Annotated in this window: 51 protein-coding genes, 11 tRNA genes and 1 other RNA gene (1 of these 63 only partly in view); 44 read left to right on the top strand and 19 right to left on the bottom strand. The window is 66.1% G+C overall.

Annotated elements, in window-relative coordinates:
- Window positions 1-21: 21 nt before the first annotated feature.
- The 3 genes from LF63_RS10025 to asnS are packed head-to-tail and all read right to left on the bottom strand — an operon-like array spanning window position 22 to window position 2,546.
- Window positions 22-357: a hypothetical protein gene (locus LF63_RS10025; protein ID WP_052394930.1), complete on the bottom strand. Its 336-nt coding sequence runs from the start codon at window positions 355-357 to the stop codon at window positions 22-24.
- Window positions 354-1,136, bottom strand: coding sequence for a MalM family protein (locus tag LF63_RS10020; protein WP_043101469.1), 783 nt, complete (start codon window positions 1,134-1,136; stop codon window positions 354-356). The genes LF63_RS10025 and LF63_RS10020 overlap by 4 nt, the downstream gene beginning before the upstream one ends.
- Window positions 1,137-1,145: 9 nt before the next feature.
- On the bottom strand, window positions 1,146-2,546 hold the full coding sequence (asnS, locus tag LF63_RS10015) for an asparagine--tRNA ligase (protein ID WP_043101468.1): 1,401 nt from the start codon (window positions 2,544-2,546) through the stop codon (window positions 1,146-1,148).
- 187 nt (window positions 2,547-2,733) lie between these two features.
- Here asnS and LF63_RS10010 point away from each other — a divergent pair, with 187 nt between their 5' ends.
- The 7 genes from LF63_RS10010 to radA all read left to right on the top strand — a co-directional run bounded on the left by LF63_RS10010 (window position 2,734) and on the right by radA (window position 9,020).
- The gene (locus LF63_RS10010; protein ID WP_043101467.1) at window positions 2,734-3,072 is read left to right on the top strand and encodes a HesB/IscA family protein; all 339 of its coding nucleotides are present in this window, start codon (window positions 2,734-2,736) and stop codon (window positions 3,070-3,072) included.
- A 406-nt stretch (window positions 3,073-3,478) separates the two neighbouring features.
- Window positions 3,479-3,907: a 30S ribosomal protein S6 gene (rpsF, locus tag LF63_RS10005; protein ID WP_043101465.1), complete on the top strand. Its 429-nt coding sequence runs from the start codon at window positions 3,479-3,481 to the stop codon at window positions 3,905-3,907.
- Between the two features lie 14 nt (window positions 3,908-3,921).
- The gene (gene rpsR / locus LF63_RS10000) at window positions 3,922-4,152 is read left to right on the top strand and encodes a 30S ribosomal protein S18 (RefSeq protein WP_043101463.1); all 231 of its coding nucleotides are present in this window, start codon (window positions 3,922-3,924) and stop codon (window positions 4,150-4,152) included.
- A 104-nt stretch (window positions 4,153-4,256) separates the two neighbouring features.
- Entirely contained in the window at window positions 4,257-4,703 is a 447-nt protein-coding gene (gene rplI, locus LF63_RS09995) for a 50S ribosomal protein L9 (RefSeq protein ID WP_043101460.1), read from the top strand.
- 173 nt (window positions 4,704-4,876) lie between these two features.
- Complete coding sequence (locus LF63_RS09990; protein WP_043101458.1) at window positions 4,877-6,268, top strand: replicative DNA helicase; 1,392 nt, start codon at window positions 4,877-4,879, stop codon at window positions 6,266-6,268.
- A 174-nt stretch (window positions 6,269-6,442) separates the two neighbouring features.
- Window positions 6,443-7,525, top strand: a complete 1,083-nt coding sequence (alr, locus tag LF63_RS09985) for an alanine racemase (RefSeq protein WP_043101457.1) — start codon at window positions 6,443-6,445, stop codon at window positions 7,523-7,525.
- Window positions 7,526-7,628: 103 nt separating this feature from the next.
- The gene (gene radA, locus LF63_RS09980) at window positions 7,629-9,020 is read left to right on the top strand and encodes a DNA repair protein RadA (RefSeq protein WP_043103625.1); all 1,392 of its coding nucleotides are present in this window, start codon (window positions 7,629-7,631) and stop codon (window positions 9,018-9,020) included.
- Between the two features lie 10 nt (window positions 9,021-9,030).
- On the opposite strand, the gene LF63_RS09975 is transcribed toward radA, so the two are convergent.
- Together LF63_RS09975 and LF63_RS09970 are read right to left on the bottom strand one after the other, a co-directional pair.
- A complete protein-coding gene (locus tag LF63_RS09975; protein WP_043101455.1) occupies window positions 9,031-9,759 on the bottom strand; it encodes a DUF6445 family protein in 729 nt (242 codons plus the stop codon).
- Between the two features lie 97 nt (window positions 9,760-9,856).
- Window positions 9,857-10,657, bottom strand: coding sequence for a cytochrome C assembly family protein (locus LF63_RS09970; RefSeq protein ID WP_043101453.1), 801 nt, complete (start codon window positions 10,655-10,657; stop codon window positions 9,857-9,859).
- A gap of 182 nt (window positions 10,658-10,839) precedes the next feature.
- On the opposite strand from LF63_RS09970, the gene LF63_RS09965 reads away from it, so the two are divergent.
- The 3 genes from LF63_RS09965 to LF63_RS09955 all read left to right on the top strand — a co-directional run bounded on the left by LF63_RS09965 (window position 10,840) and on the right by LF63_RS09955 (window position 13,163).
- Window positions 10,840-11,127, top strand: coding sequence for an autorepressor SdpR family transcription factor (locus LF63_RS09965; protein ID WP_043101452.1), 288 nt, complete (start codon window positions 10,840-10,842; stop codon window positions 11,125-11,127).
- Entirely contained in the window at window positions 11,124-11,774 is a 651-nt protein-coding gene (locus LF63_RS09960) for an SdpI family protein (protein WP_043101451.1), read from the top strand. The genes LF63_RS09965 and LF63_RS09960 overlap by 4 nt, the downstream gene beginning before the upstream one ends.
- 141 nt (window positions 11,775-11,915) lie before the next feature.
- Window positions 11,916-13,163 (top strand): alpha/beta hydrolase, encoded by a 1,248-nt coding sequence (locus tag LF63_RS09955; protein WP_052394928.1) that lies wholly within the window; start codon window positions 11,916-11,918, stop codon window positions 13,161-13,163.
- Window positions 13,164-13,173: 10 nt separating this feature from the next.
- Here the strand turns inward: LF63_RS09955 and LF63_RS09950 are convergent, their stop codons facing one another.
- The gene (locus tag LF63_RS09950) at window positions 13,174-13,638 is read right to left on the bottom strand and encodes an Lrp/AsnC family transcriptional regulator (protein ID WP_043101450.1); all 465 of its coding nucleotides are present in this window, start codon (window positions 13,636-13,638) and stop codon (window positions 13,174-13,176) included.
- Between the two features lie 97 nt (window positions 13,639-13,735).
- Between LF63_RS09950 and LF63_RS09945 the strand changes: the two genes are divergently transcribed.
- Window positions 13,736-14,920, top strand: a complete 1,185-nt coding sequence (locus LF63_RS09945; RefSeq protein ID WP_043101448.1) for a trans-sulfuration enzyme family protein — start codon at window positions 13,736-13,738, stop codon at window positions 14,918-14,920.
- A 354-nt stretch (window positions 14,921-15,274) separates the two neighbouring features.
- On the top strand, window positions 15,275-16,573 hold the full coding sequence (locus LF63_RS09940; RefSeq protein WP_235205303.1) for a cytochrome C: 1,299 nt from the start codon (window positions 15,275-15,277) through the stop codon (window positions 16,571-16,573).
- Window positions 16,574-16,656: 83 nt separating this feature from the next.
- Here LF63_RS09940 and katG read toward each other — a convergent pair whose 3' ends face one another.
- Both katG and mutS read right to left on the bottom strand, forming a co-directional pair.
- Window positions 16,657-18,816, bottom strand: a complete 2,160-nt coding sequence (gene katG / locus LF63_RS09935) for a catalase/peroxidase HPI (protein ID WP_043101446.1) — start codon at window positions 18,814-18,816, stop codon at window positions 16,657-16,659.
- A gap of 293 nt (window positions 18,817-19,109) precedes the next feature.
- Window positions 19,110-21,689, bottom strand: coding sequence for a DNA mismatch repair protein MutS (gene mutS / locus LF63_RS09930; RefSeq protein WP_043101444.1), 2,580 nt, complete (start codon window positions 21,687-21,689; stop codon window positions 19,110-19,112).
- Window positions 21,690-21,876: 187 nt separating this feature from the next.
- Between mutS and LF63_RS09925 the strand changes: the two genes are divergently transcribed.
- From LF63_RS09925 to LF63_RS09830, 20 genes are all read left to right on the top strand, one after another.
- Window positions 21,877-22,353 (top strand): CinA family protein, encoded by a 477-nt coding sequence (locus LF63_RS09925; RefSeq protein WP_484549305.1) that lies wholly within the window; start codon window positions 21,877-21,879, stop codon window positions 22,351-22,353.
- Window positions 22,354-22,484: 131 nt separating this feature from the next.
- Complete coding sequence (gene recA / locus LF63_RS09920; RefSeq protein WP_043101440.1) at window positions 22,485-23,531, top strand: recombinase RecA; 1,047 nt, start codon at window positions 22,485-22,487, stop codon at window positions 23,529-23,531.
- Window positions 23,532-23,631: 100 nt separating this feature from the next.
- A complete protein-coding gene (locus LF63_RS09915) occupies window positions 23,632-24,129 on the top strand; it encodes a regulatory protein RecX (protein WP_043101437.1) in 498 nt (165 codons plus the stop codon).
- A gap of 65 nt (window positions 24,130-24,194) precedes the next feature.
- Complete coding sequence (gene alaS, locus LF63_RS16285; protein ID WP_043101435.1) at window positions 24,195-27,167, top strand: alanine--tRNA ligase; 2,973 nt, start codon at window positions 24,195-24,197, stop codon at window positions 27,165-27,167.
- 257 nt (window positions 27,168-27,424) lie between these two features.
- Window positions 27,425-27,637, top strand: a complete 213-nt coding sequence (csrA, locus tag LF63_RS09905; RefSeq protein WP_043101434.1) for a carbon storage regulator CsrA — start codon at window positions 27,425-27,427, stop codon at window positions 27,635-27,637.
- A gap of 66 nt (window positions 27,638-27,703) precedes the next feature.
- Window positions 27,704-27,796, top strand: a tRNA-Ser gene (locus tag LF63_RS09900).
- 231 nt (window positions 27,797-28,027) lie between these two features.
- A tRNA-Arg gene (locus tag LF63_RS09895) sits at window positions 28,028-28,104 on the top strand.
- Between the two features lie 187 nt (window positions 28,105-28,291).
- A tRNA-Pro gene (locus tag LF63_RS09890) sits at window positions 28,292-28,368 on the top strand.
- Between the two features lie 20 nt (window positions 28,369-28,388).
- A tRNA-Arg gene (locus LF63_RS09885) sits at window positions 28,389-28,465 on the top strand.
- Window positions 28,466-28,487: 22 nt separating this feature from the next.
- Window positions 28,488-28,564 (top strand) — tRNA-His (locus LF63_RS09880).
- 11 nt (window positions 28,565-28,575) lie between these two features.
- Window positions 28,576-28,651 (top strand) — tRNA-Lys (locus LF63_RS09875).
- A 214-nt stretch (window positions 28,652-28,865) separates the two neighbouring features.
- Window positions 28,866-28,950: transfer RNA gene (locus LF63_RS09870), tRNA-Leu, on the top strand.
- A gap of 72 nt (window positions 28,951-29,022) precedes the next feature.
- Entirely contained in the window at window positions 29,023-30,315 is a 1,293-nt protein-coding gene (gene tig, locus LF63_RS09865) for a trigger factor (protein WP_043101430.1), read from the top strand.
- Window positions 30,316-30,349: 34 nt separating this feature from the next.
- Window positions 30,350-30,976, top strand: a complete 627-nt coding sequence (gene clpP, locus LF63_RS09860; protein ID WP_043101428.1) for an ATP-dependent Clp endopeptidase proteolytic subunit ClpP — start codon at window positions 30,350-30,352, stop codon at window positions 30,974-30,976.
- Window positions 30,977-31,072: 96 nt separating this feature from the next.
- On the top strand, window positions 31,073-32,365 hold the full coding sequence (clpX, locus tag LF63_RS09855) for an ATP-dependent Clp protease ATP-binding subunit ClpX (RefSeq protein ID WP_043101426.1): 1,293 nt from the start codon (window positions 31,073-31,075) through the stop codon (window positions 32,363-32,365).
- 114 nt (window positions 32,366-32,479) lie between these two features.
- Window positions 32,480-34,984 carry an endopeptidase La gene (gene lon / locus LF63_RS09850; protein ID WP_043101424.1) on the top strand — a complete coding sequence of 835 codons (2,505 nt, stop codon included), beginning with the start codon at window positions 32,480-32,482 and terminating at the stop codon, window positions 34,982-34,984.
- Between the two features lie 328 nt (window positions 34,985-35,312).
- A complete protein-coding gene (locus LF63_RS09845; RefSeq protein ID WP_043101422.1) occupies window positions 35,313-35,585 on the top strand; it encodes an HU family DNA-binding protein in 273 nt (90 codons plus the stop codon).
- Between the two features lie 10 nt (window positions 35,586-35,595).
- Window positions 35,596-35,670, top strand: a tRNA-Val gene (locus LF63_RS09840).
- A gap of 54 nt (window positions 35,671-35,724) precedes the next feature.
- Window positions 35,725-35,801, top strand: a tRNA-Asp gene (locus LF63_RS09835).
- Between the two features lie 83 nt (window positions 35,802-35,884).
- Window positions 35,885-37,795, top strand: coding sequence for a SurA N-terminal domain-containing protein (locus LF63_RS09830; RefSeq protein WP_043101420.1), 1,911 nt, complete (start codon window positions 35,885-35,887; stop codon window positions 37,793-37,795).
- Between the two features lie 81 nt (window positions 37,796-37,876).
- On the opposite strand, the gene LF63_RS09825 is transcribed toward LF63_RS09830, so the two are convergent.
- From LF63_RS09825 to gloB, 3 genes are all read right to left on the bottom strand, one after another.
- Window positions 37,877-38,659 carry an enoyl-ACP reductase FabI gene (locus LF63_RS09825; protein ID WP_043101417.1) on the bottom strand — a complete coding sequence of 261 codons (783 nt, stop codon included), beginning with the start codon at window positions 38,657-38,659 and terminating at the stop codon, window positions 37,877-37,879.
- Between the two features lie 91 nt (window positions 38,660-38,750).
- Window positions 38,751-39,887 carry a LysM peptidoglycan-binding domain-containing protein gene (locus LF63_RS09820; RefSeq protein ID WP_235205302.1) on the bottom strand — a complete coding sequence of 379 codons (1,137 nt, stop codon included), beginning with the start codon at window positions 39,885-39,887 and terminating at the stop codon, window positions 38,751-38,753.
- Window positions 39,884-40,645, bottom strand: coding sequence for a hydroxyacylglutathione hydrolase (gloB, locus tag LF63_RS09815; protein ID WP_043101415.1), 762 nt, complete (start codon window positions 40,643-40,645; stop codon window positions 39,884-39,886). The genes LF63_RS09820 and gloB overlap by 4 nt, the downstream gene beginning before the upstream one ends.
- Window positions 40,646-40,770: 125 nt before the next feature.
- Between gloB and LF63_RS09810 the strand changes: the two genes are divergently transcribed.
- From LF63_RS09810 to dnaQ, 3 genes are read left to right on the top strand one after another with little or no spacing between them, the layout of a single operon-like run.
- Window positions 40,771-41,460, top strand: a complete 690-nt coding sequence (locus tag LF63_RS09810) for a class I SAM-dependent methyltransferase (RefSeq protein ID WP_052394926.1) — start codon at window positions 40,771-40,773, stop codon at window positions 41,458-41,460.
- The gene (gene rnhA / locus LF63_RS09805; protein WP_043101413.1) at window positions 41,457-41,915 is read left to right on the top strand and encodes a ribonuclease HI; all 459 of its coding nucleotides are present in this window, start codon (window positions 41,457-41,459) and stop codon (window positions 41,913-41,915) included. The genes LF63_RS09810 and rnhA overlap by 4 nt, the downstream gene beginning before the upstream one ends.
- Before the next feature lie 10 nt (window positions 41,916-41,925).
- Window positions 41,926-42,630 carry a DNA polymerase III subunit epsilon gene (dnaQ, locus tag LF63_RS09800; RefSeq protein WP_043101411.1) on the top strand — a complete coding sequence of 235 codons (705 nt, stop codon included), beginning with the start codon at window positions 41,926-41,928 and terminating at the stop codon, window positions 42,628-42,630.
- A gap of 6 nt (window positions 42,631-42,636) precedes the next feature.
- Here the strand turns inward: dnaQ and LF63_RS09795 are convergent, their stop codons facing one another.
- The 4 genes from LF63_RS09795 to LF63_RS09780 all read right to left on the bottom strand — a co-directional run bounded on the left by LF63_RS09795 (window position 42,637) and on the right by LF63_RS09780 (window position 45,163).
- A complete protein-coding gene (locus LF63_RS09795) occupies window positions 42,637-43,347 on the bottom strand; it encodes a PP2C family protein-serine/threonine phosphatase (protein ID WP_043101409.1) in 711 nt (236 codons plus the stop codon).
- Window positions 43,348-43,488: 141 nt separating this feature from the next.
- Window positions 43,489-43,581 (bottom strand) — tRNA-Ser (locus LF63_RS09790).
- Between the two features lie 86 nt (window positions 43,582-43,667).
- Complete coding sequence (locus tag LF63_RS09785; protein ID WP_043101408.1) at window positions 43,668-44,426, bottom strand: MBL fold metallo-hydrolase; 759 nt, start codon at window positions 44,424-44,426, stop codon at window positions 43,668-43,670.
- Window positions 44,423-45,163 (bottom strand): 3-deoxy-D-manno-octulosonic acid kinase, encoded by a 741-nt coding sequence (locus LF63_RS09780; protein ID WP_043101406.1) that lies wholly within the window; start codon window positions 45,161-45,163, stop codon window positions 44,423-44,425. Before LF63_RS09780 ends, LF63_RS09785 begins: the two co-directional genes overlap by 4 nt.
- Before the next feature lie 65 nt (window positions 45,164-45,228).
- Between LF63_RS09780 and LF63_RS09775 the strand changes: the two genes are divergently transcribed.
- On the top strand, window positions 45,229-46,284 hold the full coding sequence (locus LF63_RS09775; RefSeq protein ID WP_043101405.1) for a glycosyltransferase family 9 protein: 1,056 nt from the start codon (window positions 45,229-45,231) through the stop codon (window positions 46,282-46,284).
- A gap of 4 nt (window positions 46,285-46,288) precedes the next feature.
- Here LF63_RS09775 and LF63_RS09770 read toward each other — a convergent pair whose 3' ends face one another.
- On the bottom strand, window positions 46,289-46,684 hold the full coding sequence (locus LF63_RS09770) for a DUF6165 family protein (RefSeq protein WP_043101403.1): 396 nt from the start codon (window positions 46,682-46,684) through the stop codon (window positions 46,289-46,291).
- 126 nt (window positions 46,685-46,810) lie between these two features.
- Between LF63_RS09770 and LF63_RS09765 the strand changes: the two genes are divergently transcribed.
- The 7 genes from LF63_RS09765 (at window position 46,811) to LF63_RS09740 (ending at window position 50,918) form a co-directional block, all read left to right on the top strand.
- Window positions 46,811-46,901 (top strand) — tRNA-Ser (locus LF63_RS09765).
- A gap of 280 nt (window positions 46,902-47,181) precedes the next feature.
- Window positions 47,182-47,278: signal recognition particle sRNA small type (ffs, locus tag LF63_RS15560), an RNA gene on the top strand.
- 104 nt (window positions 47,279-47,382) lie between these two features.
- Window positions 47,383-49,074, top strand: a complete 1,692-nt coding sequence (gene dnaX / locus LF63_RS09760; RefSeq protein WP_043101401.1) for a DNA polymerase III subunit gamma/tau — start codon at window positions 47,383-47,385, stop codon at window positions 49,072-49,074.
- A gap of 48 nt (window positions 49,075-49,122) precedes the next feature.
- The gene (locus LF63_RS09755) at window positions 49,123-49,446 is read left to right on the top strand and encodes a YbaB/EbfC family nucleoid-associated protein (protein ID WP_043101400.1); all 324 of its coding nucleotides are present in this window, start codon (window positions 49,123-49,125) and stop codon (window positions 49,444-49,446) included.
- An 82-nt stretch (window positions 49,447-49,528) separates the two neighbouring features.
- Window positions 49,529-50,131, top strand: a complete 603-nt coding sequence (recR, locus tag LF63_RS09750) for a recombination mediator RecR (protein WP_043101398.1) — start codon at window positions 49,529-49,531, stop codon at window positions 50,129-50,131.
- Between the two features lie 8 nt (window positions 50,132-50,139).
- Complete coding sequence (locus LF63_RS09745; protein WP_043101396.1) at window positions 50,140-50,574, top strand: GNAT family N-acetyltransferase; 435 nt, start codon at window positions 50,140-50,142, stop codon at window positions 50,572-50,574.
- Complete coding sequence (locus LF63_RS09740) at window positions 50,571-50,918, top strand: histidine triad nucleotide-binding protein (protein WP_043101392.1); 348 nt, start codon at window positions 50,571-50,573, stop codon at window positions 50,916-50,918. The genes LF63_RS09745 and LF63_RS09740 overlap by 4 nt, the downstream gene beginning before the upstream one ends.
- A gap of 9 nt (window positions 50,919-50,927) precedes the next feature.
- On the opposite strand, the gene LF63_RS09735 is transcribed toward LF63_RS09740, so the two are convergent.
- Window positions 50,928-52,016 (bottom strand): alkane 1-monooxygenase, encoded by a 1,089-nt coding sequence (locus LF63_RS09735; RefSeq protein ID WP_043101391.1) that lies wholly within the window; start codon window positions 52,014-52,016, stop codon window positions 50,928-50,930.
- A gap of 145 nt (window positions 52,017-52,161) precedes the next feature.
- Here LF63_RS09735 and LF63_RS09730 point away from each other — a divergent pair, with 145 nt between their 5' ends.
- A complete protein-coding gene (locus LF63_RS09730) occupies window positions 52,162-52,920 on the top strand; it encodes a Bax inhibitor-1/YccA family protein (RefSeq protein ID WP_043101388.1) in 759 nt (252 codons plus the stop codon).
- Between the two features lie 22 nt (window positions 52,921-52,942).
- Here the strand turns inward: LF63_RS09730 and LF63_RS09725 are convergent, their stop codons facing one another.
- Both LF63_RS09725 and LF63_RS09720 read right to left on the bottom strand, forming a co-directional pair.
- On the bottom strand, window positions 52,943-54,613 hold the full coding sequence (locus tag LF63_RS09725) for a sensor domain-containing diguanylate cyclase (protein ID WP_235205301.1): 1,671 nt from the start codon (window positions 54,611-54,613) through the stop codon (window positions 52,943-52,945).
- A gap of 298 nt (window positions 54,614-54,911) precedes the next feature.
- Window positions 54,912-55,223 carry the 3' end of a M16 family metallopeptidase gene (locus tag LF63_RS09720; protein WP_043101387.1) on the bottom strand. Its footprint extends 2,388 nt past the window's final position, so the window shows 312 of its 2,700 coding nt (coding positions 2,389-2,700); its start codon lies off the right edge, out of view; it ends in the stop codon at window positions 54,912-54,914.

Raw genomic sequence — 55,223 nt, 5'->3', positions numbered from 1 at the left:
ACGCCGCGGCGCCGGCGGGATTCAGTGCGCGGTCGTCGCCTGGATCACCAGCACGCCGATCCAGCATGGCCAGGCCAGCCACGGCGCGTAGCGCCAGATGCGGTGCCAGCGGGTCAGCTCGGCGTCCTCGAACAGCTCCGGCACGTTGCTGCGCAACACCTGCTGCAGGCGCGCCCAGGTTCGCATGCGGCTGGCGCGACCCTGGTCCGGACAGGCGATGATGCGCCACTTGTCGGCATAGCGTTCGCGCATGATGCGGGCGAAGCGCCACTGCGCGTAGAGGTGCATGCCGAAGCCGCACGCGCCGGCGATCAGCAGCAGGATATAAAGCATGCCGAGCATGGGCGTCGTGTTCATGGCGTGGTGTCCTTGGCCGAGGGCAGGAACAGCGAACGCAGCGTGGACAGCGCGCCCGGCGAGGATTGCGGATCCGGCTTGGCGCACAGCGCCTCGGAGACCGCCTTGGCGTAGCGCGGCGTCATCACGCCGACGTACAGCGGACCGTTCGGGCCGTGCGAGATCTGGAAGCTGCCGGTGGCCGCCATCTTCACCGGCGCATCGGCCGAGAAGGCGGTGGGCGACTGCTCCCAGTAGGTGCTGCCGTTGAGCTGCTGACCGGAGGTGTAGACCACCAGGTAGCGCGCGTTCGGGCTGTCGACGTCCACGCTGCCCAGCGCGCCGGTGGTGGACTGGCTCCAGCCGATGTATTCGCACTGTTGCACGTCGAGGGTCTGCATCGGCCGGTAGTTGGCGTCGAGCACCACCACCGAGGGCGCGAACAGGTAGCTCGAATGCAGCCAGCGGCCGGTCATTTCCGACTTCAGCACGATCTTGTACGGCAGTGCATGCTTCTGCGGCAGCGTGAAGGCCAGAAAGTAGCTGCGCGTACCGTTGAAGTCGGCCACGGGAAGACTCGACTCGACGTCGAAGCGCGTGGGCTTCAGCGGCAGATCGCGATGGAAGGAGAACTGCGAGAATCGCGTACAGCAGGGATCGGCCTTCTGCAGTTCCGCCATCGCCGCGTCGCGAGTACCCGCGCGCGGCGTGTCGGACTTGGCCGGCGCATGCGACGCGCATGCACCCAGCACAAGCAGCAGGGCCGGCAGCAACAGCTGAAACAGACGTCTAGACGGCATGGCGGTCGATCAGAATTCGGCGCTTCCTGCGACTCGGGGATAGGGGATCGCATCGCGGATGTTGGCGATGCCGCAGATGTAGCACAGCAGCCGCTCGAAACCGAGGCCGAAACCAGCGTGCGGCACGGTGCCGTAGCGGCGAAGATCACGGTACCAGCCGTAGGTTTCGGGGTCGAGACCGAACTGCTGCATGCGCGCGTCGAGCCGGTCCAGGCGCTCCTCGCGCTGCGCGCCGCCGATGATCTCGCCGATGCCCGGGGCCAGCACGTCCATCGCGGCGACGGTCTTGCCGTCGTCGTTGAGGCGCATGTAGAAAGCCTTGATCTCCTCGGGGTAGTTCATCACCACGACCGGGCGGCCGACGTGCTCCTCGACCAGGTAGCGCTCGTGCTCGGTCTGCAGGTCCACGCCCCAGGCGACCGGGAACTCGAACTTCTTGCCGGACTTCTTCAGGATTTCGATGGCGTCGGTGTACTGGATGCGCTCGAACGGCGCGTCGACGAAGGCCTGCAGGCGCGTGATGGCCTCCGGATGCACGCGCTCGGCGAAGAACGCCATGTCGTCCTGACGCTCGTCGAGCACCGTGCGGAAGATGGACTTCAGGAACGCCTCGGCCAGATCGGCGTTGTCGTTCAGGTCGGCGAAGGCGATCTCCGGCTCCACCATCCAGAACTCGGCCAGATGGCGCGCGGTGTTGGAGTTCTCGGCGCGGAAGGTCGGGCCGAAGGTGTAGACCTTGCTCATCGCCAGGCAGTAGGCCTCGACGTTGAGCTGGCCGGACACGGTCAGGAACGCCTCGCGGCCGAAGAAGTCCTTGCGGAAGTCGATCGCGCCCTTGTCGTCGCGCGGCAGGTTGGCCAGGTCCAGCGTCGACAGCCGGAACATGTCGCCCGCGCCCTCGGCGTCGGACGTGGTGATGATCGGGGTGTTGATCCAGTAGAAGCCTTGCTCGGTGAGGAAGCGGTGGATCGCCATCATCACCGTGTGGCGCATGCGCGTGACGGCGCCGAACAGGTTGGTGCGCGGGCGCAGGTGGGCGACCTCGCGCAGGAACTCCATCGAATGCTGCTTGGGCTGGATCGGGTAGGTTTCCGGATCGTCGACGAAGCCGGGTACCTCGACTTTCGCGGCCTGAATCTCGAAGCCCTGGCCCTTGCCCTGCGAAGTGACCAGGGTGCCGGTGACGATCACGCTGGCGCCGGAGGTCAGGCGCTGCACCTCGTTCTCGTAATTGGGCAGGTCGGCCGGCACCACGGCCTGGATCGGCGCGAAGCAGGAGCCGTCGCTGATGTGCACGAAGGAAAGCCCGGCCTTGGAGTCGCGCCGGGTGCGCACCCAGCCGCGGACCGTGACTTCACTGCCTTCGCCGGGCGTGCCGGCAAGAGCCTGCTTGACGCTGACCACCGTCATATCGATTGAAACTCCAGCTGGGACACCGCATATCGGTGTCGAGACAAGGCCGTCCATGATAATCGACCTGCGGTCACGGCCGCGAGTCCGACGACACGCCGATCGGGCATAAGCGTCGACCGCACGCGACGGCGTTGGGTTCCGCCGCGGTCGCGCGTACACTAGATATAGTCTTTCGAGCATCGCCATGAACATCCAGATCACCGACACCGCCCGCGCACGCATGCAGACCTACCTCGCCGGCCATCCGCAGGCCAGCGGCGTGCGGTTCGGCGTGCGTCGCACCGGTTGCTCGGGTTTCGGCTACGTCATCGAGCTGGCCGTCGAGCGCGGCGACGACGACCAGGTGGTCGAGGTCGATGGCGTGCCGCTGGTGATCGACGCCACCAGCCGCCCGCTGGTGGACGGCACCGTGATCGACTTCCAGCGCCAGGGACTGAACACGAGTTTCGTGTTCCACAACCCCAACGCCACCGGCGAATGCGGCTGCGGCGAGAGCTTCACGGTCGATCCGCCGCGCGACTGATGGCATCGCGCGATGGAGCGCATCCGTTCCGGCGCGGGTGTTTCCGATGAAACGTCATCCTGGCGAAAGCCGGGACCCAGTGACTTCCACGCTTCGCAAAGACGCTAGGTCCCGGCTTTCGCCGGGGTGACGGGGTCGTGGGACGCGCGGAGGGCGCAGCGCTACCGGGGGCGAGGTGGGAGCCGCAGCGCCCCCAGATATCAGACAGGGACCACGGCGGTGTCTGATTGCTTCAGCAGCTACCGATCTTCGCCCGAATCAATATCTTGCGTCTCTGCGGCCCGCATCCTACAATTCCGCTTCTGTCCGCGGCCGATTGCGCCGTGGCGGAGCCTTGCCTCACCGCATCCTGCGGGAGGCTGCCTTCTCCGCGCGTGCCGCGGAGAGACATCCACGAGGAGACAACATGCGTCATTACGAAGTCGTGTTCCTGGTCCATCCGGACCAGAGCGAGCAGGTGCCTGCCATGGTCGAGCGCTACAAGGCGCTGATCGAAGAGCATGGCGGCACGATCCACCGTCTCGAGGACTGGGGCCGTCGTCAGCTGGCCTACAGCATCGAGAACCTGGCCAAGGCACATTACGTGCTGATGAACATCGAGTGCAGCCAGGAAGTCCTGAACGAGCTGGAATCGGGCTTCCGCTTCAACGATGCGGTCATCCGTCATCTGGTCATCAAGCGTCCGGGCGCCGACACCGAGCAGTCGCCGATCCTGAAGAGCAAGGAAAAGGAAGACGCCAAGTCCGGCAGCCGTCGTCGCGACGACGACAGCGACAGCAAGGACGATGACGATTCGGATTCCGATAACGACAACGATCGCGACAGCGACGACTGAGCCGGGAGCAAGCCATGTCCAAGTTTTTCCGCCGCCGCAAGTTCTGCCGCTTCACCGCCGAGGGCGTGAAGGAGATCGATTACAAGGATCTCAACACGCTGCGTCAGTACATCACCGAGACCGGCAAGATCGTGCCGAGCCGCATCACCGGCACCAAGGCGCGCTACCAGCGTCAGCTGGCCACCGCGGTCAAGCGTGCGCGCTTCCTGGCGCTGCTGCCGTACACCGACAGCCACGACGCCTGAGGCGAACGTGCATCGCGCGCCGTCCTTGCGGGCGGCGCGTTTCCATTCGGACAACCGTCCAGGGCTGCGCCGCCTCAAGGCGCTAACGAATCGAGAGAACCACCATGGAACTGATCCTGCTTGAGAAAGTGAAGAACCTCGGCAACCTCGGCGACAAGGTCACCGTGAAGCCGGGCTACGGCCGCAACTACCTGCTGCCGCAGGGCAAGGCCGTGCCGGCCAATGCCGCGAATCTGGCCGAGTTCGAGAAGCGCCGCGCCGAGTACGAAGCCAAGGCCAAGGAGCTGCTGGGCGGCGCCGAGGGTCGCAAGGCCAAGCTCGACGGCGTCGAGCTGACCATCGCCGCCAACGCCAGTCCCGAAGGCAAGCTGTACGGTTCGGTCGGTCCGCGCGAGATCGCCGACGCGCTGCAGGCCAAGGGTCTGGAAGCCGACAAGGGCGAGATCGTGCAGCCGGAAGGCGCGATCCGCGTCACCGGCGAGTACGAAGCCCACATCGTGCTGCACGCCGACGTGCAGGCCACGATCAAGGTCGTCGTCACCGGCGAGTAATCGCGGTCGACGACCTTGTGCGAACGGGCGCCCTGGTGGCGCCCGTTCTGTTTTGGGCGTCGCCGTCCATACAGGCTTTTCCACAGCCGATCACAGGTTATCCACAGACTTGTTGTATCGGAATTTGCGACGCCGCTACGTAAGATGAGTAGTCGTCCGAGAGGGACCCCGAGATGCCCATGCTGCCCGAGCGCCACGAATCGTCCTCCATCGAAACCCTGCGCGTGCCGCCGCACTCGATCGAGGCCGAGCAGTCGGTGCTGGGCGGGTTGATGCTGTCGCCGGACGCCTTCGACCGCGTCGCCGACCGTCTGATCGAGGAAGACTTCTACCGCAAGGACCATCGTCTGATCTGGCGCGCGATCACCGGCCTGGCCGACCGCGGCATGCCGTTCGACGCCGTGACGCTAGGCGACTGGTTCGAGGCCAACGAGCTGACCGAGATGATCGGCAGTCCGGGCTACCTGGTGGAACTGGCCAACAGCACGCCGAGCGCCGCCAACATCACCGCCTACGCCGGCATCGTGCGCGAGAAGTCGGTGCTGCGGCAGCTGATCGACGCCGGCACCACCATCACCGAGGACGGTTATCGTCCGGAAGGCCGCAGTACGCAGGAAGTGCTGGAAGCGGCCGAGCAAAAGGTGTTCCACATCGCCGAGGCCGGCGCGCGCGGCCGCAAGAGCACGGTGCCGATGCGCGAGGCGGTCAAGGACGCGTTCCGCATCCTCACCGAGCGCTACCAGAACAAGGGCCAGCTAACCGGCCTGCCGACTGGCTTCACCGATCTCGACGACCGCACCGCGGGCCTGCAGCCGTCCGACCTCATCATCGTCGCGGCGCGACCGTCGATGGGCAAGACCGCGTTCTCGGTCAACATCGCCGAGAGCGCCGCGATCCGCAGCAAGAAGCCGGTGGTGATCTTCTCGATGGAAATGTCGGCCTCGCAGCTGGCGTTCCGACTGATCTCCTCGGTCGGCCGCATCCATCAGCAGAACTTGCGCACCGGCGATTTGGCCGAGGAAGACTGGCCGCGCGTGACCTCGGCCATCACCATGCTCTCCGACGCCAAGATCTTCATCGACGACACGCCCGCGCTGTCGCCGGTGGAACTGCGCTCGCGCTCGCGCCGCCTGCAGCGCGAGCACGGCAGTCTGGGCTTGATCGTGATCGATTACCTGCAGCTGATGCAGGTGCCCGGAAACAAGGAGAATCGCGCCACCGAAATTTCAGAAATTTCGCGTGGACTGAAGGCTCTGGCCAAGGAGCTCAACGTTCCCGTGATCGCGCTTTCCCAGCTCAACCGATCCCTCGAGCAGCGTTCGGACAAGCGGCCGATGATGTCCGACCTGCGCGAATCGGGCGCCATCGAGCAGGACGCCGACGTGATCCTGTTCATCTACCGCGACGAGTACTACAACCCCGAATCGCCGGACAAGGGCAAGGCCGAGATCATCATCGGCAAGCAGCGTAACGGCCCGACCGGCACGGTGAAACTGACCTTCCTGGGCCAGTTCACCAAGTTCGAGAACTTCACGCCGGAAAGCTACGAGGGCGCGTTCGAGTGAGAGACCGGGATGCGGGGTTCGGGATTTGGAAGAGCGTGGGATTCTTGCAGTGATGAGCGCTGGCCGTTCCAATAATTTCTTTGGTGACCAGACATCCACGATTTCCGCGAGCATGTGCAGGATGGCCGACATCTCCGAATCCCGAATCTCCACGCTCGTATCCCAGCCCCAAGCATGAGCCGTCTCGCCACCGCCACCATTCATCTCGGCGCGCTGCGTCACAACCTCGCGCGCTTGCGCGAGCAGGCGGCCGGCGCGCGGGTCATGGCGGTCATCAAGGCCGACGCCTACGGGCACGGACTGGAGCGCGTCGCGCGCGCACTGGCCGAGGCCGATGCCTTCGGCGTGGCGGCCATCGCCGACGGCCTGCGCTTGCGTGCCGCCGGGCATCGCCAGCGCATCGTGGTGCTGTCCGGTCCCGACAGCGCCGCCGATCTCGCCGAGATGCGGCGACTCAACCTGGATGCGGTCATCCATCACGACAGCCAGCTGGCCTGGCTCGCCGCCGACCCCGACGCGCGGCCGCTGCGGGTGTGGCTGAAGGTCGATTCGGGCATGCATCGGCTGGGTTTTCCCGCGGCGCGCATCGCGCAGGTGCATGCGCAGTTGCAGGCGATGCCCAACGTCGACGGCGAGATCGTGTTGATGACGCATTTCGCCGCCTCCGACGAATTCGAGAACCCGCTGACCAAACAGCAGATCGCGACCTTCGAGCAGGCCGTCGCCGGTCTGCCGGGACCGCGCGCGCTGTCCAACTCCGCCGGCGTACTGGGCTGGCCCGGCGCGCGCGGCGACTGGGTGCGCGTGGGCGGTTTGCTGTACGGATTGTCGGTGGTCGAGGGCAAGGCCGGCGCGGACTTCGGCTACCGTCCGGCGATGACTTTGCGTACCCGGCTGATCGCCGTGAACGACCTGAAGCAGGGCGAGCGCGTCGGTTACGCCGCGACCTGGGCTGCGCCCGAGGACATGCGTATCGGTGTGGCCGCGATCGGCTACGGCGACGGCTACCCGCGCAGTGTCGGCTCCGGCACGCCGGTGCGCATCCGCGGGGTGGAAAGCGCCATCGTCGGCCGCGTGTCGATGGACCTCATCACGCTCGACCTGCGCGGCGTGCCCGATGCCGAGGTCGGCGACGAAGTGACGCTGTGGAGCGCGAATCTTCCGGTCGAGCGCATCGCCGCCGCTGCCGGCAGCATCAGCTACGAGCTGACCTGCGGCATGACCCGTCGCGTGCTGTTCGTCGAGGACGACGCCTGATCGCGGCGACGGCGTATCGCCTGTTGCGACCGGCGCACGGTATGGTGCCGCGAGCGCGCGACCGATTCGGTTTCGCTTTTCGTACGACTTCACGAGGATGCGCATGGCCAAGGCCAAGACCGCCTACGTCTGCGGCGACTGCGGCGCCGAATACAACAAGTGGCAGGGCCAGTGCGTGGCCTGCGGTGCGTGGAACACGCTGAGCGAGTTCGTGGTGCAGCCGGCCTCGAGCAGCGGCAAGAGCAGTGTCGGCGCGCATCGCGATGGCTACGCCGGCGCCAGCAAGGAGACCGCCAAAGTCATGCCGCTGACCGAAGTCGCGGCGGAAACCGAGTCGCGTACGCTGACCGGCATCGGCGAACTCGATCGCGTGCTCGGCGGCGGTCTGGTCGACGGTTCGGTGGTGCTGATCGGCGGCGATCCGGGCATCGGCAAGTCCACGCTGCTGCTGCAGATGCTGGGCACCCTCGGCGCGAAGCTGCCGGGCGTGTACGTCACCGGCGAGGAATCGCTGGGGCAGGTGGCCTCGCGTGCGCAGCGCCTGGGACTGCCGCTGGAGCCGCTGCACGCGCTGGCCGAGACCGGCATCGAGCGCATTCTCGAACAGGTGCAGCACAGCAAGCCGCGCGTGCTCATCATCGATTCGATCCAGACCATCTGGACCGACCTGCTCACCGCCGCGCCCGGATCGGTCAGCCAGGTGCGCGAGTCGGCGGCCAAGCTGACGCGCTTCGCCAAGCAGACCGGCACCAGCGTGCTGCTGGTCGGTCACGTGACCAAGGAAGGCGGCATCGCCGGCCCGCGCGTGCTCGAGCACATGGTCGACGCCGTGCTGTATTTCGAGGGCGAGTCCGGCAGCCGCTTCCGCGTGCTGCGCGCGTTCAAGAACCGCTTCGGCGCGGTCAACGAGCTGGGCGTGTTCGCGATGTCCGACAAGGGCTTGCGCGAAGTGCCGAACCCGTCGGCGATCTTTCTCTCCGCGCATGCCTCGCCGACGCCGGGCAGCGCGATCATGGTCACGCGCGAAGGCACGCGGCCGTTGCTGGTGGAAGTGCAGGCGCTGGTCGATCAGTCCTCGCTCGGCAATCCGCGTCGCGTGGCGCTGGGCCTGGAACAGAACCGGCTGGCGATGCTGCTGGCGGTGCTGCACCGGCACGGCGGCGTGGCGGCCTACGACCAGGACGTGTTCGTCAATGTGGTCGGCGGCATCCGCGTACAGGAGACCGCGGCCGATCTGCCGGTGCTGCTGGCGGTGCGTTCGTCGCTGCGCGATCGTCCCTTGCCCGACAAGACGGTGGCGTTCGGCGAGGTCGGTCTGTCCGGCGAGATCCGCCCGGTGCCCAACGGCGAGGAGCGTCTGAAGGAAGCGGCCCATCACGGCTTCCGTCGCGCCATCGTGCCGAAGGCGAACCTGCCGAAGAAGAAGCGCATCGGCGATCTGGAGATCGTCGGCGTCGAACGCCTCGCCGAGGCGCTGGATGCGGCCGACGGCTGAAATCGTCGACTCAGGTCGTGTGGCGGCGGCAGGTGAAGAAGCCGTTGAAGGTCAGGCGACCGTTGGCCGGGTCGGAGGACAACCGCCGCGGATCGTGGATGTCGCCGGAGTGCAGGATGTTGCCGTCGTAGAAGATCATTCGGTTCCAGCGGGCCGGCGCTTGGCCGATGCGCGTGAAGTAGGCATTCGACCCATTCATGTAGCTCGGCGGGATGCCACGCTTGCGGGTGAACTCCGTCGCGGGCAGGTTCGAGGCGTCGTGGTAGAGATCGGAAATCTCCTGCCGCGTCCTGCTCGGCGCGTAGAAGCTCGTGCCGCCGAGTTCTTCATCCTCGAACAGATACAGCACGGAGGCCTGAATGCTGTACGCCGTCGGGACGCCGACCTGGTCGCTGTGGCAGAGCCACTGGAACGGACGCAGTTGCTCCGGTGGACGCGTCACCATGGCCAGACGGCTCTGCATCTCCAGCACCCGGCGCGCATCGAAGTGCGGGCGCATGTGTTGCAGGAAGAACGCATGGAATGCGTGCGCCAGCGCGTTCGGCGGTAACAGGTAAATGCCGGGATAGGCATTGAAATCGACGGGTTTGAACGCTTCACGCTGCGCGATGGCCCAGTCGCGCAGGCGTTCGGGTTCGCGCAAGACATCATCGATCACGAAGCAGGTTGCGCCATGCTCCAGGCGCAGCGTTTGAATCTGCGGGTTGGGGTGGAACCAGTCCGTGGCATCTTCGGTCATGGCGATCCGGATATCGTGTCCTTGAAGTCCAACATGCCGCACGCGTTCGATCTGCGCGGCGCGACAGCGCCGAAGCCTCCTGTCGGGCGAACGACGCTCAGGTCAGCGGGCGATGCAGGATCATCTCCAGCACGAACTTCGTGCCGAAGAAGGCCAGCATCAGCACGGCCATGCCGATCAGGGTCAGATTGACCGCGCGCATGCCGCGCCAGCCGAACTTCCAGCGGCCCCAGAGCAGGGCGCCGAACACCAGCCAGGCGACGATCGACAGCACGGTCTTCTGCACCAGATGCTGGCCGAACAGGTTGTGCACGAACACGATGCCGGTGAACAGCGTCAGCGTCAGCAGCGTGAAGCCGGCGTGGATCAGGCGGAACAGCAGCGATTCGGTCAGCGTCAGTGGCGGCAGCGCGCGCAACCAGTGGCCGAACTGACTGCGTCGCAGCGCGTGTTCCTGCACGGCCAGCAGGATGGCCAGTACGGCGGCGATGGACAGCACGCCGAAGGCGAGCAGGGCGACGGTGACGTGCAGCTTGATCTGCCAGTCCATCGGCATCGGATGCGTCGGCGGCGCGATGAACACGTCGACGCCCAGCAGCAGCGCACTCAGCGGAAACACGATCACGCCCAGTCCGGCCACCGGTCGCGACAGGTTCACCAGCAATGTCAGCGTCGATACCACCCAGGCGACCAGCGACAGGGCGGCGAAGAAGTGCAGATCGAGCGCGCCGCGGTGGATGCCCAGCAGCACGGCCGCGTGGGCCAGCACCGCGACCAGCGCCATGCCCATGGCCGCGCGCACCAGCGGCTTGCCCGAACCCATCAGCGGACGCGCCAGAGCGGCGGCGGCCCCGAGGTACAGGACGATGGCGAGCAGCGCGGGTAGGGTCTTCAGCATGACGCGCAAGTGTGGCACAGGCGTCCGGTGCAGTGAATGGTCGTCATGCCGCAGTGCGTGACAGGGGCGACAAACCGTCTTCCGACATCCGCTGCGTCATCGACAACAGCGGTTCATTCGATGCCACTTGCAATATTTAGATATTTGTCTAAATATATAAACGTACCCAGCCGGACACCTTCATGAAACAGCAGGAAGTCTTCAAGGCCATGGCCGACCCGACCCGGCGCGCGATCCTGAAGCGCTTGCAGGACGGCGCGCTGACGGCCGGCGAGATCGGCGAGTCGTTCGACATCAGCGCGGCGTCGCTTTCGCACCATTTCGCGGTGCTGAAGCGGGCCGATCTGGTGCGCACCGAGCGTCGCGGCCAGTACATCGTCTATTCCCTCAACAGCACCGTGTTTGAAGACCTGGCGCGGATGCTGTTCGACCTGTTCCCATCGCGCAACGCGCGGAGAGATCCATCATGAAATTCCATCGCACGCTGTTCATCACGGCAATCTTCCTCGTCATCGGCGCGGCCGTGGCGTTCTGGCTCTGGCCGCAGCTGCCGGCGCGGGTGCCTTCGCACTGGAACCTCGAAGGCCAGGTGGACGGCACCATGCCGCGATTCTGGGCGGCGCTGTTTCCGATGTTGAGCGTGGCCGTCGTCGCGCTGCTGAGCGTGCTGCTGGCGGCCGTTTCGCCGAATCGCTTCCGTGTCGGCTCGTTCGCACCGGTGTACTTCGGTCTGATGCTGGTGCTGCAGGGCTTCGTGCTGGTGCTCGGCATCTGCATGTTGCTGGTCGGTGCCGGGTATCCGTTGCCGATGCCGAAGGTCGCGATGCTCGGGCTTGGCGCCTTGTTCATGATCCTGGGCAACTACATGGGCAAGCTGCGGCGCAACTTCTTCATCGGCATCCGCACGCCGTGGACCATCGCCAGCGAAGCGACCTGGGAGCGCACGCATCGTCTGGGCGGCTGGCTGTTCGTGCTGTTGGGCGCGGTGGTGCTCATCGGCACCTTGCTCGGCATGCCGCACGTGCTGGCCTTCATTCTGATCGTCACGGTGGCGCTGTTCCCGGCGCTGTACTCGTACGTCATCTATCGGCGCGTCGAGGGGCCGCCGCAGGACTGACGCGAAGCTTCGGCCGCGCACTCACTCATGACTCAAGGAGACCTACCGATGAAGCTTGTTGCGCGTATCGGCATGCTGCTCGCGGCGCTGCCGCTGGCGGTGCAGGCCGCACCCTCGTGCCTGCAGCGTTCGTAAGCGCTGTTGCAGGCCCTGCAGACCGGAAACTACACGGCGGCGACTCGCCATTTCGATGCGAAGATGCGTCAGGCCGTGCCTGCCGACCAGCTCGGGCAGTTGTGGAGCGAGCGGCTGGCGATGATGTTCGGTCCGCACGACGCCAAGGCGGCGGGGCAGTCGCCGCGCATCGAGTCCGGTGTTGTCGTGACGCCGCTGCGATTCGCCCGTCGCTGGCTGCAGATGCAGGTGCGCTGCGATGCGAAGATGGACATCGCCTCGTTGCGCATCGTGCCGGACAAGGACCGGCCAGAAGTCGCAGCCGCTCACGTCGTCCACGCCGCGTCCGGCCCCTGGGGGCATAGCGAAGTCACACAGGTGCCTTCGCCATTCGGTCCGCTGCCGGCGTTGCTGACGCTGCCCAAGGGCAAGGGGCCGTTCCCGGCGGTGGTGATGCTGGCCGGTTCCGGCCCGCAGGATGCCGACGAGAGCATCGGGCCCAACAAGCCGTTCCGCGATCTGGCGCAGGGGTTGGCCGCGCACGGCGTCGCATCGCTGCGCTACCAGAAGCGCACCTATGCCTATCCAACGAAGTCGGCGAACCTGTCGTCGATGTCGATCGACGACGAGGTGACGAACGATGCGGTCGCGGCGCTGCGTGATCTGCGCGCCGATCCGCACGTCGATGCCAACCGCGTGTTCGTGCTCGGTCACAGTCTCGGCGCGATGATGGCGCCGCGCATCGGCCGGCAGGTGCCGCAGGTGGCGGGTCTGGTCATGCTCGCGGCCCCGGCGCGATCGCTGCTTGCGGTGGTCGACGAGCAGATCGATGACCTGGGCGCAGCGACAGGCATGTCGCCGGCGCAGATCGTCGCTCAGAAGCAAGCCGTCGAGGCCGAGCGCAAGACGCTGGATACGGCCCAGGCGGGACATCCGCCGGCGGGCAAGTTCATGGGCATTCCTCAGTCGTACTGGATGAGCCTGCACGATTACGATCAGGTACGTACAGCGCGCGCCCTGCGCATGCCGATGCTGTTCCTGCAAGGCGGCGCGGATTTCCAGGTATCGCCGCAGCATGACTTCGCGCGCTGGGAGGCGGTGTTCGCGCACGATCCGCGGGTGACGCTGAAGGCCTATCCGGGGTTGAGCCATCTGTTCATGCCGGCCGGCAAGACGCGTTCGGTCAAGGACTACCTCGTGCCGGCGCACGTCGATACGCATGTCATCGACGACATCGCGGCGTGGATCAAGCGTCAGCCTGCACGCAAGCAGTGAAGACGCTGCTTCAGCGCGGCGGCGTCGGCAGTCGCGCGTTGCGCTGGAAGCTGAAGATGAGGTTGGTCTCGATGTGCGCGACTTCCTTGCGCGTGGTGAAGGCGTCCAGAGCGAAGTCGCGCAGGCGCTGGCTGTCGCGCACGGCCACATGCACCAGGAAGTCGTTGCCGCCGGCGACATGCCAGAAGCTGAGCACTTCGGGCAGCGTCTTCAGGTAGGTGTCGAAGGCGGCGACGTCGGTGCGCGCGTGGCGTTCCAGGCGCACGCTGATCATGGCCTGCAGCCCGATGCCTAGCGCCTGCGGATCGATCTCGGCGTGGTAGCCCTGGATCACGCCGGCTTCGCGCAGACGACGCACGCGTTCGAGCGCGGTCGACGGTGCCACGCCGGCTTTGTCGGCCAGCGTCTTGTTGGGCAGCCGAGCGTTCTTTCGCAAAGCGTCGAGCAGGGCGAAGTCGATTCGGTCCAGTTGCATGTTTTGCGCCCTTTGCGAAATAAAGTTCGATCAAGCGGAAACTCATTCGATTTAAATTCTAGCATGGGCCTCTCTTTCCGAACCTGAGGCCATCGCCATGTCGCATCCCGAAACCCTCGGCGTCCACGCCGGTCGCGAGGACTTCGCCGAACTGAGTGTGCACGCGCCGCCGCTGGATTTGTCGACCACCTACCCGGTGCGCGATCTCGGCGTCGGCACCGCCAGTTTCGATGCGCTGGTCGGCGGTAAGGCCAACGCCGAGAATCCGATCTACGCGCGTCTGCACAATCCGACCGTGGCGCGCTTCGAGCAGGCCCTGGCGCAACTGGAAGGCACCACCGACGCGGTCGCCTTCGGTTCCGGCATGGCGGCGCTGTCGGCCTGCCTGCTGGCCGCCGGTCAGCGCGGCCAGCATGTGCTGGCAGTGCGCCCGGTCTACGGCACCAGCGACCACCTGCTCGATTCCGGTCTGCTCGGGATTCCGGTGCGCTGGGTGAAGCCCAGCGAGATCGCCGAGGCGGTCGATGCGGACACCGCGCTGGTGATGATCGAGACGCCGGCCAATCCGACGCTGGAGCTGATCGACATCGCTGCCGTGGTGAAGGCCGCGGGCGACGTGCCGGTGCTGGTCGATTCCACCTTCGCCACGCCGGTGCTGCAGCAGCCGGTGAAGCAGGGCGCGCGACTGGTGATGCACAGCGCGACCAAGTTCCTCGGCGGGCATGGCGACGTCATCGCCGGTGTGGTGGCCTGCGACGACGACTGGGCCAAGTCGCTGCGTCAGGTGCGCGCGGCGACCGGCGGTCTGCTGCATCCGCTGGGTGCCTACCTGCTGCATCGCGGTCTGCCGACGCTGGCGCTGCGGGTGGAGAAGGCGCAGGCCAATGCCATCGAGATCGCGACGCGCCTGGCGGCGCATCCGCTGGTGGCCAAGGTCAGCTATCCCGGGCTGCGCGAGGACGCCAATGCGCGCCTGGTGGGCACACAGATGCGCGGTCCAGGCAGTCTGATGGCGTTCGAGGTGCTCGGCGGTCATGCCGCCGCCGCGCAGGTGATGGCGGCGGTGCGGCTGGCGACGCCGGCGGTGAGCCTGGGCTCGGTGGACACGCTGATCCAGCACCCGGCCGGTCTGACCCATCGCACGCTGGATGCCGGAACGCAGGCCGAATGTGGCATCACGCCGGGCATGCTGCGCCTGTCCGTCGGCATCGAGCATGTCGAGGACATCTGGAACGACCTGCGCGATGCGCTGCAGGCATCGGTGGGCGCCAAGGTGGCGTGAACCTTCGGCGGGCCCCGCTCCCGCGACACGTCGACATGCATGTGGGCCGCTTTTGACGTCGATCAAGGCGGCCCACTGGCTTCTGACTATCCTGAAAGTTGTATTGCGTCGTATCGCTTTTTATGAGCGAACAACGATGCGATGCCGCCCCGTGGCGATGTCGTGGTCATCTTCCGCGTCTGCGTACGTCGAATACGGGCAACGTCACCATGCCCTCACGCGGAAGTCGGGATGCGCGCATCGTTCCGCAGCATCTCTTCGGGGAGTCCAAACATGAAGATGCACACAGCGATGGGAAACCGGTCCCGCGTTCTCCGGTCCCTGGGTTGGGCGGCTTTGCCCGCAGTCTGGGCCTTGCTGCACGCAGGCGCGGCATTCGCGGTGCCGGCGTACGCACGACAGACTCATCAGCCCTGTTCGTCCTGCCATGTCGGCGCGTTCGGCCCCGAGCTGACGGCCTTCGGGCGCGTCTTCAAGCTCAACGGCTACACCATGAAGGTGGGCGACGAGGTCGATCCGCCGCTGTCCGCGATGATGGTCGAATCCTTCCTGCATACCGGTCAGCTGCAGGATCCGGCCGATCTGGGCAAGCCGTACAAGTCCAACGACAACTTCTCGCTGGATCAGGCCTCGGTCTTCGTCGCCGGCCGGATCAGCGAGCACGCCGGCGTGTTCGCGCAGGCCACGTATTCCGAGGTGGGCGGTCTGCTGGGATGGGACAACGTCGATCTGCGCTACGCGCGGCCGTTCAGTCACGGCGATCACGGCGGCGTGTGGGGCATCTCGCTGAACAACAATCCGACCGTCAGCGACGTGTTCAACAGCGCGCCGGCATGGATGTTTCCGTACATGAGTTCGGACCTGGCGCCGGGCGCGCCGGCCGCACCGATCTTGCTGGACGGCATCGGCGGGCAGTCGATCGGCGTCACCGGCTACACCCAGATCGATGGCGCGTGGTATCTGGAAGCGGGCGGTTACCGGTCGCTGTCGGTGGCCTGGACCAACAAGGTCAACGCCGGCTACGACGGCAAACTGTCCGGGGTCGCGCCGTATGCGCGACTGACCTACACCCACGCCGTTCCCAATGGCGATTTCACGCTGGGCGGCTTCCTGTTCGACGTCCAGCGCGGCGCGGTGGGCGAGGATGCCAACGGTCGGACGATTCCGCTGCCCGGGCCGACCGACGACTACAACGATGTCGGCCTGACGGGCGACTACGAATACCAGCGCAACGACCACATCTTCACCGCCAACGCCCTGTACGTGCACGAACGGCAGACGCTCAACAACACGTTTCTCGATGGCGGTTCCACGCATCTGCGGAACACGCTCGATTCGTTCAACCTCAAAGGCAGCTACTGGTACCAGAACACCTACGGCGTGAGCCTGGCGCAGTTCGTCTACGACGGCAGCAACGACCCGGCGCTGTACGGCAACAACGGTTCGCCCAACACGCAGGGCGGCATCGTCGAGTTCGACTACAACCCGTTCGGAAAGTCCGATTCGTGGAAGCAGCCGTACGTGAACGTGCGTGTCGGCCTGCAGTACACCTGGTACACCAAGTTCAGCGGGCTGGTGCACAACATCGATGGCGCGGGACGCAATGCCAGCGGCAACGATGCGACGTATCTGTACCTCTGGCTCGCCATCTGAGCGCGGCGGTTTTTCCTGGGGACAAAGAAAAAACGGCAGGCCGCGCGGCCTGCCGTTTTGGTGTGACGCTTGCGGATGTCGGTTCAGGCGAGATCGAAGCGGTCCAGGTTCATCACCTTGGTCCAGGCCGCGACGAAGTCGTCGACGAACTTCTGCGTGGCGTCGGTGCTGGCGTAGACCTCGGCCAGCGAACGCAGGATCGAGTTCGAGCCGAACACCAGGTCGGCGCGCGTGCCGGTGTGCTTCACCTTGCCGGTGGCGCGGTCCTTGCCCTCGTAGACGTCGCCGTTGCGCGTCCACTCGGTGGACATGTCGAGCAGATGGACAAAGAAGTCGTTGCTCAGCACGCCCGGACGGTCCGTGAACACGCCATGCGGGTTGCCGTCGTAGTTCGCGCCCAGCACGCGCAGGCCGCCGACCAGGGTCGTCATCTCCGGCGCCGTCAGGGTGAGCAGCTGCGCCTTGTCGACCAGCAGGTGCTCGGCGTCGATGGACGACTTCGCCTTCAGGTAGTTGCGGAAACCGTCGGCGTACGGTTCGAGGTAGGTGAACGACTCGACGTCGGTCTGCTCGGCACTGGCATCGACGCGTCCCGGTGCGAACGGCACTTCGACATCGAGCCCGGCAGCCTTCGCGGCCATCTCGATGCCGACGCCGCCGGCCAGCACGATAACGTCGGCCAGCGAAGCCTTGCCGGAAGCCTTCTGGATGGCCTCCAGCTTCGGCAGCGCCTCGACGGCCTTCTTGTTGACTGCCCAGTCCTTCTGCGGCGCCAGCCGGATGCGCGCGCCGTTGGCGCCGCCGCGCTTGTCGCCGCCACGGAAGGTCGAGGCCGAGGCCCAGGCGATCGAAACCAGTTGCGACACGCTCAGGCCGGACGCGGCGATCTTCGCCTTCAGGTCGGCGATGTCCGCGGCGCTCGGGTGGTGGGTGGCTTCCGGCAGCGGGTCCTGCCACAGCAGGTCCTCGGACGGCACTTCCGGACCCAGGTAACGCGACTTCGGTCCCAGGTCGCGGTGGGTCAGCTTGAACCACGCGCGGGCGTAGGCCTCGGCGAAGGCGTCCGGATCGTCACGGAAGCGACGCGAGATCTTCTCGTAGGCCGGATCGAAGCGCAGCGACAGATCGGTGGTCAGCATGGTCGGCTTGCGCTTGGGCGAATCCGGCGTCGGGCCGGGAATGATCGCGTCGGCGTTCTTGGCGACCCACTGCTGCGCGCCGGCCGGGCTCTTCTCCAGCTCCCACTCGAAGTCGAACAGGAACTTGAAGAAGTCGTTGTTCCACTTCACCGGCGTGCTGGTCCAGGTCACTTCCAGGCCGGAGGTGATCGCGTCCTTGCCCACGCCGCTGGCGTGCTTGTTGTGCCAGCCGAAGCCCTGCGCTTCGATATCCGCGGCTTCGGGCTCGGCGCCGACGTTGTCGGCCGAGGCGGCGCCGTGGGTCTTGCCCAGCGTGTGGCCGCCGGCGATCAGGGCGACGGTTTCCTCGTCGTCCATCGCCATGCGCTTGAAGGTCTCGCGGATGTCGTGCGCGGCGGCCAGGGGGTCGGGGTTGCCGTCCGGGCCTTCCGGGTTGACGTAGATCAGGCCCATCTGCACGGCGGCCAGCGGGTTGTCGAGATCGCGTTCGCCGGGCTTGCTGTTGGCGTAGCGGCTGTTCGGCGTGTCGCTGGTGGCCAGCCACTCGGTCTCGTCGCCCCACGACACGTCCTTGTCCGGTTCCCACACGTCCTCGCGGCCCGCGGCGAAGCCGAAGGTCTTGAAGCCGGTGGATTCCAGCGCGACGTTGCCGGCCAGCACGATGAGATCGGCCCAGGAGATTTTCTGGCCGTACTTCTGCTTGATCGGCCACAGTAGGCGGCGCGCCTTGTCCAGGCTGACGTTGTCGGGCCAGGAATTGAGCGGCGCGAAACGCTGCTGGCCGCGACCGGCGCCGCCGCGGCCGTCACCGATGCGGTAGGTGCCGGCGCTGTGCCAGGCCATGCGGATCATCAGGCCGGCGTAGCTGCCGAAATCGGCCGGCCACCAGTCCTTGGAGTCGGTCATCATCGTCTGCAGGTCTTTCTTCAGCGCGGCGTAGTCGAGTTTCTCGAACTGCTTGCGGTAGCTGAAGGCGCTGCCGAGGGGGTTGGATTTTTCCGAATGCTGGCTGAGCAATTCGAGGCGCAGCTGCTTGGGCCACCAGTCCTTGTTGGTGGTGCCGGTGGTTGCAGGATGGAAGGGGCACTTCGCTTCGGCAGACATGGGTTCTCTCCTTGGAGCGGGTCGATCGATCGGTGAATGTCCGCCCGTGCGTCGGGTCTTCCGTCGCGCGGCACCCGCGGACGCGCCGGAGGCGGTCGAGGCGGGTGCACGAACACGGCGATCCATGCCGGCGTGCGGGCTACCAGAAACAATCTACGCGTGCGCAGCGATTGATGGAATTCGATTGTTCCAATACACGCCATAGTTTTTGGCTATGGCTGCTGCGGAACGGCAACCTGTCGCTCACAGCATGCCAGAGGCACCGTGACGCTACGCTGTCCGTGGTGTGACGCTCAGTCCAGCTGCTTGAGGCGATACAGCGCTTCGAGCGCCTCGCGGGGACTCAGGGCGTCGGGATCGAGTTCGGCCACGGCGCGATCCACGGCCGAGGGCGCGGGCGGGGCGAACAGCCCCATTTGCGGCGAGGCTTCGGCCTTGGCGCGGTGCGGCGGCGCGGACACGGAGGCGTGCATGCCTTGTTCCAACTGTTCCAGCGTGCGCCGCGCATCGGCGATGACAGCCTTGGGCAGACCGGCCAGGGCGGCAACCTGCAGGCCGAAGCTGCGGTTGGCCGGGCCTTCCTTCACCGCGTGCATGAACACCAGTTGCTCGCCGTACTCGACGGCGTCCAAGTGCACGTTGACCACGCCGTCGATCTCGCCGGCCAGTTCGGTCAGCTCGAAATAGTGCGTGGCGAACAGAGTGAAGGCGCGGTTGTGCGAAGCCAGATGCACCGCCGCCGCGCGCGCCAGGGCCAGGCCGTCGTAGGTGGACGTGCCGCGGCCGACTTCGTCCATCAGCACCAGGCTCTGCGCGGTGGCGTTGTGCAGGATGCTGGCGGTTTCGCTCATTTCCACCATGAAGGTGGATTGGCCGCGCGACAGGTCGTCGCCGGCGCCGATGCGGGTGAAGATGCGGTCGATGGGACCGATCCGCGCCGCGCTGGCTGGCACGTAGCTGCCAATGTGCGCGAGTAGCGCGATCAGCGCGTTCTGGCGCATATAGGTGGACTTGCCGCCCATGTTCGGGCCGGTGATGACCAGCATGCGTCGGGCGTCGTCGAAGGCCAGGTCGTTGGGCTCGAACGGTTCGTCGCGCACGCGCTCGACCACCGGATGACGGCCGGCTTCGATGTGCATGCCGGGCGCATCGTCGAGCACCGGCGCGCACCAGTTCAGCGTCTCGGCGCGCTCGGCCAGGTCGGCCAGCACATCGAGCTCCGCCATCGCCTCGGCGGCGTCGCGCAGGCGCACGAGATCGGTCGCCAGCGTGTCCAGCAGTTCCTCGTACAGCGCGCGTTCGCGCATTAGGCTGCGCTCGCGCGCGGACAGCACCTTGTCCTCGAAGGTTTTGAGTTCCTCGGTGATGTAGCGCTCGGCGTTCTTGGTGGTCTGGCGGCGCGTGTAATGCGTGGGCGCTTTGTCCGACTGCGCCTTGCTGATCTCGATGTAGTAGCCGTGCACGCGGTTGTAGCCGATCTTCAGCGTGGCGATGCCGGTGGCGGCCTTCTCGCGTTGTTCCAGTTCGACCAGGAACTGGTCGGCGTGTTCGGACAGCTGGCGCAGTTCGTCGAGTTCGGCGTCGAAGCCGTCGGCGATGACGCCGCCGTCGCGGGTCAGCACCGGCGGTCGCTCGACGATCGCGCGCTGCAGCAGCGCGCAGGTGTCGGCGTGGTCGCCGATGCGCTCGACCAGTTCGTGCAGCAGCGGGCTGTCCAGATCGGCCAGCTTCTCGCGCAGCGAAGGGGCGGCCGCCAGTCCATCCCGCAGCGTGGACAGGTCGCGCGGTCGCGCCGAGCGCAGCGCGACGCGGGCGAGGATGCGTTCGAGGTCGCCGATGGCGCGCAGGTCCTCGCGCAGCGCTTCGACCCGGCGCTGGTCGAGCAGCGCGCCGATGGCCTGGTGGCGCTTGCGCAGCGGCTCGCGTCCGCGCAGAGGGCGGTGCAGCCAGCGTCGCAGCAGGCGCGCGCCCATCGGCGTCACGGTTTCGTCGAGCACGCCGAGCAGGGTGTGCTCGCGGCGGCCTTCCGGATGCGTGTCCAGTTCCAGGTTGCGGCGCGTGGCGGCGTCCATGGCGATGGTTTCGCCGGCGTTCTCGGCGGCCAGGCCGGTCAGGTGCGGCAGGGCGCTTTTCTGGGTTTCCTCGACGTAGGCCAGCAGGCAGCCGGCCGCGCCGATGGCGCGATCCAGGTTGTCGATGCCGAAGCCGGACAGATCGCGGGTGCCGAAGAAGCGATTCAGTTCGCGCCGCGCGCTGTCGCTGTCGAAGTGCCACGGCGGCCGCTTGCGCAGACCGGGCAGAGCGCTGACGCGGGCGTCCCAGCGCACGTCCTCGCTGACCAGGGTCTCGGCCGGCGTCAGGCGCGCCAGTTCCGCGCCCAGCGCCTCGGCGTCGGCGACCTCAGTCAGCAGGAAGCGTCCGGCGGTCAGGTCGACCCAGGCTAGGCCGTAACCCTGCTTGTCGGCGTGGATGGCCAGCAGCAGGTTGTCGCGACGCTGTTCCAGCAGCGCCTCGTCGGTGACCGTGCCGGGCGTGACGATGCGCACCACCTTGCGCTCGACCGGACCCTTGCTCGCGGCCGGGTCGCCGATCTGTTCGCAGATGGCGACCGACTCGCCGAGCTTGATCAGCCGCGCGAGGTAGTTTTCCGCCGCGTGATGCGGCACGCCGGCCATCGGAATCGGTTCGCCCGCCGACTGACCGCGCTGGGTCAGGGTGATGTCGAGCAGGCGCGCGGCCTTGCGCGCATCGTCGTAGAACAACTCGTAGAAATCGCCCATGCGGAAGAACAGCAGCACGTCCGGATGCTCGGCCTTGGCCGACAGGTACTGGCGCATCAGCGGGGTGTGGCCGGCGAGATCGTCTTTGTTCATGCGGCGGGCGGTGGGTGCGGATTCGAGTGAGTCGCCCAGTCTACCCGCGACCGGGCGTCGCCTGCATGCCGCGATGCGTTTTCCGCGTTGCGTGCGGTCGGCGGTACGATCGGTGTCCGGCCGCCGGGTGGACCATGCGGCCTTCACGCGTCGGAGTACACCGTTGAACATCCCCAGCGAAGCCGATCTGCAGCAGCGCGCCCGCGCCGTGGCGCACGATCTGATGGCCGCCAATCTCATGCTCGTCAGCGCGGAATCGTGCAGCGGCGGCTGGATCGCCAAGATCATGACCGACCTGCCGGGCAGCTCGGCCTGGTTCGAGTGCGGCGTGGTGGCCTACAGCTACGAGGCCAAGGAGGCGCTGCTCGGCGTCAATCCGCGCACGCTGGAAGCGACCGGCGCGGTCAGCGAGGAGACCGTGCTGGAGATGGTCGCCGGCGCGCTGGCGCATCTGGGCGCGGGCGTTGCGGTGGCGGTCACCGGCATCGCCGGACCCAGCGGCGGCACCGAGGACAAGCCCGTCGGCACCGTGTGGATCGGCTGGAAGCGACGCGGCGGTTATGCACGTGCCGAACTGTTCCATTTCGAGGGCGACCGGGACGCCGTGCGACGGCAGACCGTGGCGGCGGCGCTCGACGGGGTGCGGCAAACCCTGACCGCCTGAGTCGGCGTGTTCCGGCGCGCGTGCCGGGTCGACTGTGGGATACTGGACGGGTCGGTTGCGGCGCTGTCGCAGCCACTGAGATACACGGCCGGCATGCTGTCGGCAACCAACACCGTACCGAGGTACCGAAGATGGATGACAACAAGCGCCGCGCGCTCACTTCCGCGCTCAGTCAGATCGAGAAGCAGTTCGGCAAGGGCGCGGTCATGCGCATGGGCGACCACACCCAGGTCGCCATCGAGACCGTATCCACCGGTTCGCTGGGCCTGGACATCGCGCTGGGCGTCGGCGGCCTGCCGCGCGGCCGCGTGGTCGAGATCTACGGTCCGGAATCGTCGGGCAAGACCACGCTGACCCTGCAGGCCATTGCGCAGTGCCAGAAGGCCGGTGGCACCGCCGCCTTCGTCGACGCCGAGCACGCGCTCGATCCGTCCTACGCCGAGAAACTGGGCGTCAACGTCGACGACCTGCTGGTGTCGCAGCCGGACACCGGCGAGCAGGCGCTGGAAATCGCCGACATGCTGGTGCGCTCGGGCGCGGTGGACATGGTCGTGGTCGACTCGGTCGCCGCGCTGACGCCGAAGGCCGAGATCGAGGGCGAAATGGGCGACTCCCACGTCGGCCTGCACGCACGCCTGATGAGCCAGGCGCTGCGCAAGCTCACCTCCAACATCAAGAAGACCAACTGCCTGGTCATCTTCATCAACCAGATCCGCATGAAGATCGGCGTGATGTTCGGCAGCCCCGAGACCACCACCGGCGGCAATGCGCTGAAGTTCTACGCCTCGGTGCGCCTGGACATCCGTCGCATCGGTGCGGTGAAGAAGGGCGACGAGGTGATCGGTTCGCAGACCCGCGTGAAGGTGGTCAAGAACAAGGTCGCGCCGCCGTTCCGCAAGGCCGAGTTCGAGATTCTCTACGGCGAGGGCACCTCGCGCGAGGGCGAGATCATCGAGATGGGCGTGGAGCAGAACCTGATCGACAAGGCCGGCGCCTGGTACAGCTACAAGGGCGACCGCATCGGTCAGGGCAAGGAGAACGTCCGCCAGTTCCTCAAGGACAACCCGGAGATCGCCAACGAAGTCGACGCCGAGCTGCGCGCGCGCCTGCTGGCCAGCGGCGGCGGCAAGAGCGAAGCCGACGATGCGCCGGAAGATTCGGTGGCCGAGGAAGCCTGAGGTCAGTACGTTCCCGCCTGCAGGTGTGCGGGCGGACAGGTAGGATACCCGGAGCCGTCGGCAGTATTTCTGTCGGCGGCTTCGTTCGTCTGGAGATGCCATGTCGCTGGGGCGCAGCAAGAAAGCCGACAAACCCAGGCGCAGTGCCTACGACAAGGCGCTGGCGCTGCTGGCGCGTCGCGAGCAGTCGCGCCACGAACTGCACGAGCGCCTGGCGCGCGACGGCTACCCGCGCGACGAGGTCCGCGGCGCGCTCGACCGGCTGGCCGGGGACGGCTACCAGGACGATGCGCGTTTTGCCGAGATGATGGTGCGTGCGCGCATCGCCAGTGGCTACGGCCCGCAACGCATCCGCGCCGAGCTGCGCACGCATCGCATCGGCGACGCATTTGTCGAGCGGCATCTTGCCGAGGCCGACGTCGACTGGGGTGCGGCGGCCCGTGCGCAACTGCACCGCCGTTACGGCGATGCCCCGGTCGCGGACTACGCCGAGCGCGCCAAGCGCGCGCAGTTCCTCTTGCGTCGCGGCTTCGACGCCGCCACAGTAAACACCGTCACCCGCGCCGACGTGGACGACGCTGCCGATCACGAAGACTAGCCGGTCCTCGCCGCGGGCAGCGCCGCACAGGCGTATACCCTTCATGAAATTCATACTGTAAGTGCATGAAAACAGCAGATATACGCGCGCGATTCCTCGACTTCTTCCGTGACCGCGGCCACACCATCGTGCCGTCGGCGCCGCTGGTGCCGGGTAACGACCCGACCCTGATGTTCACCAACTCGGGCATGGTCCAGTTCAAGAACGTGTTCCTGGGCAGCGAGAAGCCGGGCTATGTTCGCGCCGCCGACGTGCAGCGCTGTCTGCGCGCGGGCGGCAAACACAACGACCTGGATTCGGTCGGCTACACCGCGCGCCACCACACCTTTTTCGAGATGCTCGGCAACTGGTCGTTCGGCGACTACTTCAAGCGCGAAGCCATCGGCTGGGCCTGGGAGCTGTTGACGAAAGGCTTCGGGCTGCCGGGCGAGCGCCTGACCGTCACGGTCTACGAGACCGACGACGAGGCCTACGGCATCTGGAAGGACGAGATCGGCGTCCCGGCCGAGCGCATCATCCGAATCGGCGACAACAAGGGCGCGCCGTACGCGTCGGACAATTTCTGGCAGATGGCCGACACCGGTCCGTGCGGTCCGTCCAGCGAGATTTTCTACGACCACGGCTCGCATATTCCGGGCGGTCCGCCGGGTTCGCCGGACGAGGACGGCGACCGCTTCATCGAGATCTGGAACCTGGTGTTCATGCAGTTCGACCGTCAGCCGGACGGCACGCTGCTGCCGCTGCCTGCGCCGTGCGTGGACACCGGCATGGGTCTGGAACGCCTGGCGGCGATCCTGCAGGGCGTGCACTCGAACTATGAGATCGACCTGTTCCAGCGCCTGATCGCGGCGGCCGCGAAGCTGACTGGCACCGAAGACCTGGAGAACAAGTCGCTGCGCGTGATCGCCGATCACATCCGCGCCTGTTCGTTCCTGATCGTCGATGGTGTGACGCCCTCGAACGAAGGACGTGGTTACGTGCTGCGTAGAATTATCCGTCGAGCTGTTCGGCACGGATACATGCTGGGCATGCGGAAGCCGTTTTTTTACATGCTTGTGGATGTTCTAAACAGTGAGATGGGGGGGGTGTACCCAGAGCTTGCTGAGAGCGCTAGTGTTGTTGCGAATGTCCTCGAAAAAGAAGAGCAGCGATTCTTTCTGACGGTCGAGAGAGGTATGGGGCTGCTTGGGAGAGCTTTATCCCCTGAGGTTCCGGTGATGAGGCTGCTTTCGGAAAGGCTAGGTCTGCCTGATTATGGCTTGATGTTGCATACATCGGGTGGACTGTATCTCGATGGAGTCTTCAGAACTGAAGGTGGCGCTGTGGCAGTTTTGTTGATGCCTTCAAGCGAGCAGTCTAGGCAGGCTCTGATTAAGACAGTCAGTAATCTTCAAAGCGAGAATGAGGGTTGGGGGGAAGGCTACCGGAAGTTCCTTGTTGTTAAGGGGCCTTGGACAGACGCGGATGTATCGCGTGCTCAAGCCTTAGTTAACGCATTCGATATTCCGACGGAAGTGATCGAGGTAACTGAGGAAGACCTCAAGCCGTATAAATTTTTGCCTGCAGAAACTGCATTCAGCCTTTATGACCAGGACGGCTTTCCTATCGATTTGACTGCTGATGTATGTCGCGAGATTGGTTTCTCAGTCGATTTGGAAGGTTTTGAGGTGCTTATGGAAGCGCAGCGCGAGCGCGCCCGCGCGGCCAGCCGTTTCGAGTCGAAGGGGCAGTTGCCGGCCGAACTGGTCAGCCGTCTCGATCCGACGCAGTTCCTCGGCTACGAGGCACTGACGGTGACTGACGCGAAGGTCGTTGCCATCGTGCGCGATGGCCAGAGCGTGACGCAGCTGGCCGACGGCGAGGAGGGTATCGTGCTGCTGGATCGCACGCCGTTCTATGCCGAATCCGGCGGTCAGGTCGGCGACACGGGCGTGCTGCGCAGCGCCGAGGGCGCGTTCGCCGTGCGCGACACGCAGAAGCTGGCCGGCGCCTACCACGGCCATGCCGGTCGCTGGCAGGGTGCGAAGCCGTTGACGGTCGATGCGACGCTGGCAGGCGAAGTCGACGGCGAGCGCCGCCAGGCCATCGTGCTCAATCACTCGGCCACGCATCTGCTGCACGCGGCGTTGCGCAAGGTGCTTGGCGATCACGTCACGCAGAAGGGCTCGCTGGTCGCGCCCGATCGCCTGCGTTTCGATTTCTCGCACGATCAGCCGGTCAGTGCCGAGCAGCTGCATGCGATCGAGCGCATGGTCAACGCGCAGATCCGCCGCAACGACGCCGCCGACATCCGCCACATGGGTTATCAGGAAGCCATCGACTTCGGCGCGATGGCGCTGTTCGGCGAGAAGTACGGCGACGAAGTGCGCGTGCTGAAGATGGGCGATTTCTCGACCGAGCTGTGCGGCGGCACGCATGTGTCGCGCACCGGCGACATCGGCTTGTTCAAGATCGTGTCCGAATCCGGCGTGGCTGCCGGCGTGCGCCGCATCGAGGCGCTGACGGGCGCGGGTGCCGAAACCTACGTCGGCGACGAGGAAGCGCAGTTGCACGCATTGGCGACGCAACTGGGCGTGGGGGTCGGCGACGCTGGCGAGAAACTTCGCCAGATTCTCGAACGCAGCCGCAAGCTCGAACGCGAGCTGGAGGCGGTGAAGGCGCGTGCAGCCTCCGCGGCCTCCGCCGACCTGGCCTCCACAGCGCACGACGTGCAGGGCATCAAGCTCGTCGCGGCGCGCATGCCGGGTATGGACGGCAAGGCGCTGCGCGACGGCCTGGATCGCCTGAAGCAGGAACTCGGCGACTGCGTGGTGCTGCTGGCCAGTGCCAGCGACGGCAAGGCGACCCTGGTCGGCGGCGTGCACGGCGCGGCGCTGGGCAAGGTCAAGGCTGGCGCGATGATCGCGCATGTCGCCGGTCAGATCGGCGGCAAGGGCGGCGGTCGTCCGGACATGGCGCAGGGCGGCGGCGTCGACTCGCCGGCGCTGGACGCCGCGCTGGAGGCGTTGCCGCAGTGGCTCGAGGCGCAACTGGGCTGAGAAGCTGTCCTCAAGCCGGAGATACTGTCATAGCAGCAATTGCACCGAACCTGCGCGGCGGCTAGTATCGGTCGACCATCGGCCTGGACAGAGGCTCGATGGCGCCGAAACGGCGGAAACCTCGTCGTTCACGGAAGCTGTACGTACAGGGGAGGGCCGTGGCGGTCACGTATCGTCGCGATGCGACCCGCGCAATCAGGGGTGAGGTGCGCGGTTCATGTGAATCACGGCCCTTATGGAGCCAGGAGTAACGAACTATGCTGATATTGACCCGACGCGTCGGGGAAACCTTGATGATCGGTGACGAGGTGACGGTCACCGTTCTGGGTGTGAAGGGAAACCAAGTGCGCATTGGCATCAATGCGCCGAAGAACGTTTCCGTGCACCGCGAGGAAATCTACCAGCGGATCCAGCGCGAGCAGGATCAGTCCGGTGCGGCCGGAGCCTCTTCGAGCGAGGAAAACGACTGACGAGGGTTTACGTAAGTATTCGCTTGCAGGTATCCTAGTCGGCTTCCGGTTGACGGAAATGTGTTCGGAGAGATGCCCGAGTGGCTGAAGGGGCTCCCCTGCTAAGGGAGTAGAGGGTTAATCACCTTCTCGAGGGTTCGAATCCCTCTCTCTCCGCCAGTTTTACCCAGGGTCCGCATGTCGGATCTTCCCGTTGCGATACGGGATCGCCTTGGTTGCCGCGACTGGATGGACGTCCATCCATGCGTCGTCGTCGTTCCGCTTTCGCGCAGATCGATGAAATCGCAACCAAAGTGAAATCAACTGTTGACGAGCGGGGCCGGTTTGCGAATAATGCCGCGCCTTGCACAGGCAACCGCAGCACATCGCGTTTGCCGTACAACTTGATACGCGCCCGTAGCTCAGCTGGATAGAGTACCTGGCTACGAACCAGGCGGTCGGGAGTTCGAATCTCTCCGGGCGCGCCATTCAAGAAAGGGCAGCACGTGACGAAAGTGGGTCACGGGTTGTCCGGGACAGCGGCTTGTTCGCTGCCCCGACGGGAACAAAACAGAACCGCAGAGATTCGCTCCGCGCTCTGGATCGGATTGACTGCACTTTGGTGCCCCCGTACCATGCCGAGGCTCCGCAAGCCGCAGGGCCTGGGACGGGATACGGGGTATAGCTCAGCCTGGTAGAGCGTTGCGTTTGGGACGCAAAAGTCGGGGGTTCGAATCCCTCTACCCCGACCAGAGCGCAACGGACGCATGATGCGCCCGTAGCTCAACCGGATAGAGCATCGGCCTTCTAAGCCGACGGTTACAGGTTCGAGTCCTGTCGGGCGCGCCAAGTTGTGGTCGTTCGAACTGTGGTGGGCGTAGCTCAGCTGGTTAGAGTCCCGGATTGTGATTCCGGATGTCGTGGGTTCGAGTCCCATCGTCCACCCCACTTTTTACAATGGGCCGTTAGCTCAATTGGTAGAGCAGTTGACTCTTAATCAATTGGTTGTAGGTTCGAGTCCTACACGGCCCACCATTTTCGAGACGGCCTGCAGCGATGCGGGCCGTTTTTTTGTTGCGGGGAGCGAAGCGGTGTCGCGCAGGGGAGGCGCGCACTGCAGGCAGGGTGCGGTTTCCCTTGTGCGAAGGGTTCGCGACACCTTAAAATCCCCGTTTCGTGTACGGGAATCGTCGACTTGAGCTCGATGGCGGAACGTTAGGCCGCACAGCGGTGCGGGCCGGTCGGCAGGGCGAAAGTGGCGGAATTGGTAGACGCACCAGATTTAGGTTCTGGCGGGGCAACCCTTGCGAGTTCGAGTCTCGCCTTTCGCACCATTCCCATATCATTCCAACGGGTGGCGCTGATGCCGCCACGGCTTCCGTGTCAGGCGGGTTTCAGGAGAGGTCATGCAAGTTTCGGTTGAGAACGTCGGCAAGCTCGAGCGCAAGTTGACGGTGAAGATCCCGGCGGATCGACTGGAGAACAAGGTCAGCGAGCGCATTGCCGAGATGGGCCGTACGGTGCGCCTGAAGGGCTTCCGTCCCGGCAAGGTGCCGACCAACGTGATCAAGCAGCGTTTCGGCGCGCAGGTCCGCGGCGAAGTGCTCTCCGATCTGATCGGCAGCAGCCTTGGCGAAGCGTTCGAGCAGGAGAAGCTGCGTCCGGTCGCCCAGCCGTCGGTGGACACCACCGGCGAGCCGGAGGACGGCCAGATTTCCTACACCGCGACCTTCGAGGTCATGCCCGAGCTGCCGGAAGTGGACGTGTCCGGCATGGAACTGGAGCAGCCGAAGGCCGAGGTCGCCGACAGCGACGTCGATTCCATGATCGAGACGCTGCGCCTGCAGCGCCGCAGCTTCGACGCGGTCGAGCGCGCTTCCGAGGCGGGCGATTTCGTGATGTTCGACTACGACGCGCAGACCGACGACTACCGCTTCCCCGAGGAAGGTCAGGAGCGCGCCGGCAGCGTAATCGGCGGCGGCACGCTGTTCGAGGCGCTGGACGAGGCGCTGACCGGCCACGCGGCGGGCGAGAGCTTCACCCAGGACATCGCGTTTCCGGAAGATTTCGGCAATGCGCAGCTGGCCGGTAAGACCGCCAAAGTGAACTTCAGCATTGCCAAGGTGCAGGCCCCGAACCTTCCCGAAGTCGACGACGCCTTCGCCAAGGCCTTCGGCATCGCCGACGGCACGGTCGAGACCCTGCGCAAGGAAGTCCGCGCCAACCTCGATCGCGAGCTGAAGGCCGCGCTGGCAGGTCGCCTGAAGAACCAGGTCGCCGAGAAGCTGGCCGAGATGCACGCCGACATGGACGTGCCCAAGGTGATGGTCGACGGCGAAGCCCATGGCATGGTGCGCAGCCAGCTGCCGCAGGGCCAGGAGCCGACGGCGGAGATGCTGGCGGCGGCCGAGCCGATGGCGCGCAAGCGCGTCATTGCCGCGCTGCTGCTGGGCGAGATCGCGCGTCGCCAGGAAATCAAGGTCGACCACAAGCGCGTGGCCGAGACCCTGAGCGCGATCGCCTCGACCTACGAGGAACCCGAGCGCGTGGTTGAACTCTACAGCGGCGACCCCCAGCTCATGCAGGGCCTGCACAACCGCGTCCTGGAAGACCAGGTGGCGGCGTGGGTGGCGGAACACGCCAAGACCACCGAGAAGGAGCTGAGCTTCGACGAGGTGATGAAGCCGCAGCGCGGTTGATCGACGACCGCGCCGAACCGACTGGGAGACGACCATGGACCCGATTCAGAACCTCAATCTCGTGCCGATGGTGGTCGAACAGACCTCGCGTGGCGAGCGCTCGTACGACATCTATTCGCGTCTGCTGAAGGAACGCGTGGTGTTCCTGGTCGGTCCCGTCGATGACAACGTGGCCAACCTGATCGTCGCGCAGCTGCTGTTCCTGGAGTCGGAGAACCCGGACAAGGACATCAGCCTGTACATCAACAGCCCCGGCGGTTCGGTGACCGCCGGTCTGGCGATCTACGACACGATGCAGTTCATCAAGCCCGACGTCAGCACCATCTGCGTCGGCCAGGCGGCCAGCATGGGCGCGCTGCTGCTGACCGCCGGCGCGGCCGGCAAGCGCTATTCGCTGCCGCATTCGCGCATCATGATCCATCAGCCGTGGGCCGGCGGCATTTCCGGTCAGGCCACGGACATCGAGATTCACGCCCGCGAGATCCTGACCATGCGCGAGCGTCTCAACGACATCCTCGCCAAGCACACCGGCAAGGCGGTGGACGACATCGCCCGCGACACCGAGCGCGACCGCTTCATGAGCAGCGCCGAGGCCAGCGACTACGGTCTGATCGATTCGGTGATCGAGCAACGCGCGCTGGATGCGGCCAAGTCGTCCTGATGCAGCCTGCGAATACGGTCCGCGCGCCTGCGTTGCAGGGGCGCGGGGCTATGCTATTCTCGGCTCGCGGCCGGAAACATATCGGGAATCAAGAGCATGAGTGACGATCGGCAGGGCCGTTCCAGCGACAGTGGCAAAATCCTCTACTGTTCGTTCTGCGGCAAAAGCCAGCACGAAGTCCGCAAGCTGATCGCAGGTCCGTCGGTGTACATCTGCGACGAGTGCGTGGAACTGTGCAACGACATCATCCGCGAGGAACTGGAGGAGAAAGCCTCCAGCGGGCGTACGCAGCTGCCCAAACCCCGCGAGATCATGGAAACCCTCGACCAGTACGTGATCGGACAGGAACGCGCCAAGCGCGCGCTGTCGGTGGCGGTCTACAACCACTACAAGCGCATGGAGTCGCGTCAGAAAGACGACGACGTCGAGCTGTCCAAGTCCAACATCCTGCTGATCGGTCCGACCGGTTCCGGCAAGACGCTGCTGGCCGAGACGCTGGCGCGCCTGCTCAACGTGCCGTTCACCATCGCCGACGCCACCACGTTGACCGAAGCCGGTTACGTCGGCGAGGACGTCGAGAACATCATCCAGAAGCTGCTGCAGAAGTGCGACTACGACGTCGACAAGGCGCAGTCGGGCATCGTCTACATCGACGAGATCGACAAGATCTCGCGCAAGAGCGACAACCCGTCCATCACCCGCGACGTGTCGGGCGAGGGCGTGCAGCAGGCGTTGCTGAAGCTGATCGAGGGCACGCTGGCCTCGGTCCCGCCGCAGGGCGGTCGCAAGCATCCGCAGCAGGAGTTCCTGCAGGTCGATACGCGCAACATCCTGTTCATCTGCGGTGGCGCGTTCGCCGGGCTGGAGAAGGTCATCCAGCAGCGTTCGGAGACCACCGGCATCGGCTTCTCCGCCGAAGTGCGCAGCAAAGAGCGCAGCGGCAACATCGGCAAGGTGCTGTCCAACGTCGAACCGGAGGACCTGGTGCGTTTCGGCCTGATTCCGGAATTCGTGGGCCGTCTCCCGGTCGTCGCCACGCTCGAGGAGCTGGACGAGGACGCGCTGGTGCAGATTCTGGTCGAGCCGAAGAACGCCGTCACCAAGCAGTTCCGCAAGCTGTTCGAGATGGAGGACGTCGAGCTGGAATTCCGGCCCGAAGCCCTCAAGGCCATCGCCCGCAAGGCGCTCAAGCGCAAGACCGGCGCGCGCGGCCTGCGCACCATAATCGAGCAGGTGCTGCTGGACACGATGTTCGAGCTGCCTTCGCTGGAGCACGTCAGCAAGGTGGTGGTCGACGACGCCGTCATCGACGGCCAGGCCGAACCCTATCTGATCTACCGCGGCAATCTGCAGCAGCAGTCCGCGGAAGGCACCAGCGGCGCGGCCTGATCCAGCGCATGATCCGCACGCGGGCCTTGAGAAGAGGCGTGACGGACTCCACTTGACCCTTATGAGACCCGAGCGCAGGCTCGGGTCGTGCGCATCCGTGCTCAGGAAAATTTCATGACGCAAGCAGCCAAGTCCTCCGCCGAACAGAAGTTCGAATCCGTGCCGGTTCTGCCGTTGCGCGATGTGGTGGTCTACCCGCACATGGTGATCCCGTTGTTCGTCGGGCGCGAGAAGTCCATGCGCGCGCTGGAAGCGGCGATGGACGGCGAGCGCCAGATCCTACTGGTCGCGCAGACCGGCGCCGACATCGACGATCCGGTGCCGGACGATCTGTATCAGATCGGCACGCTGGCCAACGTGCTTCAGCTTCTGCGTCTGCCGGACGGCACCGTCAAGGTGCTGGTCGAAGGGCAGTCGCGCGTGGTGGTGGACGATTACCAGGATGCCGACGACTTGCTGCGCGCGCATGCGCACGTGATCGAATCGGTCTACGACGAGGGCGAGCGCGAGCTCGAAGTGGTCTCGCGCACGCTGGTCTCGCTGTTCGAGCAGTTGGTCAAGCAGAGCCGCAAGCTGCCGCCGGAAGTGCTGTCGACGCTGTCGGGCATCGAGGACCCCTCGCGCCTGGCCGACACCATCGCCGCGCACCTGTCGGTGCGCATCGCCGACAAGCAGAAGGTGCTGGAAACCGTCGAGGTGGGCGCGCGCCTGGAACAGCTGGTCGGCCTAGTCGACGGCGAGATGGATCTGCAGCAGGTGGAAAAGCGCATCCGCGGCCGCATCAAGTCGCAGATGGAGAAGAGCCAGCGCGAGTACTACCTCAACGAGCAGATGAAGGCCATCCAGAAGGAGCTCGGCGAGGGCGAGGACGGCACCAACGAAGTCGAGGCGCTGCAGAAGAAGATCGACGCCGCCGGCATGCCCAAGGAAGTGCTGGCCAAGGCCAGGCAGGAACTCAACAAGCTCAAGCAGATGTCGCCGATGTCGGCCGAAGCCACGGTGGTGCGCAACTACCTGGACTGGCTGGTGGCGACGCCGTGGAAGAAGCGCTCGAAGGTGCGCAAGGACCTGCAGCTGGCCAAGGAAGTGCTCGACGCCGATCACTTCGGTCTGGAGGAGGTCAAGGAGCGCATCCTCGAATACCTCGCCGTGCAGCAGCGCGTGAACAACATGAAGGGACCGATCCTGTGCCTGGTCGGTCCGCCGGGCGTGGGCAAGACCTCGCTGGGCAAGTCCATCGCCAAGGCCACCAATCGCAAATTCGTGCGCAACAGCTTGGGCGGCGTGCGCGACGAGGCCGAGATTCGCGGGCATCGGCGTACCTACATCGGCTCCATGCCGGGCCGCATCGTGCAGAACCTCAGCAAGGTCGGCACGCGCAACCCGCTGTACGTGCTGGACGAGATCGACAAGATGTCGATGGACTTCCGCGGCGACCCGTCGTCGGCGTTGCTGGAAGTGCTCGATCCGGAGCAGAACCACACCTTCAACGATCACTACCTCGAAGTCGATGTCGACCTGTCCGAGGTGATGTGGATCGCCACGGCGAACTCGCTGAACATCCCCGGCCCGCTGCTGGACCGCATGGAAGTCATCCGCATCCCCGGTTATACCGAGGACGAGAAGATCGCCATCGCGCGCCGCTACCTGTTGCCCAAGCAGCTCAAGGCGAACGGCTTGAAGGATGACGAGCTGAGCGTGTCCGACAACGCGCTGCGCGACATCGTGCGCTACTACACGCGCGAATCCGGAGTGCGCAATCTGGAGCGCGAGATTTCGCGCATCTGCCGCAAGGTGGTCAAGACGCTGTCGCTGGAAGAAGCCAACAAGAAGAACGCCAGGAAGGGCAAGAAGTCCAAGGCGGATGCGAGCGAGACGACCAAGACCTCGCGCAAGAGCCTGAAGATCGACTCGCGCAATCTCGACAAGTACCTCGGCGTGCGGCGCTACGATTTCGGTCGCAAGGAGCAGCAGAACGAGGTCGGTCTGGTGACGGGGCTGGCCTGGACCCAGGTCGGCGGCGATCTGCTCAGCATCGAGGCTTCGGTGGTTCCGGGCAAGGGCAAGCTGGTGCACACCGGCCAGCTCGGCGACGTGATGAAGGAATCGATCCAGGCGGCGCTGTCGGTGGTGCGCGCGCGTTCGGAGATGCTCGGCATCGATCCGGATTTCCACAGCCAGAACGACATCCATGTGCATGTGCCGGAAGGCGCCACGCCGAAGGACGGCCCCAGCGCGGGTATCGCCATGTGCACGGCGCTGGTGTCGGTGCTGACCAAGGTGCCCGTGCGGGCCGAGCTCGCCATGACCGGCGAGATCACGCTGCGCGGGCGCGTCCTGCCGATCGGCGGACTGAAGGAAAAGCTGCTGGCGGCGCATCGCGGCGGCATCACGACCGTGATCATTCCGGAAGAGAACCGCAAGGATCTGACCGACATCCCCAGCAACATCACCGATTCGCTCGACATCCATCCCGTGCGCTGGATCGACGAAGTGCTCGATCTGGCGCTGGAGCGGCCGCTCGGCCCGAAGGCGAAGTCCGGTTCCGGCAAGGAACGCGGCGCGGTGAAGCCGGCGAAAAAGTCGGCCAATCGCCCGGCGCCTCCGCGCACGCATTGATTTGACACGGGAAACATGCACTTCCGGTGCATGTTTCAGCGTCCGCGAGCCTAGGCCCGGGAGATGCATCCCGGGCATTTTTGTTCCTCATCTACAGTGGCTTGTCAAGAACAGCCAGAATCGGCTGAAAGCCTTGTCCCAACTTGTATTGCGGACCCTAGGGGGCACTGGTATAAAGACCATATCGCGGCGACGTCGAGTCCTCGATACGTGTCGCGTGTTCCGGGTCTGCAGGTTGGTACCGGGGGAGCCAGAACCCACTTTTCGTGTTGGCCGGCTGCTGCGCTGTTGGCGGCGTCTGTCAATAACTTGACCAAGGAGTAACTCAATGAATAAAGGCGATTTGATCAATGAGCTGGCCGAAGCGGCCGAGCTGAGCAAGGCTGACGCCACCCGTGCCGTCGATGCCTTCACCGAAGTCGTGAAGAAGGCCCTGAAGAAGGGCGACACGGTTTCTCTGGTCGGTTTCGGCACCTTCTCCGTGCGCAAGCGCGCTGCTCGTACCGGTCGCAACCCGCGTACCAACGAAGTCATCAAGATCAAGGCTTCCAAGGTTCCGGGCTTCAAGGCTGGCAAGGGCCTCAAGGACGCTCTAAACTAAGACGTTTGCCGGGTGCTTAGCTCAGCGGTAGAGCGTCTCCTTTACACGGAGAGGGTCGGGGGTTCGATCCCCTCAGCACCCACCAGTGTGTCGCGAGGTGACCATCCGCCACGAGCGGCACACCGACGTCCCGGTTCGCGGAGTGGTAGTTCAGTTGGTTAGAATGCTGGCCTGTCACGCCGGAGGTCGCGGGTTCGAGTCCCGTCCACTCCGCCACTCGTCGATCAAGGGCGCCTGCGAGGCGCCCTTGCTCTTTCCGGCCGTCGACCACGGCCCTGACTGACCAGCGGTACAGATTCATGCTGCAGAACCTGCGCGAAAAACTTCATGGATGGCCCGCCATCATTCTGTTCGGGGCCCTGGCCCTGCTGCTGGCGAGCTTCGGTTTGATCGGCTACGTCAGCCAGAACGTCGATACCTTCGTCGCCAAGGTCGGCAAGCACGAGATCTCGCAGACCGACTATCAGGACCGCATGAATGCCCTGCGCCGTCAGGCGACGGAGACGCAGGGGGCGAATTTCGATCCCTCGTACTTCGACAAGCCGGAAGTCAAGGAGCAGGTGCTCGATGCGCTGATCAAGCAGCAGTTGTTGCAGCAGGCCAACGACCATCTGGGCCTGAAAGTGACCGACGCCGAGTTGCGCGACGAGATCGCCAACGATTCCAATTTCCAGGTCGACGGCAAGTTCAACGCCGACACCTACAGCGCCGTTCTGACCGCCAACGGCATGACGCCGCAGATGTACCAGAATCGCGTGCGCGCCTCGCTGGAGACCGAGCTGCTGCCGAATGCGATCAGCAGTTCCGAAGTCATCACCGACGATCAGGTCGACGAGTACCTGCGCCTGCAGACGCAGAAGCGCGACTTGCGCTACGTGATGCTGCCGCGCCCGGCGCTGACCGATACCACGGTCAGCGACAAGGAGGTCGCCGACTGGTACGCGCAGCACAAGGCCGACTTCATGACCCCCGAAAAGGTCTCGGTCAATTACATCGAACTCAGCACCGATGATGTCAAGGCGGACAGCACGCCGGACGAGGCGGCGCTGAAGCAGCGCTACGAGCGCGAGAAGAACCGCTACCAGGAGCCCGAGCAGCGCCTGGTGTCGCACATCCTCATCGATGTGCCCAAGAACGCGACGCCGGCGCAGCAGAAAACGGCCCTGGCCAAGGCCGAGTCGGTCTACAAGAAGGCCGAGTCGGGCGCCGATTTCGCCAAGCTGGCCAAGCAGTACTCGGACGATCTCGGTTCCAAGAACGACGGTGGCAACCTGGGCTGGATCGAGCGCGGCGTGACCAACAAGGCCTTCGAGGATGCGCTGTTCTCGATGAAGCAGGGTCAGATTTCCAAGCCGGTGCTTTCGCCCGAGGGCTATCACATCATCGACCTGCGCGGCGTGCGCGCCGGCAAGGTAAAGCCGTTCAGCGAAGTGCGCGATCAGCTCGCCAAGGAAATGGAGCAGGGCGATCTGGAGCGCAAGTACAGCGAGCTGGCCGGCAAGCTGACCGACAAGGTCTACGCCGATCCGAGCGCGCTGGCGCCCATTGCGCAAGAGCTGGGCCTCAAGGTGCAGCACACCGATCTGTTCACGCGCGACGGCGCCAAGCAGGGCATCGCCTCGAACCCGAAGGTGGTCAAGGCGGCGTTCTCCGATCAGGTGCTGGTGCAGGGCAACACGTCCGACGCGATCGACCTCGGCTCCAACCGCATGGTGGTCGTGCACATGCTCAAGCACGAGGCGTCCAAGCTGCAGCCGCTGGATCAGGTCAGCGGGCAGATCCGCGCCAATATCCTGGCTCAGCGCGTGGCCAAGGCTGCCAAGGCGCAGGCCGACAAGCTGCTGGCCGAAGTGCGCAAGAACGGCGACCTGGACAAGGATACGGCCGGACTCGGTGTGGCGGCGCAGTCTCTGAAGGGCGCGCAGCGGGTGCAGAACGGCGTGTCGCCGAAGCTGCTCGAGACGGCGTTCAGCATGCCGCATCCGGCCAAGGGCAAGGCGACCTACGCGACCGTCGAGGTCAGCGACGGCAACTATGCGCTGATCGCGCTCGACGGCGTGCAGCCGGGCGACATCTCGAAGATTCCCGAGATGGTGCGCAACGGGCTGCGCCAGCGCATGGCGCAGGCCTACGCGACGACCGAGACCAACGCGTTCATCGACGTGCTGCAGAAGCACACCAAGATCGAGATCGCCAAGCAGCGCATGTAAGCGCGCGACTGCGCAACGATCCACGAAAAAGGGCCGCGAGAGCGGCCCTTTTTCGTGGGTGACCGGGCGGGCGCGTTCCGCTCAGATGCCGGTCATGCCCAGCGTGCTGTAGCCGGCGTCGACGTAGGTCACTTCGCCGGTGATGCCGGAAGCCAGGTCCGAGCACAGGAAGGCGGCGGCGTTGCCGACGTCTTCGATGGTCACGCTGCGGCGCAGCGGGGCGTTCTCCTCGACATGGTCGAGCATCTTGCGGAAGTTGCCGATGCCTGCCGCAGCCAGGGTCTTGATCGGACCGGCCGAGATGGCATTCACGCGCGTGCCTTCGGGTCCCAGGTTGTAGGCCAGATAGCGCACGTTGGCTTCCAGGCTGGCCTTGGCCAGGCCCATGACGTTGTAGTTGTTCAGCGCGCGCACGGCGCCGAGGTAGCTCAGCGTCAGGATGGCGCTGCCGCGATCCTTCATCATCGGACGCGCGGCCTTGGCCAGCGCCGCCAGGCTGTAGCTGGAAATGTCATGGGCGATGTTGAAGTTCTCGCGCGTCAGGTTGTCCAGGTACTGGCCCTGCAGCGCTTCGCGCGGCGCGAAGCCGACCGAGTGCACCAGGATGTCGAAACCGTCCCAGTGCTGGCCCAGTTCCTTGAACACGTTTTCGATCTGCGCGTCGTCGGCCACGTCGCAGGGCACGACGATGTTGGAGCCGAACTCCTGTGCAGCCTCTTCGACGCGACTCTTCAGGCGGTCGTTCTGATAGGTGAAGGCGAGCTGCGCCCCCTCGCGATGCATCGCGTTGGCGATGCCCCAGGCGATGGATCGCTGACTGGCGATGCCGACGATCAGGGCACGCTTGCCGTGCAGGAATCCCATGGCTCCTCCGAATGCGTTGTTGAGGCCCGTTTCAAACGGGCGGGAAGGGCAAGTTTAACCGAGGATGGGCCTTCAGGCGTATTCGTTCGACTCAGTTCGGGCGATCGATCAGCAGCACCTGTCCGGGTTTCAGCACGCGGCCACGCAGGTGGTTGAGTTCGCGCAGGCGCTGCACGCTGACGCCGTGGCGATGCGCGATCTCCCACAGCGAGTCGCCCGCGACGACGGTGTAGGTGGTCGGCTGGCGCGGCAAGGCATCGGCGGTCAGCGCATCGCGGACGCGCTGCGCCGCGGCGCTCGGTAGCAGGACGCTCCAGGGGCCGTCGAGCGGCATGCGGCCGTGCAGATAGGCACCGTTGAGGGCGCGCACGCGACGGTCGGAGATGCCGGCGATGCGCGCGATGTCCTGCAGCAGCACCGGCTGCGGCAGCTGCACCTCCTGCAGTTCCTGCGATGCGGGCATGCCGGGTAGATGCACGTCGAAGCGTTGCGGTTCGCGGATCACGCAGGCGATCGCCAGCAGTTTGAGCAGGTGCTCGCGCGTGGTGCGGGTGACGGCGAGATCCGGCACTGTTGGCTGCTCGGGGGCGGGGCCGGCGGCATGCAGTCGGCGGATGCGGTACTCGCCGGCGTTGTAGGCCATGTCGACCAGACGCCAGTCGTGCCAGCGCTGGTCGTAGTTGCGCAGCAGCTGCATCACGGCGTCGGCGGTGCGGGTGCGGTCCAGTCGGCCATCGTAGTCGCGCTTGATCGGCAGCCCCATCGCGCGGGCGGTGATCGGCATGATCTGCCACATGCCCGCTGGACGTCCGCCGTGCGGCGGGTAGGCGCGATAGCGGCTCTCGACCCACGGCAGCAGACTGAATTCCGACGGCACATCGTGCGCCTGCGCCACGCGGTCGATATAGGCGATGGTCGGCGCGACCGAACGCAGGTAGCCCTCGAAACGGCGCGGATGGCGGGTATAGCGCTGCGCCCAGAACACGATCTGCGGATCGGCGTCGCAGCCCGGCATCGCGAAGCGTTCGCGCATGTGCGACCACAGCGTGGGCGCGGCGGGCGGTACGGGGGAGGGGCCGTTCTCGGCACCCGGGGCCGGTGTCGCAGCCGGCTGCGGCGGCGGCATGCCCACGGGAGGGCTGGGTGACGGTTTCGGCGCGGGTGTGCTGCAGGCAGCGAGCAGGACCAGCAGCGCAGCGGCTGCGTACAGGCGGACGCGTGGATTCATGCGGCGAAGGTGTCCTTGGCCTGGCGCAACGCGGCGAAGCGCTGCACGCGGTCGTCGGCGCCCCGCGCCTGCGCCCAGGCGCGCAATGCCGGTGCGTCGCTGCGCAGGAAGGGATTGCAGGCGCATTCGTCGCGCAGCAGCGAAGGCACCGTGGGGCGTCCGTCGGCGCGCAGCGCATCGATCTCGGCGCTGCGGCGGGCGAGGTCGGGATTGTCGGGGTCGACACTGCGCGCGAAGGCGGCGTTGGCCTGCGTGTATTCGTGCGCGCAGCAGACCTGCGTGTCGCCGGGCAGGGCGCGCAGGCGGTCCAGGGACGCGAGCATCTGTGCGGGCGTGCCCTCGAACAGTCGTCCGCAGCCGAGACTGAACAGCGTGTCGCCGCAGAACAGCATGCCGTTGCCGTGATAGGCGATGTGGCTGCGCGTGTGGCCGGGCACGGCGATAACCTCGAAGCGCCACGCCGTGCCGGCCAGTGTGACCGTAGCGCCATCCTCGACACGATGGTCCGCCAGCGCGATGCGTTCGTCCTGCGGCGCGTAAACCGGCGCCGGGTGCGCGGCCAGCAGCTCCGCGACGCCGCCGATGTGGTCGGGATGGTGATGCGTCAGCAGGATGGCCTGTAGCTGCAGGCGCTCTGCGGCCAGCACCCGCAGCACGGGGGCGGCCTCGCCCGGATCGACCGCCACGGCCCGTCCTTCCTCGTCGGTGAGCAGCCAGATGTAGTTGTCGCGCAATGCGGGAAGGGGGCGTAATGGCATGAAAGTACGAGAGTTTGAGCGCAGCGGACGACTATAGCAGCGGCCCGAAGCGATGCGCAGGTGCCTTTCATGCGCAGTCATGTCCAGTACACTAGCGGCGATGCATTCGCCCCGAACGGCTCCCGATGCCCGCACCCGAACAGGTTCTCTACGCCACGACTGCGATGCGCGCATTGCTGCGGGCGGAAGAGGCGCTGCTGCGCACGCTGATGCCGCTGCGAGCGGGCAGCTACGGTCTGTATCTCGGCATGCGTGACGCGGCGCACGTGTGTTCCGAGAGCGCCGCGCACTGGGTACGTCTGCGCAGCGAGGACGGGCACTGGCGTGGCGCGCTGAAAGCACGTCGGGACGAGGCGCTGCCGTTTGCCGACGGTGCGTTCTCGGTCGTGGTGATCAGTCAGGCGCAGCAGTTCGGCGACGACGCGCGCGACTTGTTGCGCGAAGCCGCGCGGGTCACGGCGCCGGGCGGCACGCTGGCCTTGTGCGGCGTGCATCCGTGCAGCGCCTGGACGCCGTGGCTTGCCTGGTGCATGCGCGATGCGCAGCGCGGTTTGCGTCTGCACACGCCGCAACGCTGGGTCCGGGATGTGGCGGCGCAGGGATTCAAGGTGGTGGAGCGGCGGCGTTTCGGCCGCGTGTTTCCCCAGGGCGATGCCGGCGGCGGCGTCGGTTCGCCTCATTTCGGCGGGGGATATGTCATCGTCGCACGCAAGCATCCGCCTGCGGTGACGCCATTGCGTTTCGCGCGGCTGCCCGGTCGCGTGCGCGGAACAGCGGGTTCATTGGCGCCGGGCGCGCATCGGGAGTGTGCATGAGCGGCGTGCCGCAGACACAGGTGGAGATCTTCACGGACGGCGCATGCCTCGGCAATCCGGGTCCGGGCGGCTGGGCCGCGCTGTTGCGCAGCCGCGACAACGAGAAACTGCTCGACGGCGGGGAACCCGATACCACCAACAATCGCATGGAGCTGATGGCCGCCATCGTCGGCCTGGAAGCGCTCAAGCGTCCCTGTCACGTCACGCTGACCACGGATTCGCGTTACGTGATGCAGGGCATCGAGGAGTGGGTGCCGCGCTGGCGCGCCAACGGCTGGCGCACGGCGGACCGCAAGCCGGTGAAGAACCAGGACCTGTGGCAGCGCCTGGTCAGCGCCGCCGAGCCGCATCGCATCCGCTGGAAATGGGTGCGTGGTCATTCCGGTCACGCGGAAAACGAGCGCGTCGACGACGCCGCGCGGCAGCAGGCCGAGGCGCTGCGGGCGCGGGCATGAGGAACGCAACATGAGACAGATCGCCCTCGATACCGAAACCACCGGCCTGGAAGTCCAGCAGGGTCACCGCGTGATTGAAATCGGTGCGGTGCAGCTGCTCGAGCGCCGGGTCACGCAGCACACCTTCCATACGTATCTGAACCCCGATCGCGCCATCGACGAGGGCGCGCGCGAGGTGACCGGCATCGCCGACGATTTCCTGCTCGACAAGCCGCGCTTCCACGAGGTGGTGGAGGATTTTCTCGCCTTCATCGAGGGCGCCGAGCTGATCATCCACAACGCGTCGTTCGACGTCGGTTTCCTCGACGCCGAGTTGCAACGCGCCGGCAAGCAGTACGGGCGCATCCGCGATCACGCGCAGGTGCTCGACACGCTGCAGATGGCGCGCGACCGGTACCCGGGACAGCGCAACAACCTCGACGCCCTGTGCCGTCGCCTGGGCGTGGACAACACGCACCGCGACCTGCATGGCGGCCTGCTCGATGCGCAGCTGCTGGCCGAGGTCTATTTGGCGATGACCTCGGGCCAGGTCGCGCTCGACCTGGCGTTTGGCGGCAGCGAACAGGATGCGGCGGCCGCCGCGTTGGAGGAGCTTGCGCCGCTGCTGAAGCGTCCGCGCGTGCTGCGCGCCGGAGCGGAGGAGCTGTCGGCGCACGAGGCGCGTCTGGATGCGCTGGACAAGAGTGCCGGCGGCAGCGTCTGGCGCCGCGCGTAAACCTGCTCAAGGGCGCGCGATGCGCACCAGTACGGCCGTGATGTTGTCGCGTCCGCCGGCATCGAGCGCATCCAGCACCAGTTGATCGACGCATTCCTGCGCGGCCAGGTCGGTGCGCGACAGGCAGCGCGTCAGATGCACGTCGTCCAGTTCCTCGGTCAGGCCGTCGCTGCACAGCAGAAAACTGCTGTTGCCGTGCACCGCGCCGGCGCGCGATTCGATCAACAGGTCGTCCGGCGCAGTCACGCCCAGCGCCTGCGTGACGATGCTGCGGCGCGGGTCCTGACGCGCCTGTTCCTCGTCGATCAGGCCTTCGTCGATCTTTTCCTGCACCGCCGAGTGGTCGTGCGAGAGACGTTCCAGTGCGCCGTCCGCGAACCGATAGATGCGGCTGTCGCCGACCCAGGCGGCGCGGTAGCCGCCATCGCGCAGTTGCAGCAGGGCGATCGTCGTACCCATCGGCTGACCGCCGCTGCAATATTCGGGGTGCGCGATCAGCTGTCGGTCGGCCTGACGGATCGCGGTGTCGGCATCGAGGCCGCGGCGCAGATCGTCGACGATGGCATCGCGCGCCAGGGACGCCGCCAGCGCGCCGTGGTGATGGCCGCCCAGGCCGTCCGCCACCAGGAACAACCCCGACGCCGGATCGGCGTAGTAGGTGTCCTCGTTGCGCGTGCGGCGCAGTCCGACGTGCGTGGCGTGTCCGAATTCGATCATGGCGGCTACCGGTGCAGGAGGGCAGCATGCCGCATGCGCCGTCGGCTTGTCATCACGCCGAAACCGCGCCGTTCATCTTGGCTGTGCGCATGATCGGAACCGAAAAAGCGAAACGCCCCGGGCGGGGCGTTTCGCGGGATCTGGCGGAGAGGGAGGGATTCGAACCCTCGATACGGGTATAAGCCGTATACACACTTTCCAGGCGTGCTCCTTAAGCCACTCGGACACCTCTCCGGAAGTGACCGAGGCGCAGTCGCGCGACGGTCAAGAGGCGGAAGGATACCGGCAGCGCCGCTGCCAGACAAGCCGTAAGGCAGCAATCAGCCGCTGTCGGGGTGCGGCGCGTGCGGCGTCGGCAGCTCGACCACCTGTCCGGGCACGGCCACGGCGAAGCCGCGCTCGCGCAGCGCTTCGCCGTCGTGCGCCGAGGTGTAGTGGTACAGCATCATGCGTTCGCGCAGCTTGGCCGGATACTCGCGCTCGATGTCCTCGACGCCGGAATGCGAGGGATTGCCGTTCAGGCAGCAGTCGTGCGCGATCGGTCCGCCATGCGCGGCCACGGTCTCGAGCACTTCGGGAATGGGTCGCGTGTCGCCGGTGAAGGTGAAGCAGCCGCGCAGATGGATGCCGTAGGACGTGCCCGGACGATGATGCCGGGTCGGGAACACGTCGAACCAGAGTCCCTCGTGCCAGAAGCCGCGCGAACAGGGCGTCAGTCGGAACGCATCCCAGAAATTGCTGCCGCCTTCCGCGGCGACATTGGGGTAATCGGCGACGCGGCCCTGCAGCAACGGCACCAGCGCCGCGTGGGTGAAGATCACCGGTTCGGGGAAGCGCTCCTCGCCGAAGCGGATGCGCGTGAACAGCGATTCCATGCCGCCGACATGGTCGAGATGCACGTGGGTCAGGTACAGCGCCTTGGGCGCGACGCCGTAGGTGTCCCAGTAGCGCGGCACCACGTCCGGGCCGCAGTCGACCAGCAGCACCGGTTCGCCGTCGCGCTCGAGCACGACCGCGGAACTGCCCAGCGCCGAAAGTTCGGCCGCCCCGGTGCCGAGGAAACGCAACGTCCAGCTCATTTCGCCGTCTCCTGTTCCATACCCGATGCATACCCGTGCATCAACGGATTCCACACATCGCGCTCGAACGCTTCTTCGCCGTCGCGTGCGGCCCCCAGTTTGATCAGCGAGCGTCGCAGCCGCTGCAGGTTGGCGTGTTGCCAGCCGACGGCGGGGCGGCGCATGTCTCCGCGATCGAAGTCGATAAGATACAGCGCTTCGGGGGTGGCCAGCACATTGTGCGCGTTGAGGTCGGCATGCCACACGCCATGGCGGTGGAAACGCGCGATCAGCCGGCCGGTACGCTCCGCCAGCGCGGCGTCCAGGCGACCTTCGGCGAGGCAGGTGGCGAGCGTGTCGGCGCCTTCGATCTGGCGGGTCAGCAGGTCGGCGGTGTAGTACATGCCATAGCGACGGTAACGCGCGGCGACCGGTTCCGGTACGGGCAGACCCAGCGCGTGCATGCGGGCGAGCAGGCGGAATTCGGCGAAGCTGCGCGTGCGCTCGCGGCCGTTCCACAGGTAGCGGTCGCCGAGCAGGCTGGCGACCATGCCGCCGCGATGGAAGTGGCGCAGCACGCACGGTCCGATCGGCGTGTCGATGAAACAGGCGGACGCGCGCCCGCCGCCGCGCGCGCGCAATCGGCTGGCGCGTTGCCAGGCGTCGGGATCGAACCACGGATGTCCGACTTGTGGAGCAAGGTCCGCGTCGAACACAATCGTGCCGACGGCGTCGGAATGAATGCGTGCGTCAGTCATGTTCTCGCTTATCGTACGGCGCACGAGGTGCCGTCCCTTTGATACATCAGCAGTCTATCAACTTGATGACCGATCGCGCCGCCCTTCGCCACCTGTGTCTGCTCCGTACGTCCGCCATCGGCGATGTCACGCATGTGGTACCGCTGGTGCATCGACTGCGCGCGCACTTTCCGGAGGCGTCGCTGACCTGGATCGTCGGCAAGCTCGAGCAGCGTCTGGTCGGCGATCTTCCCGGCGTGGAGTTCGTCGTGTTCGACAAGGCGCGCGGCTGGGCCGGCATGCGCGCGGTACGCAAGGCGCTCGCCGCCCGCCGTTTCGATGCGCTGCTGCACATGCAGGTGGCGTTGCGTTCCAACCTGCTGAGCACCGCCGTGCATGCGGACCGGCGGATCGGCTACGACCGCGAGCGTTCGCGCGACTTGCATGGATGGTTCGTGCACGAGCGCATTCCGGCGCGGCGCGGCGAGCATGTGCTCGACGCCATTGGCAGTTTCGCCGAACCGCTGGGTGTGCCGCGCGGTCCGGTGCATTGGGATATTCCCGTGCCCGACGAAGCGCGCGACTGGGCGCGCGAACAGATTCCGATCACCGCGCCGACGCTGGTGGTCAGCCCCAGTTCCAGCCACGCGCTGCGCAACTGGCGCGCGGAGCGCTATGCGGCGGTGATCGACCACGCCGCTGCGCGCGGCCTGCGCGTGCTGCTGACCGGCGGGCCGTCGGCGTCGGAGCGTGCGATGGCCGATGCCATTCTCGCTGCGGCACGCACTCGGCCCGTGGATCTGACCGGACGCGACACCCTCAAGCGCGCATTGGCGCTGTTCGCGCGCGCGGACATGGTGCTGACTCCGGATTCCGGTCCCATGCACATGGCCAACGCGGTCGGCACGCCGGTCATCGGTCTGCATGCGGCCAGCAATCCGGCGCGCTCGGGTCCGTACTCGGATCGCCGCTGGTGCGTGGATCGCTACGACGATGCGGCGCGCCACTTCCTGCACAAGCCGGCGCGCGATCTGCGCTGGGGCACCAAGATCGAGCGCCCCGGCGTGATGGACCTGATCGGCGTGAGCGACGTGATCGAGCGCATGGAGGCGTTGATGAAGCACCTCGGCATCGGTCGCTGAGACCTCAGGCGCGGTAGTCCTGGTAGGACTTCTCCTCGACCAGCTGCGAACCCAGTTTCAGGTTGATCTCGCGCTTGATCGCAGCGCGTTCGTCGTTGCGGAAGTAGACCGAGCGGGCCAGTTCGACGAATTCGGCATCGAAGGCCTGCGCCTTTTCCTTCAGGCGAATGGCGTCTTCGATGTCCCACAGCGCCTCGTTGACGGCCTTCAGGCGTGCCTGCTCGTCGCCGATGTCGGTCGCCGAGGCGGCATCGTTGCGCCAGGTGTTCTCCAGCATGTCCAGTTCGGTGCGCACGTTGGCCAGCTTGTCCGCATCGGCGATGCGCTCGGACTTGATCTGCAGAATGGTGATCTTGTCGATCAGTTCGCCGTGGGAAACCGGGACCTGGATCAGGCTCATGGGAATCGTCCTATGCGGGAAATGCCGCAAGGATACCAGCGGGGTCTTTCGTTTCGCTTGCGGGGCATGAGGTCGGCAACGTATCATTGCCGGCTCGCGCAGCCCGATGGCCGCGCGGTCGACCGTGGAGAGGTGGCAGAGTGGTCGAATGCGCCGGATTCGAAATCCGGTATACGGGTCTCCCGTATCGAGGGTTCGAATCCCTCCCTCTCCGCCATCTTCGGATGTCGATATCGGCGTTCGAGGAGGGCAGGTCGAGTGACATGAAAATGCGGAAGGAGGGAGTCGAACCCTCGACATCGGAATGGATGCGGGTTCGACCGATGCGCTTGTCGCATCGGAACGTCGCGCAGCGACGGCCCCGCAGGGGCGTAGCGCGCAGCGCGGAGTCATCCCTCCCTCTCCGCCACGTTCGCCGGCGGGTGCCGCGGACGTAACATTCGGGGCGTTGATTCTCGCAGAGTCCGCGAAATCGCCGTTTCCGCCTATGGTGACCCTGTTGGTCCCCCCGCGACGATACTTCGCAAACCCCGCCAGGTCCGGAAGGAAGCAACGGTAGTGGAGGATTCGGGTGCCGGGGTGCGGCTGGCAGGGTCGCCGCCTTTTCGGCCACCCGAAATCGCATCCGTCGCCTCTTCGTGCTGACTTGCGCGGTGCGAGTTGGCACAATCGGTGTCTGCTTTCCGACGGTCTCCGGCATGACGTATCAGGTACTGGCCCGCAAGTGGCGTCCGCGTCGATTCACCGAATTGGTGGGTCAGGAGCACGTGGTTCGCGCCCTCTCCAATGCGCTCGACACCGGGCGAACGCATCACGCCTATCTGTTCACCGGCACCCGCGGCGTCGGCAAGACCACGATCGCGCGCATCTTCGCCAAGTCGCTGAACTGCGAGCAGGGCCAGTCGGCCGATCCGTGCGGACAATGCGCCATCTGCACCGCGGTCGACGAGGGACGTTTCGTCGACCTGCTGGAGATCGACGCGGCCAGCAACACCGGCGTCGACGACGTGCGCGAAGTGATCGAGAACGCCCAGTACGCGCCCACCCGCGGCCGTTTCAAGGTGTACCTGGTCGACGAGGTGCACATGCTCTCCAAGAGCGCCTTCAACGCGCTGCTGAAGACGCTGGAAGAGCCGCCGCCGCACGTGAAGTTCCTGCTCGCCACCACCGACCCGCAGAAGCTGCCGGTGACGGTGCTGTCGCGCTGCCTGAAGTTCAATCTCAAGCGTCTGCTGCCGGACCAGATCAGCGCGCAGATGCAGCACATCCTCAAGGCCGAGGGCGTCGAGTACGACGTGACCTCGCTCGGCGAGTTGGCGCGAGCCGCCGATGGCTCCATGCGCGACGGTCTGTCGCTGCTCGATCAGGCGCTGGCTTACGGCGGCGGCACGCTGAAGTCCGAGGACGTGCGCGCCATGCTGGGCAGCGTCGAGCGCAGCCAGGTGATGGGTCTGCTCGATGCGCTGGCGGCGAGCGACGGCGAGGCGCTGATGCAGCAGAGCGCCCAGATCGCCTCGTTCTCGCCCGATTTCGGCGGCGTGCTGGACGACCTGGCCGGCGTGCTGCACCGCATCCAGCTGCGGCAGCTGGTGCCGTCGCTGGAGGTCGATGCCGAGACCGGCGACGACGAGCCCGCGCTGACGGCGCTGGCGCAGCGGCTCGATCCGCAGGACGTGCAGCTCTACTACCAGTTCGCGACTCAGGGCGGACGCGAGCTCAATCTGGCGCCGGACGCGCGCACTGGCTTCGAGATGATCCTGTTGCGCATGCTGGCCTTCGGGCCGTCCGCGGGCGACGGTGGGGATGCACCCGCCACGGGTTCGTCTGGCGCACGTGCTGCGGCACCGCCGCGCTCCGCATCGCCCGCGCCGCCGCGTGCAGCGCCTTCCGCATCGCCGGCCACGCCGGCCGCCCACGCACCGCCTGTGCAGAAGCGCGAGGCGCAGGTCGTGCGCGAACCGTCGCCGCCGCCCGTCGCCGCGCCGGTGGCGCAGACGGCGGATGGCCTGCCGGACTGGGAACAGCTCATCGAACGCGCGGAACTGCGCGGTCCGATGCGCGCGCTGGCGATCAATGCGCGCATCCGCAGCTTCGAGAACGACACCCTGGAACTGCTGCTGGACAGCAACCACGCCGAACTGGCGGTCGAACCGATGACCGGCCAGATGGCCGAACGCATCGGCAACGCGCTGGGCCGTCGCGTGCGTCTGCGCTTTGTCGGCAGCGACGAGGGCGTCGCCGATACGCCCGCCGCGCGCGCCGAGGTGCAGCGCCGCGAGCAGCAAAGCGCCGCCGAGCAGTCCATGCAGGACGATCCGCTGGTGCAGACCCTGAAACGCGAATTCGGCGCCCGCGTGGTGCCGCAGTCGGTGCGCCCGCTGGACGGCTGAGCGCCGTTCGACGCATCGCGATCCCACAATGAACGAGAGGTCCGGAACATGCGAGGACAGATCGGCCAGCTGATGCAGCAGGCCCAGCAGATGCAGGAAAAGATGAAGCGTGCGCAGGAAGAGATTGCGCAGCTCGAAGTCACCGGCAGCGCCGGCGGCGGTCTGGTCACCGTGGTCATGAGCGGTGCGCACGAAGTGCGCCGCGTACAGATCGACCGCAAGCTGCTCGCCGAGGACCCGGAGATGGCCGAGGACCTGGTGGCCGCCGCGACCAACGACGCGGTCAACAAGGTCGCCGAGGCCAGCAAGGAAAAGATGAGCGGCATGACCGCCGGCATGAGCCTGCCGCCGGGCATGAAGCTGCCGTTCTGATGGCGATCCTGCACGCGATCCATGCCGGTGTCGCCACGGCGATACCGCATCGGTGTCCTGTCCGCGACGGCGGAGTGAAGGCATGAGCGCGAGTTCGCCGCTGCTGGCCGAGCTGATCGACGCGCTGCGTTGCCTGCCCGGTGTGGGCGGCAAGAGCGCGCAGCGCATGGCGATCCAGTTGCTGGAGCGCGACCGCGGCGGCGGCCGGCGTCTGGCTTCGGCGCTGGAGCAGGCCATGGAGCGCATCGGCAACTGTTCGCGCTGCCGCAATTTCAGCGAGGACGAGGTTTGCGCGGTGTGCGCCAACGCCACGCGCGATCCGCACATCCTGTGCGTGGTCGAGTCGCCCAGCGACCTGGCCGCGATCGAGCAGGCCACCGGTTACCGCGGGCAGTACTTCGTGCTGCTCGGACGGCTGTCGCCGCTGGACGGCACCGGACCCGAGGAACTCGGCCTGCACGCGCTCGCCGCGCGGCTGGAAGAAGGCGAGATCAGCGAGATGATCATCGCCACCAATCCGACCGTGGAAGGCGAAGCCACGGCGCACTATCTCGGCCGCCTGGCCAGCGCCGCCGGCATCCGCGCGACGCGTCTCGCGCACGGCGTGCCGCTGGGCGGCGAGCTGGAATACGTCGACCGCAGCACGCTGGCGCATGCCTTCGGCGGCCGCCAGGCGGTGGAGTGACCGCGACGATGGACGCCGCGCTGCACTGGCAGGAAACGCCGCCGGGCGTCGACGAGTACCTGGCGCTGCGGGCCGCCGCGGGACTGAGCCCGTTCGCACGCGAAGCGGCCGAGCAGGGGCTGGCCGGCACCTGGCATGCCGTGTGCGTGCGGCAGGGCGAGCGCCTGGTCGGCATGGGTCGCGTGGTCGGCGATGGCGGCTGCTTCCTGCAGATCATCGACATCGCGGTACACCCGGATCTGCAGCGCCGCGGTCTCGGTCGCGCCATCATGCAGCGCCTGAGCGATGCCGTGCGCGAGCGCGCACCGGCCAGCGTGTTCGTGTCGCTGCTCGCCGATCCGCCCGGCGTGCGGTTGTACGAGCAGTTCGGTTTCCGACCCAGCGCGCCCGGCTCGGTCGGCATGTTCAAGCGTTTCGCCAAGGATTCCGGAGAACCCCGATGAGCAACGACACCATTTTCGGCAAGATCATCCGCCGCGAGATTCCCGCCGACATCGTCTACGAGGACGACGAGGTGCTGGGTTTCCGCGACCTCAACCCGCAGGCGCCGGTGCACGTGCTGTTCATTCCCAAGCAGCCCATCGCGACGCTGGATGCGGCCACGCCGCAGGATGCCGCATTGCTCGGCAAGGTGCTGCTGGCGGCGGCCGGCTATGCACGCGAGGAAGGTCTGGCCGAGGACGGCTACCGCACGGTGATCAACTGCAACGAGCACGGCGGGCAGACGGTGTACCACCTGCACGTGCATCTGCTGGCGGGTCGCCGCATGCAGTGGCCGCCGGGCTGAGTTCCGCGTTCAGGCCTGCGCGCCGAGGTCGTTGCGCGCGTTGAAGTGGCGCACGCGCTCGTCCATCAGACGGCGCCATAGCGGTGGCACCAGTGCCAGCACGAACATCCCCGCGTAACCGGTCGGCAGCTGCGGGCTGTCGGCGTGATGGCGCAGCACCTGATAACGCCGTCGCGCGTGCGCGTGGTGATCGGAATGCCGCTGCAGCTGGAACAGCAGCCAGTTGGTGAGGCGCTGGCTGGCGTTCCATGAATGCAAGTGTGTGACGCGTTCGTAGCGGCCCTGCGCATCGCGCGCGCGACGCAGGCCGTAGTGCTCGACGTAGTTGATGACTTCCAGCGTCGCCGCCGCGATCAGACCCTGTGCGACGAAGAACAGCGCGCCCGCGAGGCCGGCCCAGAGCGCGGACGCAGTCAGCATCGACAGCCACAGCGCCGACCAGCGCAGCATCTCGTTGTGCCACGTGAAGAGGCCTTGTCCACGCCGCTGCAGGCGCTCGGCTTCGAGCCGCCACGCGGCGCGCGGATTGCGCAGCAGGGCGCGCAGCACGAACGGATACACCGATTCGCCCAGACGCGCGCTAGAGACATCCTCAGGCGTGCCCACGTGCACGTGATGGCCGCGCAGGTGCTCGATCTTGAAGCCGAAATAACCCACGCTGGTCAGCGCGATGCCACCCAGCACGGGCTCCAGGCGGCCGGCCTTGTGGATCAACTCATGGGCGACATTGATCGCCAGCACGCCGCCGATGGTGCCGGTCGACAGCAGCCAGCCGAGTTGGCCCAGCGGATGCAATGGCAGTGTCGTTGCCTGCCGCATGCAGAAGGCCAGCAGGGCCAGCCACACCGGCACGCATAGCCAGGTCAGCACGCGGAACCAGCGCTGCGCGTCGAGGCGCTGCGCCTGTGCATCGTCGATGGGGTTGCGCGGATCCTCGCCCAGCAGCAGGTCCAGCAGCGGCACCACCCCGTAGACCACCGCCAGCGGCAGCCACGCGGCCAGATCCGGTGCGAGGTCGCGGTGGATCAGCGCCCATGCAAGCAGTGGCAGGGCGGCGGTGAGGAATACGGCCAGATATCCGAAATCACGAACGCGCATGCTGGGCACTTCCGTCCGATGCTATGGTCCAAGCCTACACCGAGGCCGCGTCAGCGGCATCCTGCTCCGATGGGAGCTTGCAACTATCCTGTCAGCAGGATCAACGGTCGCCAAGGCGGCCTTTTTGATGTTCAGGAGCAGAGGAATGCGTACGAACAATCCAGTATTGCGCGACAAGACATTCCAGGGGCTGTTCGCGGATGGCGAACGCATGACCATGAACGGCACGGTGGCCAAGACGGGTCTGTTGCTGGTGCTGAGTATGGTTTCGGCCTACTGGACATGGAACCGTTTCGATACCGCGCTGGCGGGAGGGCAGGTCGAGACCGCCATCGCCAGCATCACGCCGTTTCTCTGGGGTGGTCTGCTCGTCGGTTTCGCACTGGCCATGGTCACGGTGTTCAAGAAATCCTGGGCCGGTGTCACCGCGCCGCTGTACGCCATTGCCGAGGGCTTTGCCCTGGGCGGTATCTCCGCCTTCTTCGAGATGCGTTATCACGGCATCGTCTTTCAGGCGGTCGGACTGACCTTCGGCGTGTTGGCGGTGATGCTAGTGGCGTACCGCGCGGGCTGGATTCGCGTTACCGACAAGTTTCGCATGGGCGTGGTCGGGGCGACCGGGGCGATCATGCTGTTGTATCTGGTCGACATCGGCCTGCGTGCTTTCACCAGCATGCCTGGAATCGGGTTCATTCACGAATCCGGTGTGCTGGGGATCGGTTTCAGTCTGCTGGTGGTCGGTCTTGCGGCGCTGAATCTGGTGCTGGATTTCGACATGATCGATCAGGCGACTGCACAAGGCGCGCCGAAGTACATGGAGTGGTACGGCGCGTTCGCGTTGATGGTCACGCTGGTTTGGCTGTACATGGAAATCTTGCGTCTGCTCTCGAAGGCGCGTCGTTAGGCGCGCTGCGCATATCGCGTATTCATCCCAGCTGTTCGCTTCGCCGAGACGATGCGTCTTCGGTGTCCGACAACGCGCGCGTCGGGCGGAGTACCGGGCGGCGCGAGGTCTCCACCTGACGCTCGTCGACCACGCGGTTGCGGCCGCGCGACTTGGCGGTGTACATGGCGGCGTCGGCGCGTTCGACCAGAGTCGAGAGGGTGTCGTTCGGTCGCCGCGTGGCCAGGCCGATGCTGATGGTCAGCAGGTTGCCGCGGTGATCGAGTGGAATCTCCAGTCGATGCAGGCGTCGGCACAGACGCTGCGCCACCAGCAGCGCGTTGGTGCTGTCGGTGCCGCGCAGCATGGCGACGAATTCCTCGCCGCCGAAGCGCCCCAGCAGGTCTTGCGGGCGCAGTTCGGTGGCCAGGTTCTCGGCCATGGTGATCAGGGCCTGATCGCCGGCGCCGTGGCCGAGTTCGTCATTGAGCGTCTTGAAGTGGTCCAGGTCCATGAACAGCAGCGCGTGCGTCTGCTGGGTGTCTTGCATGATCTTCTGCGCGGCGTCGATCCAGCCGCGGCGGTTGAACACGCCGGTCAGTGGATCCTTGTCGGCCAGTTCGCGCGCAAGATGATGATCGCGGCGCATGTTCAGCGAGCGATCCGCCAGACCGATCGCCAGTACCAGTGCCTCGACGGCGCCGGCGGCCAGGCTGGCTTCGTTGAGCCATTCGACATGCGCCAGGCCGCCGCTGACCTGGATGCTGGTCAGCGCGGTCAACACCAGTAGCGGCAGCCAGCCGAACAGGAAGAACAGCGCCGCTCGCGAACCGCGCAGCAGCGCGAGCGAACTGGCCAGCACCATCAAGCCCGAGCACAGCGCCAGCAGCGGATTGAACAGCGCGTGCACGATGTCGCGCACGAACGGCATGCCCGTGGCCTGCAGCACCGCCAGCAGCGCCATCATGCCCGCCAGGGCCAGCAGCAGCACGCGCAGCCAGGGCGCATGCCGGCGCAGGCTGCAGAAGCGCACCATGAACAGCACGGCACTGATCAGCGCCACGGCGGTCAGCGCAGCGCCGAGGGGCAGGGCAATGGGTTGCAGGAAGGCCAGATGCAGTGGCTCGAACGCGAAGCCGGTCTGCACCGCCTGCAAGCCGGCGTAGCTGCATACGTAAGCGGCGTACCAGGCGAAGGTGGAGTCGCCGAGCATGATCGAGAAGCACAGCGCGACCAGCGCCATCGCCAGCATCACCGCCAGGCTGGCGCTGGCCATGACGATCCACAGGGTGTCGATGCGTCGGAACGTGGATTCGCTCTCGAGCACGAAGCGGACCGGAGCGTTCAGGTTCTCCGAAGGCTCGAACTTGAGCAGGATCGGCGTCGTGCTGGACCAGTGCGGCGGCAGCGCGAAGGCGATCCGACCGTGGGCTTCGAGTGCCGGGCCGATCGCGGTCGGCGAGGACGTGCTCAACGGACCGTTGCGATCGTAGAGCGTCACGGCACTGAATGGCGGCGACGGGATGCTGAGTACGCGAGGGCCGTGCAGTCCCGGCGCGCTGGGCTGCAGCACGACCCAGGTGCCGAGATCGCTGCGGGGAATGGTCTGCAGGCGCTGGGTGTCGAAGACGTGGAAAGCGCCTCGTTCGGACTGCTGCAGTACGTGGTCCGGGGTGTCTCCGGGCTGTACCGCAAGCCAGGCGCCGTGCAGCAAAGCAGGCGGTTCCGATGCGCTCCCGACGTGCGTGGCCCACGCGTTCGAAAGCACAGCGATCGCCAGCACGGCGAAGAGCATGCGTAGGTACAGCGGAGTGGTGCGTGCCGGTTTCGCCATCGATGCATCGGCGACGTGGACCGTCTCCGACGGAATGTCAGAGGCGGAAGACGGCGCCTACATCCCCTGTGTACCGTGACTCACGGCTTCGATTGTGCCGATTTTCGGGGCGAAAGTCGCCTGCCGAACGGTCTAGCCCACGGCGACCGCCTATCGTGGCGGCCGCCGTGGCGCGATGTCAGTGCTTCTTGGGGGCGGGACCCAGCACCACCTGCACCAGACGGTCGGGGCGCAGGTACTTGCGGAAGGCGGCCCGGACCTGCTCGGCGTTCAGCTTCAGATAGTGACCCGCGGCGATCATCGGCTGGTTCAGCGGCTCGCCGTGGATACTCCAGGTCGCCAGCGAACGGGCGATGCTGTTGACGCTGGCCACCTGCAGCGGGATCGAGCGGATCTCGTACTGGCGCGCGTTGGTCAGCTCGTCCTCGCTGACCGGCGTGTCGCGCATGGCGGCGAGGTTCTTGTGCACCAGCGAGTCCACCATCGGCAC

The sequence above is a fragment of the Oleiagrimonas soli genome, assembly GCF_000761445.1.
In the GTDB taxonomy this organism is placed as follows: Bacteria; Pseudomonadota; Gammaproteobacteria; order Xanthomonadales; family Rhodanobacteraceae; genus Oleiagrimonas; species Oleiagrimonas soli.
Note: the sequence above shows the minus strand (reverse complement) of the source record. Positions and strands in the feature narration are given on the sequence as shown.

Excerpts from the sequence above, each read along its gene's own strand:
- LF63_RS10025 (WP_052394930.1), bottom strand. The coding sequence starts at position 357 with ATGAACACGACGCCCATGCTCGGCATGCTTTATATCCTGCTGCTGATC.
- LF63_RS10020 (WP_043101469.1), bottom strand. The coding sequence starts at position 1,136 with ATGCCGTCTAGACGTCTGTTTCAGCTGTTGCTGCCGGCCCTGCTGCTT.
- asnS (WP_043101468.1), bottom strand. The coding sequence starts at position 2,546 with ATGACGGTGGTCAGCGTCAAGCAGGCTCTTGCCGGCACGCCCGGCGAA.
- LF63_RS10010 (WP_043101467.1), top strand. The coding sequence starts at position 2,734 with ATGAACATCCAGATCACCGACACCGCCCGCGCACGCATGCAGACCTAC.
- rpsF (WP_043101465.1), top strand. The coding sequence starts at position 3,479 with ATGCGTCATTACGAAGTCGTGTTCCTGGTCCATCCGGACCAGAGCGAG.
- rpsR (WP_043101463.1), top strand. The coding sequence starts at position 3,922 with ATGTCCAAGTTTTTCCGCCGCCGCAAGTTCTGCCGCTTCACCGCCGAG.
- rplI (WP_043101460.1), top strand. The coding sequence starts at position 4,257 with ATGGAACTGATCCTGCTTGAGAAAGTGAAGAACCTCGGCAACCTCGGC.
- LF63_RS09990 (WP_043101458.1), top strand. The coding sequence starts at position 4,877 with ATGCCCATGCTGCCCGAGCGCCACGAATCGTCCTCCATCGAAACCCTG.
- alr (WP_043101457.1), top strand. The coding sequence starts at position 6,443 with ATGAGCCGTCTCGCCACCGCCACCATTCATCTCGGCGCGCTGCGTCAC.
- radA (WP_043103625.1), top strand. The coding sequence starts at position 7,629 with ATGGCCAAGGCCAAGACCGCCTACGTCTGCGGCGACTGCGGCGCCGAA.
- LF63_RS09975 (WP_043101455.1), bottom strand. The coding sequence starts at position 9,759 with ATGACCGAAGATGCCACGGACTGGTTCCACCCCAACCCGCAGATTCAA.
- LF63_RS09970 (WP_043101453.1), bottom strand. The coding sequence starts at position 10,657 with ATGCTGAAGACCCTACCCGCGCTGCTCGCCATCGTCCTGTACCTCGGG.
- LF63_RS09965 (WP_043101452.1), top strand. The coding sequence starts at position 10,840 with ATGAAACAGCAGGAAGTCTTCAAGGCCATGGCCGACCCGACCCGGCGC.
- LF63_RS09960 (WP_043101451.1), top strand. The coding sequence starts at position 11,124 with ATGAAATTCCATCGCACGCTGTTCATCACGGCAATCTTCCTCGTCATC.
- LF63_RS09950 (WP_043101450.1), bottom strand. The coding sequence starts at position 13,638 with ATGCAACTGGACCGAATCGACTTCGCCCTGCTCGACGCTTTGCGAAAG.
- LF63_RS09945 (WP_043101448.1), top strand. The coding sequence starts at position 13,736 with ATGTCGCATCCCGAAACCCTCGGCGTCCACGCCGGTCGCGAGGACTTC.
- katG (WP_043101446.1), bottom strand. The coding sequence starts at position 18,816 with ATGTCTGCCGAAGCGAAGTGCCCCTTCCATCCTGCAACCACCGGCACC.
- mutS (WP_043101444.1), bottom strand. The coding sequence starts at position 21,689 with ATGAACAAAGACGATCTCGCCGGCCACACCCCGCTGATGCGCCAGTAC.
- recA (WP_043101440.1), top strand. The coding sequence starts at position 22,485 with ATGGATGACAACAAGCGCCGCGCGCTCACTTCCGCGCTCAGTCAGATC.
- LF63_RS09915 (WP_043101437.1), top strand. The coding sequence starts at position 23,632 with ATGTCGCTGGGGCGCAGCAAGAAAGCCGACAAACCCAGGCGCAGTGCC.
- alaS (WP_043101435.1), top strand. The coding sequence starts at position 24,195 with ATGAAAACAGCAGATATACGCGCGCGATTCCTCGACTTCTTCCGTGAC.
- csrA (WP_043101434.1), top strand. The coding sequence starts at position 27,425 with ATGCTGATATTGACCCGACGCGTCGGGGAAACCTTGATGATCGGTGAC.
- tig (WP_043101430.1), top strand. The coding sequence starts at position 29,023 with ATGCAAGTTTCGGTTGAGAACGTCGGCAAGCTCGAGCGCAAGTTGACG.
- clpP (WP_043101428.1), top strand. The coding sequence starts at position 30,350 with ATGGACCCGATTCAGAACCTCAATCTCGTGCCGATGGTGGTCGAACAG.
- clpX (WP_043101426.1), top strand. The coding sequence starts at position 31,073 with ATGAGTGACGATCGGCAGGGCCGTTCCAGCGACAGTGGCAAAATCCTC.
- lon (WP_043101424.1), top strand. The coding sequence starts at position 32,480 with ATGACGCAAGCAGCCAAGTCCTCCGCCGAACAGAAGTTCGAATCCGTG.
- LF63_RS09845 (WP_043101422.1), top strand. The coding sequence starts at position 35,313 with ATGAATAAAGGCGATTTGATCAATGAGCTGGCCGAAGCGGCCGAGCTG.
- LF63_RS09830 (WP_043101420.1), top strand. The coding sequence starts at position 35,885 with ATGCTGCAGAACCTGCGCGAAAAACTTCATGGATGGCCCGCCATCATT.
- LF63_RS09825 (WP_043101417.1), bottom strand. The coding sequence starts at position 38,659 with ATGGGATTCCTGCACGGCAAGCGTGCCCTGATCGTCGGCATCGCCAGT.
- LF63_RS09820 (WP_235205302.1), bottom strand. The coding sequence starts at position 39,887 with ATGAATCCACGCGTCCGCCTGTACGCAGCCGCTGCGCTGCTGGTCCTG.
- gloB (WP_043101415.1), bottom strand. The coding sequence starts at position 40,645 with ATGCCATTACGCCCCCTTCCCGCATTGCGCGACAACTACATCTGGCTG.
- LF63_RS09810 (WP_052394926.1), top strand. The coding sequence starts at position 40,771 with ATGCCCGCACCCGAACAGGTTCTCTACGCCACGACTGCGATGCGCGCA.
- rnhA (WP_043101413.1), top strand. The coding sequence starts at position 41,457 with ATGAGCGGCGTGCCGCAGACACAGGTGGAGATCTTCACGGACGGCGCA.
- dnaQ (WP_043101411.1), top strand. The coding sequence starts at position 41,926 with ATGAGACAGATCGCCCTCGATACCGAAACCACCGGCCTGGAAGTCCAG.
- LF63_RS09795 (WP_043101409.1), bottom strand. The coding sequence starts at position 43,347 with ATGATCGAATTCGGACACGCCACGCACGTCGGACTGCGCCGCACGCGC.
- LF63_RS09785 (WP_043101408.1), bottom strand. The coding sequence starts at position 44,426 with ATGAGCTGGACGTTGCGTTTCCTCGGCACCGGGGCGGCCGAACTTTCG.
- LF63_RS09780 (WP_043101406.1), bottom strand. The coding sequence starts at position 45,163 with ATGACTGACGCACGCATTCATTCCGACGCCGTCGGCACGATTGTGTTC.
- LF63_RS09775 (WP_043101405.1), top strand. The coding sequence starts at position 45,229 with ATGACCGATCGCGCCGCCCTTCGCCACCTGTGTCTGCTCCGTACGTCC.
- LF63_RS09770 (WP_043101403.1), bottom strand. The coding sequence starts at position 46,684 with ATGAGCCTGATCCAGGTCCCGGTTTCCCACGGCGAACTGATCGACAAG.
- dnaX (WP_043101401.1), top strand. The coding sequence starts at position 47,383 with ATGACGTATCAGGTACTGGCCCGCAAGTGGCGTCCGCGTCGATTCACC.
- LF63_RS09755 (WP_043101400.1), top strand. The coding sequence starts at position 49,123 with ATGCGAGGACAGATCGGCCAGCTGATGCAGCAGGCCCAGCAGATGCAG.
- recR (WP_043101398.1), top strand. The coding sequence starts at position 49,529 with ATGAGCGCGAGTTCGCCGCTGCTGGCCGAGCTGATCGACGCGCTGCGT.
- LF63_RS09745 (WP_043101396.1), top strand. The coding sequence starts at position 50,140 with ATGGACGCCGCGCTGCACTGGCAGGAAACGCCGCCGGGCGTCGACGAG.
- LF63_RS09740 (WP_043101392.1), top strand. The coding sequence starts at position 50,571 with ATGAGCAACGACACCATTTTCGGCAAGATCATCCGCCGCGAGATTCCC.
- LF63_RS09735 (WP_043101391.1), bottom strand. The coding sequence starts at position 52,016 with ATGCGCGTTCGTGATTTCGGATATCTGGCCGTATTCCTCACCGCCGCC.
- LF63_RS09730 (WP_043101388.1), top strand. The coding sequence starts at position 52,162 with ATGCGTACGAACAATCCAGTATTGCGCGACAAGACATTCCAGGGGCTG.